Annotated in this window: 36 protein-coding genes, 1 rRNA gene and 1 riboswitch; of the genes, 34 read left to right on the top strand and 3 right to left on the bottom strand. The window is 45.7% G+C overall.

The features are described 5' to 3' along the window. Positions 1-91, top strand: a 5S ribosomal RNA gene (rrf, locus tag AAEO50_RS16570); the annotation flags it as partial. Positions 92-774: 683 nt separating this feature from the next. Here the strand turns inward: rrf and AAEO50_RS16565 are convergent. Beyond that, on the bottom strand, positions 775-1,647 hold the full coding sequence (locus AAEO50_RS16565; protein ID WP_341985419.1) for a TetR/AcrR family transcriptional regulator: 873 nt from the start codon (positions 1,645-1,647) through the stop codon (positions 775-777). 160 nt (positions 1,648-1,807) lie between these two features. Here AAEO50_RS16565 and AAEO50_RS16560 point away from each other — a divergent pair, with 160 nt between their 5' ends. The 15 genes from AAEO50_RS16560 to purD all read left to right on the top strand — a co-directional run bounded on the left by AAEO50_RS16560 (position 1,808) and on the right by purD (position 18,147). Beyond that, positions 1,808-3,319, top strand: a complete 1,512-nt coding sequence (locus AAEO50_RS16560; RefSeq protein WP_341985418.1) for a DHA2 family efflux MFS transporter permease subunit — start codon at positions 1,808-1,810, stop codon at positions 3,317-3,319. A 482-nt stretch (positions 3,320-3,801) separates the two neighbouring features. After that, positions 3,802-4,335, top strand: coding sequence for a DUF2179 domain-containing protein (locus AAEO50_RS16555; RefSeq protein ID WP_425383215.1), 534 nt, complete (start codon positions 3,802-3,804; stop codon positions 4,333-4,335). Next, positions 4,328-4,528 carry an NETI motif-containing protein gene (locus tag AAEO50_RS16550; protein WP_341985415.1) on the top strand — a complete coding sequence of 67 codons (201 nt, stop codon included), beginning with the start codon at positions 4,328-4,330 and terminating at the stop codon, positions 4,526-4,528. The genes AAEO50_RS16555 and AAEO50_RS16550 overlap by 8 nt, the downstream gene beginning before the upstream one ends. 87 nt (positions 4,529-4,615) lie before the next feature. Further along, positions 4,616-4,717: riboswitch (purine riboswitch) on the top strand. A gap of 147 nt (positions 4,718-4,864) precedes the next feature. After that, complete coding sequence (gene purE / locus AAEO50_RS16545; protein WP_341985414.1) at positions 4,865-5,344, top strand: 5-(carboxyamino)imidazole ribonucleotide mutase; 480 nt, start codon at positions 4,865-4,867, stop codon at positions 5,342-5,344. Beyond that, positions 5,331-6,491: a 5-(carboxyamino)imidazole ribonucleotide synthase gene (gene purK / locus AAEO50_RS16540; protein ID WP_341985413.1), complete on the top strand. Its 1,161-nt coding sequence runs from the start codon at positions 5,331-5,333 to the stop codon at positions 6,489-6,491. The genes purE and purK overlap by 14 nt, the downstream gene beginning before the upstream one ends. Further along, complete coding sequence (gene purB, locus AAEO50_RS16535; protein WP_341985412.1) at positions 6,488-7,786, top strand: adenylosuccinate lyase; 1,299 nt, start codon at positions 6,488-6,490, stop codon at positions 7,784-7,786. The genes purK and purB overlap by 4 nt, the downstream gene beginning before the upstream one ends. Positions 7,787-7,894: 108 nt before the next feature. Continuing rightward, on the top strand, positions 7,895-8,620 hold the full coding sequence (gene purC / locus AAEO50_RS16530) for a phosphoribosylaminoimidazolesuccinocarboxamide synthase (protein WP_341985411.1): 726 nt from the start codon (positions 7,895-7,897) through the stop codon (positions 8,618-8,620). Further along, a complete protein-coding gene (gene purS / locus AAEO50_RS16525) occupies positions 8,608-8,862 on the top strand; it encodes a phosphoribosylformylglycinamidine synthase subunit PurS (RefSeq protein WP_341985410.1) in 255 nt (84 codons plus the stop codon). Before purC ends, purS begins: the two co-directional genes overlap by 13 nt. Next, on the top strand, positions 8,859-9,545 hold the full coding sequence (purQ, locus tag AAEO50_RS16520) for a phosphoribosylformylglycinamidine synthase subunit PurQ (protein ID WP_341985409.1): 687 nt from the start codon (positions 8,859-8,861) through the stop codon (positions 9,543-9,545). The genes purS and purQ overlap by 4 nt, the downstream gene beginning before the upstream one ends. Then, positions 9,529-11,763 carry a phosphoribosylformylglycinamidine synthase subunit PurL gene (purL, locus tag AAEO50_RS16515; RefSeq protein WP_341985408.1) on the top strand — a complete coding sequence of 745 codons (2,235 nt, stop codon included), beginning with the start codon at positions 9,529-9,531 and terminating at the stop codon, positions 11,761-11,763. The genes purQ and purL overlap by 17 nt, the downstream gene beginning before the upstream one ends. Next, a complete protein-coding gene (gene purF, locus AAEO50_RS16510; protein WP_341985407.1) occupies positions 11,739-13,160 on the top strand; it encodes an amidophosphoribosyltransferase in 1,422 nt (473 codons plus the stop codon). The genes purL and purF overlap by 25 nt, the downstream gene beginning before the upstream one ends. A 12-nt stretch (positions 13,161-13,172) precedes the next feature. Next, positions 13,173-14,213 carry a phosphoribosylformylglycinamidine cyclo-ligase gene (purM, locus tag AAEO50_RS16505; RefSeq protein ID WP_341985406.1) on the top strand — a complete coding sequence of 347 codons (1,041 nt, stop codon included), beginning with the start codon at positions 13,173-13,175 and terminating at the stop codon, positions 14,211-14,213. Positions 14,214-14,226: 13 nt separating this feature from the next. Next, the gene (purN, locus tag AAEO50_RS16500) at positions 14,227-14,802 is read left to right on the top strand and encodes a phosphoribosylglycinamide formyltransferase (protein ID WP_341985405.1); all 576 of its coding nucleotides are present in this window, start codon (positions 14,227-14,229) and stop codon (positions 14,800-14,802) included. Between the two features lie 104 nt (positions 14,803-14,906). Then, positions 14,907-16,442 carry a bifunctional phosphoribosylaminoimidazolecarboxamide formyltransferase/IMP cyclohydrolase gene (gene purH / locus AAEO50_RS16495; RefSeq protein ID WP_341985404.1) on the top strand — a complete coding sequence of 512 codons (1,536 nt, stop codon included), beginning with the start codon at positions 14,907-14,909 and terminating at the stop codon, positions 16,440-16,442. A 433-nt stretch (positions 16,443-16,875) separates the two neighbouring features. Next, the gene (gene purD, locus AAEO50_RS16490; RefSeq protein WP_341985402.1) at positions 16,876-18,147 is read left to right on the top strand and encodes a phosphoribosylamine--glycine ligase; all 1,272 of its coding nucleotides are present in this window, start codon (positions 16,876-16,878) and stop codon (positions 18,145-18,147) included. On the opposite strand, the gene AAEO50_RS16485 is transcribed toward purD, so the two are convergent. Beyond that, the gene (locus tag AAEO50_RS16485; protein ID WP_341985401.1) at positions 18,125-18,238 is read right to left on the bottom strand and encodes an EYxxD motif small membrane protein; all 114 of its coding nucleotides are present in this window, start codon (positions 18,236-18,238) and stop codon (positions 18,125-18,127) included. The genes purD and AAEO50_RS16485 overlap by 23 nt on opposite strands. 86 nt (positions 18,239-18,324) lie before the next feature. Further along, positions 18,325-18,816 (bottom strand): YgaP family membrane protein, encoded by a 492-nt coding sequence (locus tag AAEO50_RS21430; RefSeq protein ID WP_425383214.1) that lies wholly within the window; start codon positions 18,814-18,816, stop codon positions 18,325-18,327. Positions 18,817-19,042: 226 nt separating this feature from the next. Between AAEO50_RS21430 and AAEO50_RS16475 the strand changes: the two genes are divergently transcribed. The 18 genes from AAEO50_RS16475 to AAEO50_RS16390 all read left to right on the top strand — a co-directional run bounded on the left by AAEO50_RS16475 (position 19,043) and on the right by AAEO50_RS16390 (position 42,717). Beyond that, positions 19,043-20,782 carry an adenine deaminase C-terminal domain-containing protein gene (locus AAEO50_RS16475; RefSeq protein ID WP_341985400.1) on the top strand — a complete coding sequence of 580 codons (1,740 nt, stop codon included), beginning with the start codon at positions 19,043-19,045 and terminating at the stop codon, positions 20,780-20,782. Between the two features lie 42 nt (positions 20,783-20,824). Next, on the top strand, positions 20,825-21,862 hold the full coding sequence (locus AAEO50_RS16470; RefSeq protein WP_341985399.1) for a DUF3048 domain-containing protein: 1,038 nt from the start codon (positions 20,825-20,827) through the stop codon (positions 21,860-21,862). A gap of 21 nt (positions 21,863-21,883) precedes the next feature. After that, positions 21,884-22,186, top strand: a complete 303-nt coding sequence (locus tag AAEO50_RS16465; protein ID WP_175986597.1) for a YerC/YecD family TrpR-related protein — start codon at positions 21,884-21,886, stop codon at positions 22,184-22,186. Positions 22,187-22,700: 514 nt separating this feature from the next. Beyond that, positions 22,701-23,387, top strand: coding sequence for a heptaprenylglyceryl phosphate synthase (locus AAEO50_RS16460; RefSeq protein ID WP_341985397.1), 687 nt, complete (start codon positions 22,701-22,703; stop codon positions 23,385-23,387). A gap of 83 nt (positions 23,388-23,470) precedes the next feature. Beyond that, positions 23,471-25,705 carry a DNA helicase PcrA gene (gene pcrA, locus AAEO50_RS16455; protein WP_341985396.1) on the top strand — a complete coding sequence of 745 codons (2,235 nt, stop codon included), beginning with the start codon at positions 23,471-23,473 and terminating at the stop codon, positions 25,703-25,705. A 50-nt stretch (positions 25,706-25,755) separates the two neighbouring features. Then, positions 25,756-25,971, top strand: coding sequence for a hypothetical protein (locus tag AAEO50_RS16450; RefSeq protein ID WP_341985395.1), 216 nt, complete (start codon positions 25,756-25,758; stop codon positions 25,969-25,971). Positions 25,972-26,038: 67 nt separating this feature from the next. Then, a complete protein-coding gene (gene ligA / locus AAEO50_RS16445) occupies positions 26,039-28,045 on the top strand; it encodes an NAD-dependent DNA ligase LigA (RefSeq protein ID WP_341985394.1) in 2,007 nt (668 codons plus the stop codon). Positions 28,046-28,060: 15 nt separating this feature from the next. Continuing rightward, positions 28,061-29,215: a CamS family sex pheromone protein gene (locus tag AAEO50_RS16440; protein WP_341985393.1), complete on the top strand. Its 1,155-nt coding sequence runs from the start codon at positions 28,061-28,063 to the stop codon at positions 29,213-29,215. A gap of 655 nt (positions 29,216-29,870) precedes the next feature. Beyond that, complete coding sequence (putP, locus tag AAEO50_RS16435; RefSeq protein ID WP_341985392.1) at positions 29,871-31,379, top strand: sodium/proline symporter PutP; 1,509 nt, start codon at positions 29,871-29,873, stop codon at positions 31,377-31,379. A gap of 353 nt (positions 31,380-31,732) precedes the next feature. Next, positions 31,733-33,016, top strand: a complete 1,284-nt coding sequence (gene aceA, locus AAEO50_RS16430; protein ID WP_341985391.1) for an isocitrate lyase — start codon at positions 31,733-31,735, stop codon at positions 33,014-33,016. A gap of 172 nt (positions 33,017-33,188) precedes the next feature. Next, entirely contained in the window at positions 33,189-34,223 is a 1,035-nt protein-coding gene (gene argC, locus AAEO50_RS16425; protein WP_341985390.1) for an N-acetyl-gamma-glutamyl-phosphate reductase, read from the top strand. 15 nt (positions 34,224-34,238) lie between these two features. Then, entirely contained in the window at positions 34,239-35,471 is a 1,233-nt protein-coding gene (gene argJ, locus AAEO50_RS16420) for a bifunctional ornithine acetyltransferase/N-acetylglutamate synthase (protein ID WP_341985389.1), read from the top strand. Further along, entirely contained in the window at positions 35,452-36,240 is a 789-nt protein-coding gene (gene argB / locus AAEO50_RS16415) for an acetylglutamate kinase (protein WP_341985388.1), read from the top strand. Before argJ ends, argB begins: the two co-directional genes overlap by 20 nt. After that, a complete protein-coding gene (locus AAEO50_RS16410) occupies positions 36,237-37,397 on the top strand; it encodes an acetylornithine transaminase (RefSeq protein WP_341985387.1) in 1,161 nt (386 codons plus the stop codon). Before argB ends, AAEO50_RS16410 begins: the two co-directional genes overlap by 4 nt. A gap of 70 nt (positions 37,398-37,467) precedes the next feature. Next, positions 37,468-38,532 carry a carbamoyl phosphate synthase small subunit gene (locus AAEO50_RS16405; RefSeq protein WP_341985386.1) on the top strand — a complete coding sequence of 355 codons (1,065 nt, stop codon included), beginning with the start codon at positions 37,468-37,470 and terminating at the stop codon, positions 38,530-38,532. Then, positions 38,525-41,608 carry a carbamoyl phosphate synthase large subunit gene (locus AAEO50_RS16400; RefSeq protein ID WP_341985385.1) on the top strand — a complete coding sequence of 1,028 codons (3,084 nt, stop codon included), beginning with the start codon at positions 38,525-38,527 and terminating at the stop codon, positions 41,606-41,608. The genes AAEO50_RS16405 and AAEO50_RS16400 overlap by 8 nt, the downstream gene beginning before the upstream one ends. Positions 41,609-41,610: 2 nt before the next feature. Next, complete coding sequence (argF, locus tag AAEO50_RS16395; RefSeq protein ID WP_341985384.1) at positions 41,611-42,570, top strand: ornithine carbamoyltransferase; 960 nt, start codon at positions 41,611-41,613, stop codon at positions 42,568-42,570. Beyond that, a complete protein-coding gene (locus tag AAEO50_RS16390) occupies positions 42,571-42,717 on the top strand; it encodes a hypothetical protein (RefSeq protein ID WP_341985383.1) in 147 nt (48 codons plus the stop codon). It abuts the gene before it with no gap. The last annotated feature ends 445 nt before the right edge of the window (positions 42,718-43,162 follow it).

Genomic DNA, 43,162 nt, shown 5'->3' with positions numbered 1-43,162 from the left:
ACCCGTTCCCATGCCGAACACGGAAGTTAAGCTCTTCAGCGCCGATGGTAGTTGGGGGATCTCCCCCTGTGAGAGTAGGACGTCGCCAGGCAAATGTGAGAAAGCAGCTCTTTATGGAGCTGTTTTTTTGTTTTCCACGAAGTGGAGAGAACAGGATGTAGATAGGATTACTATTACTTAATTGAAGTATTAAAGGATATTAGATTTTAGGTGGTTCCAGCGGTTGATTGGAGTGCAAGACGAAGACTCCTGCGGGAGAAGTGGCCAATGTGAGAACCCGGAGGCAAAGCCGAGGAGGCTCACGGGTCACCCGCGGAAAGCGAAGTCTTGCACGGAAATCAAAAGCGGTGTTAAAAAAGTTTGCTTATTAAGCCCGTTTGTTTGTCTATTTTTAATAAAAACCTTCCTTCTTGATGAAAGTACAGGTCATGTTTCCCTTAAAACAGGACCATTTCAATCAAAAACCTCACAAAATCATCACCCAGCCTAAGCTACCAACCAATTTATTATCGAAAATCGACTTCTTATTATCGAAATCAGGGAATGTATTATCGAAAATCAAACTTTTATTATCGAAACCTTAAAATCTATTTTCAAACGTTTGATGTTTTTATCGAACCATTCTCATTATGATCAATTCACACTATTTATTATCAAAAGTGAGCACTCATGCCATGCTTCCCTGCGACTACCCCTCATTACTTTACTGGACAAAACAAAAAAGCCGCCGGAAAGTACTCTTTCGGGAAGCTTCAATTCATCAGAACCCAACAATCATACCGACTTCAAATAATACCAGACCATATTCGTGAATTTGTGGGCGTGTGATTCATTGTCTGTCTCGTTGAATAATTGCTGGAAAGGCTTTAAGAGCGGCTTAAGGACAATTTTACGGATGCGGTCGCGCTGTAATTCATTTATGATGGCATCGAATAAGTCCTGCTGCTCCTCATTGAAGGAACAGTGCTTCTGAAGTCGGTCTGCTAACTCCAATACATCTGCTTTGGTTACAGTGTGTTTATCGATGTTGGATTGCAGTAGGTCGATTGCGGAATGGCTCAGTATCGAAGTATCATTCTTTAACATAAACGGGATAATTAATTCGATATATGACAAGACAACGTCGACCAGCCGCTCTAAAGGAAAGGAGCTGTTCGTCGTTCGCAGGGTAAATAATAAATATTGAAGCATCCCATAGAACAACACAGTACCCTCAAATGAGACCTCCCTGATTTCGTCGCCCATCACTTCGATGAAACGGTTGGACAGCCATTCCATTTCAATCATCCGGTGCTGCATCACCAGTTTTTTTAGATCGGCTTCATTTGAAGACAAGATAGCCTCGAAAAGGACATTTAAATTTCGTTCTTTATTCAATCTTATGAGGATGGTGATTTGTTCGACTAACACATTCCTGTCCTTAGCATCCTTGCCCAGCTGCATCGCGACTCTCTGCTGGCTTGCGTCATAACGTAAATACTCTAATATATCCGTAATACAATCATTTTTGGAAGTGAAATAATTATAGAACGTACCTTTTGATATGTTTGCTTTTTCGATGATTTCCTGGATTGAAGTTTGCTGGAAACCTTTTTCTATAAATAAAGATAATGCTATGTCTGCGACTTTCCTTTTACGATTATTCATACCTTCCTCCAGTCTACTCTCTAAAGAATAGTATAGGTTTCTTATGCTGGAAATACAACGTTTTTATACTAACGGTATAAATATGTTGATTTATTTGAACTGTGGGTATAAAATAGTTCGAGTAATAAAATAAATGATATAAATATAAAGGGATGAGTGTATGGACTCGACAATTCAGCATAATAAACCGCCATATTTAATGTTGGCGATTCTTTTCATAGGGGCGTTCGTCGCATTTTTAAATAACTCGTTATTAAACGTAGCACTTCCATCGATCATGATTGATTTGGAGATAGCTGATTATTCAACGGTACAATGGCTTGCTACAGGCTATATGCTTGTGAGCGGGGTGTTGATTCCGGCGTCTGCATTTCTGATCACACGTTTTTCGAATCGTCATTTAGTGATTACTTCGCTTGCCGTTTTTACATTAGGTACTGCGCTGGCAGCATTTGCGCCGAACTTTGGTATGCTGCTTACCGGCCGTATGGTACAGGCAGCAGGTTCTTCTGTCATGGGGCCGCTTCTGATGAACGTCATGCTGGTGAGCTTCCCGCGTGAAAAACGCGGAGCAGCGATGGGTGTCTTCGGTTTAGTTATGATTACGGCACCGGCAATCGGCCCAACGTTGTCTGGTTACATCGTAGAGCATCACCATTGGCGTTTGCTGTTTGAAATGATTTTACCATTAGCTGTCATGAGTTTATTATTGGCCGTTTGGAAATTCAGAAATGTTATGGAACAAAATAAAGAGGCATCTCTTGATACTCTGTCACTTGTTCTGTCTTGTATCGGTTTTGGCGGATTATTATATGGATGCAGTACGGCAAGTTCCGAAGGTTGGACGGACGCCGTTGTTTTATCTACATTGATTATCGGTGGCATCGCACTAGCTGCATTCATTATCCGCCAATTTAAGATCGATGAGCCGTTATTGGATTTACAGGTGTATAAGTATCCAATGTTTGCACTTGCATCGGTGATTGCAATTGTCAATGCAGTTGCCATGTTCTCAGGTATGATTTTAACACCTGCGTATGTCCAAAGCGTCCGCGGCATTTCACCTTTGGATTCCGGGTTGATGATGCTGCCGGGTGCGGTCATCATGGGAATCATGTCGCCTATTACCGGTAAGTTATTCGATAAATTCGGTCCGCGTGCGTTATCGCTGACGGGACTCGCCATTACAGCCGTCTCAACGTATATGCTCGCAAAGTTGCAGATAGATACAAGTTATACACATATTATCTTGATTTATACACTACGTCTTTTTGGTATGTCCATGGTGATGATGCCGATCATGACGAACGGTTTGAATCAATTGCCTAACCGCCTGAATCCGCACGGAACAGCAGTGAATAATACGGCACAACAAGTATCGGGGTCGATCGGTACAGCAATTCTGATCACCATCATGAACACGGTCGCGAAAACAGAGGCCGAAAGCCTGATGAGCGGTGTCGATCCGGCAACCGTGACAGAGCAATCGACTACCCTGTTGACGCAGCAATCCTTGTTGGCGGGGATTCAATATTCGTTCTATGTAGCACTTGGAATCAATATTGTTGCATTGATATTGGCGCTCTTTGTTAAACACGTAGACACAAGTGAAGAGGCAGTCAATAAAATCGAAAGCCAAAACAAGCCTGCAACCAAACCTGCAACGGTTTAGCAGTGAAAAAGAGAGGTTCTACGACATTGATGAGATTTCATCATAACGTTTTGGAACCTCTTTTTTTAAGACAAAAAAATAGACAAAAGCTGCAGCTAAGCTTTTGTCCAAAATGAAGAAATTTAGAATGAGCCTCATTTTATAAAGATTTTACACGAAGGAAGTGGCGTTTCCTCATGTCGAGGAGTGAAATCTTTATTCATAAGCAAGTCTAATGATAACCGGATAAAAAGTGAAAGCTATTAGAGTAAGATTAGAATTTGATGAGAAATCCATTTAGTGCCCAATGAAAATATGTTTTTTTCTTGATTAAATAGGAAAAACACTAGTAGGGATGATATTTCTAAAAATTGTCACTGCCGGCATAAGGATTAATTTACGTTGAATGGTTCAACTTTTCTCTTTTTTTTAGTAGAATTAATACTTAATTTGGGTATGTGTGGCAGAGGAGGAATGGCAAGTTGTTAGAGAGCAGTGTAATGATGGTCTTGATCATCTTGGTGATAAATATTGTGTACGTGTCCTTTTTTACGATACGGATGATTTTGACCCTCAAAGGTTACCGTTATTTTGCAGCATTCGTTAGTACATTCGAGGTCGTCATTTATGTCGTCGGACTTGGGCTGGTACTGGACAACCTGAATGAGATCCAGAATTTAATCGCGTATGCTGTCGGTTATGGCATAGGTGTGGTTGTCGGAATGAAGATTGAAGAAAAGCTTGCTCTTGGGTATATTACGGTTAATGTCATAACGAAAGAATATGATAAGGCGCTACCGGATCAGCTCCGTTCAAAAGGATATGGCGTGACGAACTGGGAAGCGAATGGCCTGGAAGGAAATCGAATGGCGCTTCAGATCCTGACTCCGCGAAAATATGAAATGAAGCTGTATGCAACGATTAAAGAACTGGATCCTAAAGCTTTTATGATTGCGTATGAACCGAAAACGATCCACGGCGGGTTCTGGGTGAAGACCGTTCGAAATATGCGTAAAGGAAAATCAAAGTATGAGTAAAAAGAAGCTTTTATTTGAAGTGCAGGAGAATGAAACGATCAGTGATTGTCTGGACCGCATGAAAGATGCAGGCTATATGCCTGTCAGAAGGATGGAAAAGCCTGTGTTTAAAGAGCAGAAGGACGGCGGCAAATCAGAAGTTGTCCCTGTTAGACAGACAATTGTGTTCGAAGGAAAGAAAATAGAAGAGTAATTTCGTGTAAATCCGAACATTAATTTTCAGTCATTTAAAATCGTTCGATTATTCGTTGACAGTACCGAAAATTAGCGATATGATAAAGACAAATAAATCGAATACCCTCATATAATAATGGGAATATGGCCCGTAAGTTTCTACCTGGCTGCCGCAAACGGCCGGACTATGAGGGGAAGTGACTGTCTGGATACAGAAGCGTCAATGATGCCCCTGGCTGGAAGGGTTCTTTCTGTACGGTTAAAATACCCAGATCAATTGCTTTCTCTCATTTTGCAGAGATCAATTGATCTGGGTATTTTTTGTGGGAAAATGAGTGGAGGTGCCTGTCACGATATGATAGCGGTTATTATGGGAAGTACATCAGACTGGGAAACAATGAAGCATGCATGTGACATACTGGAGGAGCTCGGGGTTCCTTATGAAAAGCGGGTCGTCTCGGCCCATAGAACGCCAGATTATATGTTTGAATATGCAGAATCTGCAAGGGACAGAGGCATAAAGCTGATTATTGCAGGGGCAGGAGGGGCGGCTCATCTCCCTGGCATGGTAGCGGCGAAAACGACGCTTCCTGTCATCGGGGTGCCGGTGCAATCGAAGGCGCTGAATGGAATGGATTCACTCCTCTCCATAGTCCAGATGCCTGGAGGGGTGCCGGTTGCAACGGTTGCAATCGGCAAAGCCGGTGCAACGAATGCAGGACTGCTCGCAGCCCAGATCCTATCCATAGATGATAAAGAATTGGCAGGCACGTTAGAAAGCAGACGGGAAGCATTAAAAGAGAAAGTGTTGGAAAGCAGTGATGACCTTGAATAAGAAAACAATCTTACCGGGACAGACAATAGGGATTATCGGCGGCGGCCAGCTTGGACGGATGATGGCACTCTCAGCAAAGCATAACGGTTTTCGGATAGCGGTTTTGGATCCTTCTCCTTCTTCGCCTTGTGCGCAGGTTGCGGACCTTGTGATCACAGCTCCAATTGATCAGTATGAAGCATTGGACCGTCTTGCCGAAGCCTCGGATGTCATCACATACGAATTCGAAAATATCGATTACGATGCTCTGAAGTGGCTGTCGGGCAGGGCATATGTTCCTCAGGGCGCTGAACTGATCCGCATTACACAGGACCGCATCCAAGAGAAGGCAGCACTGACGATGTCAGGTGTTGAAGTGGCACCTTATGCAGTAATTCTACAGGAAGAAGACATCTATGATAATATAGAAAAGCTTGGCTATCCAGCTGTTTTAAAGACATCGAGGGGTGGATATGACGGCAAGGGGCAATTCGTGATACGAAGAGTGGAAGAAGTAAGCGAAGCGGCCGTTCTTTTAGAAAATGGACCTTGTGTGCTTGAGAAATGGATTCCTTTTGAAAAAGAATTATCGGTGATTGTGACAAGGAACCCAGATGGTCAGCAGACGCATTTTCCGGTAGTAGAGAATATCCATGTGGATAATATCCTCCATGAAACAATCGCTCCGGCGCGCATCGCTGAAGACATTTCACGTGAAGCGATTGATAAGGCAAAAAAAATTAGCGAGACGCTTGATCTGGTCGGGACTCTTGCCATTGAAATGTTCCTGACGGCAGACGGAATCATTTATATCAATGAACTTGCACCTAGACCGCATAATTCGGGACATTATTCAATTGAAGCGTGCGATTCCTCTCAGTTTGCCCAGCATATCAAAGCGATTTGTAACTGGCCGCTTGTTCAGCCAACCTTATTAAAGAATGCTGTGATGGTTAATCTATTAGGAGAGCATATAGAGCCAATAATGAAGGCCATTCCAAATCACCCGGACTGGTTCATCCATCTGTACGGCAAGGATCTGCCGAAGCCAAAACGGAAGATGGGACATGTCACCCTTCTGACAGAGGATATTGAAAAAACGATGGCTGCTGTGAATGAAGCGGGAATTTGGAACGTGCAGGAAAAGATCGGAGGACGAATGAAATGATTGAACGTTATACACGCCCGGAAATGGGCGCAATTTGGACAGAGGAAAATCGGTTTCAAGCTTGGCTGGAAGTTGAGATTTTAGCTTGTGAAGCATGGGCTGAAATCGGCGACATTCCTAAAGAGGATGTAGCAAAAATCCGTGATAATGCCGGTTTTGATGTCGAGCGCATTAAAGAAATCGAAGCGGAAACCCGTCACGATGTGGTGGCGTTCACACGAGCGGTTTCTGAAACACTTGGAGAAGAAAGAAAATGGGTACACTACGGTCTTACATCAACGGACGTAGTGGATACCGCTCTTTCTTACCAATTAAAGCAGGCGAACGAAATCATCCTGAAGGATTTGGAACGATTCGTCGAGATTTTGAAAAACAAAGCGATTGAGCATAAGCACACGGTGATGATGGGAAGAACGCATGGTGTCCACGCGGAGCCGACTACATTCGGTTTGAAGCTTGCTCTCTGGTACGAAGAGATGAAGCGTAACGTCGAGCGTTTTAAAGCAGCTGCGGACGGTGTGGAATTCGGTAAGATCTCCGGCGCTGTCGGAACGTATGCCAATATCGATCCATTCGTTGAATCATATGTGTGTGAAAAGCTGGGCATCAAGCCTGCACCAGTTTCCACTCAAACACTCCAGCGTGACCGCCACGCCCACTACATGGGTACACTTGCATTGATTGCGACATCCATCGAGAAGTTTGCGGTTGAAGTGCGCGGGTTACAAAAGAGTGAAACGCGTGAAGTCGAAGAGTTTTTCGCAAAAGGTCAAAAAGGCTCATCGGCTATGCCTCATAAGCGTAACCCGATCGGTTCAGAGAACATGACGGGGATGGCGCGCGTGATAAGAGGGTATATGATGACCGCCTATGAAAATGTGCCGTTATGGCATGAGCGCGATATCTCTCACTCATCTGCTGAACGAGTGATTTTACCGGATGCCACGATCGCCCTTAATTATATGCTTAACCGTTTCGGCAATATCGTGAAGAACTTGACGGTATTCCCTGAGAATATGCAGCGCAACATGGATCGTACGCTTGGACTGATCTACTCGCAGCGCGTTCTTCTTGCCCTCATAGATAAAGGTATGGCGCGCGAGGAAGCATATGACACGGTTCAGCCGAAAGCGATGGAAGCATGGGAGAAACAGGTCCCGTTCCGCTCGCTTATCGAAGAAGACAGTGCGATTACATCCAAACTTTCCCCGGCGGAAATTGATGACTGCTTCGATTATAACTATCACCTGAAGCATGTCGATACCATCTTTGAACGCTGCGGATTAGTGGAATAATCTTTTCGACAACTACATAGGGAAGGGGTTTCATAAGAATCCCTCCCTTTTTTTATCCAAATATAGACTGAAGATTGCCAAAATTGTGATTACAGAGGGGGACTTCACATGGAAAAAGGAACGCTTTTATACGAAGGCAAAGCCAAACAGATTTATTCCACAAATGATGAAGAGGTCGTTTGGGTCCAGTATAAGAATTCCGCCACTGCTTTTAACGGGGAGAAGAAAGCGGATATCGATGGCAAAGGGGTTTTGAATAATAAGATTTCGAGTCTGCTATTTTCAAAGCTTGCCGAAAAAGGAATCGAAAGTCATTTTATCAAGCAATTATCCGATCATGAGCAGCTGGTCAAACGGGTGGACATCATCCCTCTCGAAGTGGTCGTGCGGAATGTAATCGCCGGAAGCCTTTCAAAGCGTCTTGGCATTGAAGAGGGGACGGAGATGACGAAGCCGATCATCGAGTTTTATTATAAAAATGATGACCTTGGGGACCCGCTGATTACGGATGATCACATTAATTATTTGGAGATCGCAACGGATGAAGAACGTTCCGTGTTAAGAGAGATGGCTCTCCAAGTAAATGAAGTCCTTCAAGGGATTTTTAAAGAAGCAGGAGTCATTTTAGTAGATTTCAAGCTTGAATTCGGGAAGGACCGTTCCGGAAAAATCCTGCTCGGGGATGAAATATCGCCGGATACATGCCGGTTATGGGATGCAGATACGAGACAGAAGCTTGATAAGGATGTTTTCAGAAGAGATTTAGGCAGTTTAACAGAGGTATATTCCATCATATTAGAACGCTTAGGGGGAAATAGTCTATGTACAAAGTAAAAGTTTACATCACATTAAGAGAAAGTGTATTGGATCCGCAGGGAAGTGCTGTTAAACAAGCCCTTCATTCAATGGAGTTCAAGGCTGTTGAAGATGTGCGTGTCGGAAAGTATATGGAGCTTACTCTTCCATCGACTGTCGAAAATGTGGAGGCTGCGGTTGAAGAGATGTGCCACCGCCTGCTGGCTAACCCGGTGATTGAGGATTACCGATATGAGATCGAGGAGAGTGTGTCTCAATGAAGTTTGCGGTAATTGTTTTTCCAGGCTCAAACTGTGACCTTGATATGTACCATGCGATCAAAGATGAAATTGGTGAAGACGCAGACTACGTCTGGCATGATGACCTTTCTCTTGAAAACTATGATGCCGTCCTGCTGCCAGGTGGATTCTCTTATGGGGATTACCTGCGTTCAGGAGCGATTGCCCGCTTTTCAAACGTGATGAAAGAAGTTGTTCAAGCGGCCGAACAAGGAAAGCCAGTATTGGGTGTATGCAACGGATTTCAAATTCTGCTTGAAACAGGCTTATTGCCGGGGGCGATGCGCAGGAATGACAGCTTGAAGTTCATTTGTAAGACGGTTCCTTTAACAGTTGAGAACAATGAAACGATGTTTACAAGCAGCTATGAAAAAGGAGCAGAAATTCAAATTCCGATCGCTCATGGTGAAGGGAATTACTTCTGTGATGAAGACACGCTTGAGGGACTGCAGGAGAACAATCAAATCGTATTCACCTATAGCGGGAACAATCCGAATGGAAGTGTGGCAGATATAGCGGGAATCACGAATGAGCGCGGGAATGTCCTTGGCATGATGCCTCACCCTGAGCGTGCGATGGATACTTTATTAGGTAGTGAAGACGGGAAGAAACTCTTTCAATCGATTGTCAAACACTGGAGGGAAAAACATGTCGTTAATGCTTGAACCAACCCCATCAAAGGTGAAAGAAGAGCAGCTTTATCGTGAAATGGGATTAACAGACGAAGAATTTTCAATGGTGGAAAACATCCTGGGAAGAACACCTAACTACACGGAGACCGGACTTTTCTCGGTCATGTGGTCAGAACACTGCAGCTACAAAAATTCCAAGCCTGTCCTTAAGAAATTTCCGGTAACAGGCGAGCGTGTTCTTCAAGGACCCGGGGAAGGAGCTGGTATTGTTGATATTGGCGATGATCAGGCAGTGGTGTTCAAAATCGAAAGTCATAACCACCCTTCAGCGATTGAACCTTATCAAGGCGCGGCGACGGGTGTCGGGGGCATTATACGCGATGTATTCTCGATGGGAGCGAGACCCATTGCCCTCCTCAACTCTTTACGCTTTGGAGAACTGGATTCTCCTCGTGTTCAGTATCTATTTAAAGAAGTAGTGGCAGGCATCGCAGGCTACGGAAACTGCATCGGCATCCCGACGGTCGGAGGGGAAGTGCAATTCGATGCTTCGTACGAAGGGAACCCTCTCGTCAATGCGATGTGTGTGGGATTGATTGATCATAAAGATATTAAAAAAGGCCAGGCGCACGGTGTCGGCAATACGGTCATGTATGTGGGTGCTAAAACCGGACGTGACGGAATCCATGGCGCAACATTTGCTTCAGAAGAATTGAACGAAGGGTCTGAAGAGAAACGACCTGCCGTTCAAGTTGGGGATCCATTCATGGAGAAGCTGCTTTTGGAAGCATGTCTTGAGCTTGTCCAAAACGATGCGCTCGTTGGGATTCAGGATATGGGGGCGGCCGGTTTGACCAGCTCGTCTGCGGAGATGGCGTCTAAAGCAGGTTCTGGGATTGAAATGAACCTTGATCTTGTCCCTCAGCGTGAAAGAGGCATGACGGCATATGAAATGATGCTCTCGGAATCACAGGAGCGCATGCTGATCGTCGTTGAAAAAGGGCGTGAACAGGAGATTGTCGACCTGTTTTCAAAATATGACTTAGAAGCGGTATCGATCGGAAAGGTAACGGATGATAAGCGGCTTCGCCTTCTTCATAAAGGGGAAGTGGTTTCGGATGTCCCGGTTGATGCACTCGCGGAGGAAGCACCCGTCTACCATAAACCATCTGAGGAAGCGGCTTACTATAAGGAATTTCAAGCGATGGAAACGCCGGTGCCGCAAGTAGAAGATTATAAAGAGACGTTGGTGGCTTTATTGCAGCAGCCGACGATTGCAAGCAAAGAATGGGTCTATGATCAATACGACCATCAAGTAAGAACGAGTACGGTTGTCAGCCCGGGCTCTGATGCGGCGGTTGTGCGTGTGCGCGGTACAAGAAAAGCACTGGCGATGACGACGGATTGTAATTCACGCTATTTGTATTTGGATCCTGAAGTCGGCGGGAAGATCGCCGTGGCGGAAGCGGCACGGAATATCGTGTGTTCGGGCGGGATCCCGCTTGCGATTACAGACTGCCTGAACTTCGGTAACCCGGAGAAGCCTGAAATCTTCTGGCAGATTGAGAAGTCTGTGGACGGAATGAGTGAAGCATGCCGCGAGCTTTCCACACCGGTCATCGGCGGGAACGTATCACTTTATAACGAATCGATGGGTACAGCTGTTTATCCGACGCCTGTTGTCGGGATGGTCGGATTGGTGGAAGACCTCGATCATATTACGACTCAATCCTTCAAGGAAGCGGGAGACTTAATTTATACCATCGGGGAAACACGTGCGGAATTCGGCGGCAGCGAGCTGCAGAAGCTGACAGAAGGAAAGATCTTCGGCCAGGCACCTGCGATTGATTTGAAAGTCGAGCTTCGCCGTCAAATGCAGCTTTTAGAAGCCATCCAAAAAGGATTGGTAGCCTCGGCCCATGATATTGCGGAAGGCGGCCTTGCTGTTGCCCTTGCGGAATCTGCGTTCGGCACAAAAGGATTGGGAGCTGAAATCTTTGTTAACGGGGATTGTCATGTATCGGAGCTGTTCAGTGAAACACAATCACGCTTCCTGGTTTCTGTTAAACCTGAGAACCGTGAAGAGTTTGAAAGGCTGGTAGGGGAAGCGAAGACAGTAGGAGCAGTAAAGGAAGATGGTGAGATCACCGTCGCATCCCGCCAAGGGGAGATCCTTATACAAGCGACTGCAGAGGAGCTTGAATCAGCCTGGAGAGGAGCGATTCCATGCTTGCTGAAATCAAAGGTTTAAATGAAGAGTGCGGGGTGTTCGGGATATGGGGGCACCCGAATGCTGCACAAATTACGTACTACGGCCTTCACAGTCTGCAGCACCGCGGACAGGAAGGAACGGGGATCATCGTTTCGGACGGCGACACGCTTCGCGGCCATAAAGGGGAAGGACTCGTAACCGAAGTGTTCCAGGAAGGTTCGATCGAGAAGCTCACAGGTGACGGGGCGATCGGTCACGTCCGCTATGCGACTGCAGGGGGCGGAGGCTATGAAAATGTCCAGCCTCTCCTTTTCAACTCGCAGAGCGGCGGACTTGCACTTGCCCATAACGGAAACCTGGTCAATGCGAACGCCTTGAAGCACCAGCTTGAGGGGCAGGGCAGTATTTTTCAAACCACTTCGGATACGGAAGTGCTTGCACATCTGATCAAAAGAAGCGGATATGCACAATTGAAGGACCGGGTGAAGAATGCACTGACGATGCTGAAGGGTGCTTATGCATTTCTGGTCATGACAGAAACAGAAATGATGGTGGCGCTTGATCCTCATGGTCTTCGCCCGTTGTCTCTGGCAAAGATTGGGGATGCATATTGTGTGGCATCTGAAACCTGTGCTTTTGATATCGTCGGCGCGGAATTCGTCCGTGACATCGAACCGGGGGAGCTCCTGATCATCAATGATGAGGGAATCACATCGGAACGGTTCAGCTTTTCAAATGGCAATGCGATGTGCACGATGGAATATGTGTATTTTTCAAGACCGGACAGCAATATCCAAGGCATCAATGTTCATTCAGCGCGTAAACGGATGGGGATGGAGCTTGCGAATGAAGCACCGATCGAAGCGGATGTTGTTACGGGGGTGCCTGACTCAAGTATTTCAAGTGCCATCGGCTATGCGGAAGCATCGGGAATCCCTTATGAAATGGGCCTTATCAAGAATCGCTATGTCGGACGTACGTTCATCCAACCTTCCCAATCCCTTCGTGAACAGGGTGTAAAGATGAAGCTTTCGCCGGTAAGAGGGGTAGTGGAAGGAAAGCGGGTCGTGATGGTGGATGATTCCATCGTGCGCGGAACGACGAGCAGGCGGATCGTCAGCATGCTGAAGGAAGCGGGAGCAAGGGAAGTACATGTCTGCATCAGCTCCCCTCCGATTAAGAATCCATGTTTTTACGGGATTGATACGTCGACTCATGAAGAACTAATTGCGTCTTCTAATTCAGTAGAAGAAATGCGAGAGATCATCGGTGCGGACTCATTGACGTTTTTAAGTACAGAGGGTGTATTGAAAGCGATCGGGCGCGATGATTCTTCAGAGAACCGCGGTCAGTGCCTTGCGTGCTTCACAGGGAAGTATCCGACTGAAATCTACCCGGATACTCTTCATCCGCATGAAAAAGAGCTTGTGAAATAGGGGGAGATCGAGATGGCAAATGCGTATCGCCAGGCAGGCGTAGATATAGAAGCAGGATATGAATCGGTCGAACGGATCAAGAAACATGTGAAACGGACGGCACGCGAAGGCGTACTCGGGCAGCTGGGCAGCTTCGGCGGTATGTTTGACCTGTCACAGCTTGGTTTAAAAGAACCGGTGCTTGTGTCTGGGACGGACGGGGTCGGGACGAAGCTCAAGCTTGCGTTCATGGCTGATAAGCACGACACGATTGGCATCGACTGTGTCGCGATGTGCGTGAATGATATTGTCGTTCAAGGAGCGGAGCCGCTTTATTTCTTAGATTATATAGCGACCGGAAAGGCTCATCCGGCAAAGATAGAAGGTATTGTAAAAGGAATTGCGGACGGATGTGAAATGGCAGGCTGCGCACTGATCGGAGGAGAAACTGCCGAGATGCCGGGGATGTATACAGATGAAGAATATGACATCGCCGGATTTGCAGTGGGAGCCTGTGAAAAGAAAGAAATTGTGACGGGCGAGAACATTTCTGAAGGAAATATGTTAATCGGACTGGGTTCGAGTGGTATACACAGTAATGGATACTCTTTAGTACGGAAGATCTTTTTTGAAGATCATTCTTTCTCTTTGGAAGAATCTTTACCGGAATTAAACACCACACTAAGGGAAGCATTGCTTACACCGACGAAAATATATGTGAAACCGGTGCTGGCTGTATTGAATCAGTATAATATCAATGGAATGTCGCATATCACAGGCGGAGGGTTTATTGAAAACATTCCGCGGATGCTGCCTGAGGGGCTGGGAGCTGTCATCAATGAAGGCAGCTGGGAAGTACCCGGCATTTTTGGCGCGCTGAAGCAGTATGGAGGGATCCCGCAGGAGGAAATGTACAATATCTTCAACATGGGGATCGGCTTTGTATTGGCGGTGGACGAAAAAGACGCAGAAGGTATCATTGATATATTGAAGAGTCAGGGAGAAACAGCCTGCATCATCGGTAAAGTTTCTAAAGGTGAAGGAGTACAATTCGTGCAAAAACCGAGTCAGTAATGGAGGCTGAGTCATGAGACAGATTGCCATTTTTGCTTCAGGAAGCGGAAGTAACTTTCAAGCATTAGTAGATGCTGTTCAAGGTGGTACCCTAAAAGCCAACATCAGGCTTTTGGTATGTGATCAGCCCGGTGCCTTTGTCATCCAAAGAGCACAGTCAGCAGGAATTCCTGTTTTTGCATTCCGGGCAAAAGACTATGAAGATAAACAAGCATTCGAACGTGAGATTTTGCATCAGCTCGAACTTGAGGGTGTGGATTTTATTGTACTTGCAGGCTATATGAGGCTGGTCGGTCATACGTTGCTTGAAAGCTTCGGCGGCAGAATCGTGAATATTCACCCGTCGCTTCTGCCTGCTTTTCCGGGTAAAGATGCGATTGGGCAGGCACTTGAAGCCGGAGTGAAAATCACAGGGGTGACCGTTCATTATGTAGATGCCGGGATGGATACTGGTGAAATCATCGAACAGGAAATCGTCCGCATATCAACAGGGGAAACGCGGGATTCACTACAGGAAAAGATCCAGCATGTCGAACACTATTTATACCGGACCACCCTGAACCATCTCTTCCTCACCACAGGCTACTGAACGCAGCTGCAATCACCCTTGCTTTATCGTGGTAGTGTGGTAAAGTGGTGAGGGACGGGCCTTGAAACAGGCAGATAAATAGTGATTATCAGAGGAGGAGCCATATGAAAAAAAGAGCGTTAATCAGTGTTTCAGATAAAAGTGGAATCGTTGAATTTGCTCAAGAGTTGAAACAATTGGGGTACGAAATCATTTCGACCGGGGGAACCAAGCAGCTTCTCATTCAAAATGATGTTGAAGTCATGGGAGTGGAAGAGGTAACAGGCTTCCCGGAGATCCTTGAAGGCCGTGTGAAAACCCTTCATCCATCCATACACGGTGGACTACTTGCCAAACGGGGTGAAGAGTCCCATCGCCTGCAGCTTGAAGAACAGGGGATCGAAGGCATCGATCTTGTATGCGTGAATTTGTATCCTTTCCAGCAAACGATCGTAAAGCCGAATGTCGGGGTTGATGAAGCGATTGAGAACATTGATATAGGCGGGCCGACAATGCTTCGTGCCGCAGCAAAGAATCATGCTTACGTGACCGTCGTTGTTGACGCAGTCGACTACGATTATGTGATTGCAGAATTAAAGCTAAACGGAGAGGTTTCCCACGAAAACCGCCGGAAACTTGCTGCGAAAGTGTTCCGCCATACAGCAGCGTATGACGCGCATATCGCCGGGTATATGACAGAAGTATCCGGAGAGGAGAATCCGGAACGCCTGACATTGACATATGAACTGAAACAAAGCTTGCGCTACGGAGAGAATCCTCATCAAAAAGCTTCCTTTTATCGAGCGCCTCTTGGTTCTGAATTTTCGGTTGCGATGGCCAGGCAGCTGCATGGGAAAGAGCTTTCCTATAATAACATCAATGACGCAAACGCAGCCTTGCAGATCGTAAAAGAATTCACCGAACCCGCTGCGGTCGCTGTCAAGCATATGAACCCATGCGGAGTTGGGGTGGGTGAGACGCTTAACGAGGCGTTCTCAAAAGCATACGAAGCGGACTCCACTTCCATATTTGGAGGCATTGTGGCATTGAACCGCGTCGTTGACGAAGAAACGGCAAAACTGCTTCATGAAATCTTCCTGGAGATTGTCATCGCCCCCTCTTTCAGTGATGAAGCATTTGAGATCCTTTCAAGCAAAAAGAACATCCGTTTATTGACGGTACCATTTGAATCCACTCACAAACTAGAGGAAAAGATCAGCACAGTGGAAGGCGGCCTTCTTGTTCAATCCGATGATACTTTTACGCTTGATGATGCGGATGTAAGAGTCGTCACTAAGCGCGAGCCGACTGCAGAAGAATGGGCCAGCATGACATTGGGCTGGAAAGTTGTGAAACATGTAAAATCAAATGCTATCGTTCTGACTGATCCTCAAATGACCGTCGGCGTGGGAGCGGGTCAGATGAACCGTGTCGGTGCAGCCAAGATTGCAATTGAGCAGGCTGGAGAAAGAGCTGTCGGATCAAGCATGGCCTCAGACGCTTTCTTCCCTATGGACGATACCGTAGAAGCCGCAGCCAAAGCGGGCGTAACGGCCATCATCCAGCCAGGCGGCTCCATACGTGATGAAGACTCGATTAAAAAAGCGGATGAGTACGGAATTGCAATGGTGTTGACTGGGGTTCGTCATTTCAAACATTAGGATTATCGGCTGGTTGGTGCCAGGCACGGATTGGGATTTTTTGTGCCAGGCACGAATGATGTAGTTGAGCCAGGCACAAATGATGCAGTTTGAGCCAGGCACGAATGATGTAGTTGAGCCAGGCACGAATGATGTAGTTTGAGCCAGGCACAAATGATGTAGTTTGAGCCAGGCACGAATGATGTAGTTTGAGCCAGGCACAAATGATGTAGTTTGAGCCAGGCACGAATGATGCAGTTTGAGCCAGGCTCAATTAGGCCGATTAGATCCAGGCCCCGCTTAGGGTGAGGAGACCTGATGAAGCCCCACTGATATATGGTGTACCAGGTACAACCACCACGATTTGTACCTGGTACAGTCATCCATTCAAACAATCATTCCACCCCTCTCATTCAATAAAAATGGGGGCATTCATTCATAAGGAGGCTTTTCTATGAGGGTACTTGTAATCGGGCGAGGCGGCCGTGAACATGCCATCGCTAAGAAGTTAGCTGAAAGCGAGAGTGTAACACACGTATTCTGTGCACCTGGTAATCCCGGGATGGCGGAGATCGCAGAGCTTATCGCTGTAAAGGAAACAGACAGTGAAGCGCTGATTTCACTCGCGAAAGAGAAGAAGGTTGACTATACGATTGTCGGCCCAGAAAATCCTTTGCTGGAAGGAATTGTAGATGATTTTCAAAATCATGGATTAAAGATATTCGGACCGACAAAAAATGCTGCGATTATTGAAGGCAGTAAATCTTTTTCAAAAGAATTAATGAAGAAATATCAAATACCGACTGCTCAATATGAAGTATTTACAGAAATCGAAGCTGCTGAAGCCTATATCAAAAAAGCAGGGGCTCCGATTGTCATCAAAGCAGACGGACTTGCAGCAGGTAAAGGCGTGGTTGTGGCCCAGACGGAAGAAGAAGCGATGGGGGCTTTACGGGAAATGCTCCTCAATAAAAAATTCGGTGATGCCTCTGTGAAAGTGGTCATTGAAGAATGTCTCATGGGAGAGGAATTTTCCCTGATGGCATTTGTACGGGGCGAAAAGGTGTATCCAATGGTGATCGCTCAGGACCATAAGCGGGCATTCGATGGAGACCAGGGTCCGAACACTGGCGGAATGGGTGCTTATTCACCGGTCCCTCATATTTCAGATGAAATTGTGAGAGAAGCTATAACTACCGTGCTTTTACCAACGGCCAAAGCGATGGTTAAGGAAGAACGCTCATTTACGGGTATTCTGTATGCGGGGCTCATGCTTACAAGCGATGGTCCAAAGGTGATTGAATTCAATGCACGCTTTGGCGATCCTGAAACACAGGTCGTCCTTCCGCGATTGAAATCCGACCTGGGGCTGATTATCCGGGATTTGCTGGAGGACCAGGAGGTATATCTGGATTGGAAGGAAGAAGCGGTCCTTGGAGTGGTGCTGGCTTCAAACGGATATCCTGATGGGTATGAAAAAGGCGTCAGTCTTCCAAAGCTGCAAAATCTTATGCAAGACACCCTCGTCTATCACGCCGGTACAGCCCTGAATGAAGAAGGGAAACTGGTTACTGACGGTGGCCGGGTGCTCTTAATAGCTGCAGAAGCAGACACAGTGGAAACAGCTTATCAATCTGTTTACGAACAATTGAACAGACTTGAGTGCCCGGGTCTCTTTTTCAGAAGGGATATAGGCAAAAGGGCTATCGAACACGTCTCTTCCTAGTTCTGCGGATAAACACATAAGCAATCGCGATAATTCCGCCGATCAGTGAAAATAACACATAAGACATATCAGTCAAATACTCCCAAAACATAACACGCAACTCCTTTACTGAATAATTTAACACTTTAACGTAACGAGGGACGGGCCTTTAGTAAGATAAAGGACGTCCCTTCTTCATTAGATTTGGGTGAATCCCTGGTTATCGAAGCTGCCCGTTTTGCTTGAGGATGAACCGGGGTCGCCGTTTAGTGCTTCCTGGACTTCCTTATTGGTCAGTTCTTCCGGGTTGAAGTCGGCGTCTTTCTTGGCCATGTTGGATTCGGCTGTATTTCTATGGCTGTCAGGACTGCTGAACGTCTGGCCTTCGTTTTTCTTTTTGTCTGAGTTCAGCATTTCTTTGACATTGAACATGTCCATCGCTTTAAAGTTTCCTAAACCTTTTGACTTTTTGTTCCCGTCATTGTCGCCGCTTTTATCTAAAAGGTCAGTAACAGGACAGTAGCGCAAAATTCCTTCGCCCACTTTCATGGCTCCGATCATTGCCATTACCAGATACGAATCTCTCCATGGACGTTTAACAAGCTTGGCCGTTGTCCATGTCAGAATCGTTAACCCCACCGTAATTCGTATTAAAGCATTGATAATCCCGATGTTTGATGATACTTTCATTTGTAAACTCCTCCTTAATAGAAAATTCACATTATTGTTGTAAACCTTTAATGCGTTAAAAGACAAAATATGTTAACATAAATGAAAGCCCTTTCTTTGATGAAGAAAACTCCATAAACTGAGTGTTAGGGCGATTTCAAGTGTTTTTAAACCTTTCAACCAACAAACATACAAAGAACGAATATAAATCAACAGACAATACCATTCCACCAGAGGAGTGTTCGCCTTGGAACAGCGCTACAGATGGAAGAACAAACAACTGCGGGAACACGTACAAGTTCTCGACGGAGAGAGATCTCCAACCATCCTTTTGAAAAATGCAACATACCTGCATTCAACCCTGAAGAAATGGCTGCAGGGTCATATCTGGGTGTACGAGGACCGTATCGTTTACGCTGGTGACCGGCTGCCTGAACTCACGGAGGAATGTGAAATTGTGGATTGTACATCACAATTCCTTGTGCCTGGATATATCGAACCGCATGTACATCCGTTTCAGCTTTATAATCCCCAATCTTTTTCCGAGTATGCATCCCAAACAGGTACAACTACATTTGTGAATGATAACCTAATGATGTTTTTACAGTTGGAAAAAAAGAAAGCGTTTTCTTTGTTGAAGGAATTTAACGCACTGCCATACTCAATGTACTGGTGGACACGCTTTGACTCACAAACCGAAATGGTGGACGAAGACACTACCTTCTCTAATGGAGATGTGAAGTCGTGGCTGGAACATGATGCGGTTGTACAGGGCGGGGAGCTGACTGCCTGGCCGAGACTTTTAGAAGGAGACGATCTTATCCTTCATTGGATGCAGGAAGCCAAAAGAATGGGGAAAATCGTCGAGGGTCATCTTCCGGGATCATCTGATAAAACAATCGCAAAGCTGGGTTTGCTCGGAATCGACGGAGATCATGAAGCGATGACAGGGGAAGATGTATATAAGAGGCTGATTCAAGGATTGACGGTGACACTTCGCCATTCATCGATCAGGCCCGATCTGCCGGACCTTTTGGACGGTCTTCAGGAAAAAGGGATCGACAATTATGATTCCCTCCTGCTTACAACAGACGGCTCCACACCTGCTTTTCATGAAGAAGGTGTCTTGAATATGTTAATCAAAATGATCATTGATAAAGGCATTTCACCGATCGAAGCATACAATATGGCCAGCTACAATGCCGCAAACTACTATAACTTCACTCACCTGCATGGAATGATCGCAACAGGAAGAGTGGCCAATATCAATTTTCTAAGCAGTAAAGAAAATCCGACGCCGGTATCAGTCCTGTCAAAAGGAAAATGGGTACTGAAAAATAGTAAGCCCGTCGAACATAATGAGACGATTCATTGGGAAGAACATGGCTTCACCCCATTGTCACTGGATTGGAACGTAACGAATGACGACCTGCAGTTTTCCATGCCTTTTGGAATTGAAATGGTGAACGGTGTGATCACCAAGCCTTATTCAATCAATATCAATCCATCCACTGACGAGCTTTCGACAGACCATGACCAGTCTTTCCTGATGCTCTTGGACCGGAACGGGAAGTGGAGAATCAGCACAATGCTGAAAGGCTTCTCTGACAGGGTGAAGGGATTTGCGTCTTCATATTCCAATACGGGAGACATCATCTTGATCGGGAAAAGCAAATCGGATATGATTGCCGCTTTTGATCGAATGAAAGAAATGGGCGGAGGAATCGTCCTTACTGAAGACGATGAAGTGCTGCACGAGATTCCGCTCCCGCTCAGCGGCCTTCTTTCCAAAAAAGATATGCCGGAGCTGATTGAAGAAGAGAAGACACTGAAAACATTATTGTCGGAACGGGGTTACAAATTTGCGGATCCCATTTATACTCTGCTCTTTTTACAATCAACTCACTTACCTTATATACGGGTGACACAAAAAGGAATCTATGATGTAATGAAGAAAACGGTACTCTTTCCAACGATAATGCGTTAAAATATGAAAGTGTAAAGATATTAAATAGGGGTGTTACGATTCATGCTTAAAAAGCCACTTATTATTTTGTTAAGTGCACTGACCCTCGCAGCTTGCAGTTCTGATAAAGAAGAAGCAGGAAAGAAACCTGTGAAAGAAGAGAATGCTGCACCCGTGGCTAAAGAAAATGTTGAGAATGTGATGAAGTTTCAATCACCTCTTACTGGTGAAGAAATGAAGGAAGAGCCAACCGATCGTTCGGTCGCTGTCATGGTAAATAATCACCCGAAAGCAAGGCCTCAATCTGGTCTTTCCAAAGCGGATATTGTATATGAAGTTCTGGCAGAAGGAGATGTGACAAGGTTCCTTGCCATCTACCAAAGCAGGCAGCCTGAGGAAATCGGACCGGTACGAAGTGCAAGGGATTATTACATAGACCTTGCTAAAGGCTACGACAGCCTTTATATCGCCCACGGCTATAGTCCGGACGCAAAGGTGAAGCTTGAAAGCGGGGAAATCGACCACTTAAATGGTATCAGGTACGATGGGACGCTTTTCGAGCGTGCAAATTTCCGGAAGGCGCCCCATAATTCATATATTTCTTTTAAAGATATTTTAAAAGGGGCTGAATCCAACGATTTCCCGATGGATACGCCTCCACAATCGTTGAGCTTTTTATCTAAAGAATCAGTGAGCGGAGAAGAAGCAAATTCCATCATGATTTCTTACTTTAATAACCCGCAGTTTGATGCCGTCTACGAATACAATAAGGACGAAGGCAAATATGAACGCTACTCGAACGGGGAACAGACAAAGGATTACGATACGGAAGACCCCGTACTGCTTGAGAACATCCTGATTGCCGAAGCACCGCATAGAGTCATAGACAGTGCCGGCAGAAGGGATATCGATTTACAATCAGGGGGCAGCGCTTATCTCATTCAGGAAGGGAAGCTCCGTGAGGTACAGTGGAAAAACGAAGATGGGAGAATCCTTCCATATGAAAACGGCAAACAAATCCCGCTGATCAAAGGCTCGACCTGGATCAACATCATACCGGACTCTCCTGGTTTATCAGGATCTGTCTCGTATCAAGAATAGTGAAGGAAAAGGAGACTACTTATGCAAATAAATAAATTAAGAGGGAAAGAACTGGATCAGCTGTTCAATGCCATTCTTTCTCTGCAGGATATGGAAGAATGCTATCGTTTCTTTGATGATTTATGTACGATCAATGAAATTCAATCCCTTGCCCAAAGACTTGAAGTGGCGCGCATGCTTCAAGAAGGCAAGACCTACCATAAGATTGAAACAGAAACGGGAGCAAGCACCGCAACGATTTCCCGTGTCAAACGCTGCCTGAACTATGGCAACGATGCGTACCAGCTTGTGCTGGACCGTGTACATGAAAAAGAAGAAAAATAATAGATGAGCCGTTATCTTTAGGGATAGCGGTTTTTTTATTGATTTGAAATTGTAAGGGTGTAGGGGGTAGTGCTGGTTTGAAATTGAATTTTAGGGTGGAATGTGCGGTTTATGTATCAGATTTAGAAGTTTTTCATGATCAAGGAGAGAAAGGGAGCTCTGGAGGCGGGGCCGGAGGGTGATTTCACCCGAGCCAGTGGCTGGAGAGTCTGGATATGATCCTGATCCGGAGAGTTATGATCCTGTTTCAGGATTTATGATCCGATCCGTGAAAATATGATCCTAAATCACGATTTATGATCCCAATTCGAAATTTATGATCCTAATCCAAATTTTATGATCTTATAAGAATCATTCTAAAGAAGCGGACCGGCAAACCCTCATCACCAGCACCTACTGAAAAACGTCCATCAAACCAGCCAAATTTCATTTTTTAACAAATGACGAGGTAATGCGACTCCCTTCTGCACATGATATAATACGTTAGATGGATGTATGAATGGGGGAACATTGAATGTATGATGTCCAAAAGTGGAGCCATGTGTTTAAGCTGGATCCAAATAAACATATAGATGATGAAGAGCTGGAAGCTGTATGCGAATCTGGAACGGATGCGATCATTGTAGGGGGAACGGACGGTGTAACCCTCGAAAAGGTTCTTGATTTAATGGCGCGGGTAAGACGCTATACAGTTCCTTGTATTCTGGAGGTTTCAAATTTGGAGTCGATTACACCAGGGTTTGATTTGTACTTTATTCCGATGGTGCTGAACAGCTCCAATATGGACTGGGTTACGGGCCTTCATCATCAGGCGGTTAAGGAATATGGGGAGATCATGAATTGGGATGAAATCCTTGTTGAAGGCTATTGTATATTGAACAGCGAGTGTAAAGCGGCGAAGGTGACGGAAGCGAATACGGAGCTGACAAGTGAAGAAGTCGCTGCGTATGGCATGATGGCGGAAAAAATGTTCCACCTGCCGATTTTTTATCTGGAGTACAGCGGTACATACGGAGATATAGAAACAGTGAAAGAAGTGAAAGATTCACTTGAGAATACGACGCTATTCTACGGAGGCGGCATCAGGACGGTTGAGCAGGCGAGGGAAATGGCCGATGTATCAGACGTGATTGTCGTTGGGAATAGTGTATATGAAGATTTGAAAGAAGCGTTAAAAACGGTAAAAGCAGTCAAGGGATAAGAATCGTACTGGAGGTTCCATCCTCTTGAGATATAATAGAAGACAAATACAGAACGTATGTTCGTTATGGTGGTGAGAATGTTATGCAATTTTTGACTGATCGGTTATTGAATGGAATGAATCCGGAGCAGGCAGAGGCTGTGAAGGCAACAGAGGGTCCTTTATTGATCATGGCAGGCGCGGGATCCGGAAAGACAAGAGTGCTGACGCACCGGATTGCGTATCTTATGGTGGAAAAAGGAGTGAATCCTTATAATATCCTGGCGATTACCTTTACGAATAAAGCGGCCAGGGAGATGAAGGATCGTATCAGCAGAATCCTCGGCGGAGCGTCTGAAGATATCTGGATTTCGACGTTCCACAGCATGTGTGTGCGTATTTTGAGAAGGGACATCGACCGAATCGGGATGAATCGTAATTTTACCATTTTGGATTCGACGGATCAGCAGTCCGTGATCAAATCGATTTTGAAAGCTAAAAACATCGACCCGAAGAAATTCGATGCCCGTTCGATCCTTGGGTCCATCAGTTCTGCCAAGAATGAACTGACCACTCCCGAAGAGTTCTCCAAAACAGCGGGTGGCTATTATGACCAGGTAGTGTCAGATGTTTATACAGAATACCAGAAGCGTCTCCGCAAGAATCAGGCACTCGACTTTGATGACTTGATCATGACGACGATCCAGCTGTTTCAGCGTGTACCTGAAGTGCTGGAATTCTATCAGCGTAAGTTCCAGTATATTCACGTAGATGAGTATCAGGATACCAACAGAGCACAATATATGCTCGTTAAACTGATGGCTTCACGATTTCAAAACCTTTGCGTGGTAGGGGACTCCGACCAATCCATTTATCGCTGGCGCGGTGCGGACATCGCCAATATCCTTTCATTTGAAAAAGATTATCCGCGCGCCAACGTCATTCTCCTTGAACAAAATTATCGTTCGACGAAACGTATATTACAAGCGGCGAATGAAGTGATCCAGAAGAACTCGAACCGGAAGCCGAAGAACCTTTGGACAGAGAATCATGAAGGTGAAAAGATATCTTATTACAGAGCGGATTCCGAGCAAACAGAAGCGCAATTTGTAACAGGGAAGATCAAGGAAATGATGGAAAGCGGCAAACGAAAGTATTCTGACTTTGCCATTCTTTATCGTACGAATGCCCAGTCCCGTGTAATGGAGGAAGTTCTTCTTAAATCGAATATTGAATACTCCATCGTCGGCGGCATCAAGTTCTACGATCGTAAAGAGATTAAGGATATCCTTGCCTACCTGCGTTTAATTGCCAACCCGGATGATGATATCAGCTTACAGCGTGTGATCAATGTGCCTAAACGAGGGGTGGGTGCGACCTCGATTGATAAAATCGCCCGTTACGCACAGGATCATGACATTTCTATGTTCTCTGCACTGGAGGAAGCCGATTTTATCGGACTCAGTCCAAAAATCACAAAATCCGTGATTGAATTCAAAGAGATGGTCAAAGGCTATACGGGCATGCAGGAGTACTTATCGGTAACGGAGCTCGTAGAAGAAATACTTGAGAAATCAGGATACATCGAAATGCTGAAAGCAGAAAAATCGATTGAATCCCAGAGCAGACTGGAAAACTTGGATGAGTTCCTGTCCGTTACGAAAAGCTTCGAACAGTCGAATGATGACAAGAGTCTGGTTGCGTTCTTGACGGATCTTGCATTAGTTGCTGATATTGATAAGTTAGATGACGACGATCAGCCTAAGGATTCGGTCATTCTGATGACTCTTCATGCTGCAAAAGGGCTTGAATTCCCAGTCGTATTCCTGATGGGGATGGAGGAAGGTGTATTCCCTCACAGCCGTTCACTTATGGAGGAAGACGAAATGGAAGAAGAACGTCGTCTTGCATATGTGGGAATCACCCGTGCAGAAGAGGAACTTTATTTAACGAATGCACAAATGAGAACCCTTTTTGGACAAACCAAAATGAACCCTGTATCCCGGTTCATCAAGGAAATCCCCGCGGATCTGTTAGACGATGTAATGGCTGAAAGCAAAAGCCAAAGCCCATTCTCTTCGTTCGGCAGATCAACCGGAAGCGGGCCGTCCCGTCCAGCTCCAAGGAAGCCTGTAACCCGTCCTGTCGTCCAAAAAACAACCGGCGGAGAATCAGTATCCTGGCAGGTAGGAGACAAAGCATCCCACAAAAAATGGGGAACCGGTACCGTCGTAAGTGTAAAAGGCTCCGGAGACAGCGTCGAACTCGACATCGCCTTCCCAAGCCCAACAGGAATCAAACGCCTATTGGCCAAGTTTGCACCGATAGAAAAAGCCTGATATAGATTTGTTAAAGATATATTGTCAGAGTTTAAGGTTGATTCCAGCTGTTGATTGGAGTGGAAGACGAAGACTCCTGCGGGAAAAGCGTGTTAGGTGAGACCCCGCAGGAGCGAATGCGACGAGGAGGCTCACCAACCGCCCGCGGAAAGCGAAGTCTTCCACGGAAATCAACAGCGGTGTTTAAGGACAATAACAATGTGGATGGGAAAACTCACTCCATCCAGTTAAACAAACGTTTGTTTAACAACAAAAAAAGTTGTTAAATCAACGACCACAGAGTTAAACAACTGTTTAAGAAGCGGTGAAGATTAGCAAGAAAGGGTTGTTAGAATGGATCAACAATCGGCTGAAAAACGTATACAGGAATTGCATGAATTATTGAATCAATATAATTATGAATATCATGTCCTTGATAAACCCTCAGTGCCGGATTCCGAATATGACCAGCTGCTGCGAGAGCTGATCGACCTCGAGGATCAGTACCCTGAATTACAAACAGCGGACTCACCTTCTCAAAGAGTAGGCGGAGCGATACTCGATGCATTTGAAAAGGTGGAACACCGGAGTCAAATGCTGAGCTTGGGGAACGCATTCAATGAACAGGACCTCCGCGATTTTGACCGTCGTGTCCGTCAGGCAGTCGGGGACGATTTTTCCTATGTCTGTGAACTTAAAATTGACGGCCTGGCGGTTTCCCTGCGTTATGATAAGGGGGTATTCGTGCAGGGTGCCACCCGCGGGGATGGAACGATAGGGGAGGATATTACATCCAATCTGAAGACGATCCGTTCAATCCCATTAAAGATCAAAGAACCTCTTTCGTTTGAAGTGCGGGGGGAAGCTTTCATGCCGAAGCGTTCATTTGAAGCCTTGAATAAAGTGAAAGAGGATAAAGGAGAAGAACCGTTCGCAAATCCGCGCAACGCAGCTGCAGGTTCATTGCGTCAGTTGGATCCTAAGATAGCCGCTTCACGAAATCTCGACATCTACTTGTATGCCCTTGCTGATATCGGTGATACAGGGATAGACTCTCACAGTGAAGGTCTCGATCAATTAGATAAGCTTGGATTCAAGACGAATCCTGAACGCAAACGCTGTGCTGATGTAGAAGAAGTACTGGAATATGTGGAAAGCTGGACGGAAAGACGTCCGGATCTTTCGTATGATATCGATGGAATTGTCATTAAAGTTGATTCGTTAGAGCAGCAGAAAGAACTAGGGACGACTGCTAAAAGTCCGCGCTGGGCCATAGCATTCAAGTTTCCTGCAGAAGAAGTCATCACGATATTGAAAGAAATCGAACTGAGTGTTGGACGCACCGGAGTGGTAACGCCGACTGCGATCCTCGAACCGGTAAGGGTTGCCGGAACAACGGTTCAGCGTGCTTCCCTGCACAATGAGGATCTCATTAGGGAAAAAGATATCAAAATCGGTGATCATGTTGTCATTAAAAAAGCAGGGGACATCATCCCTGAAGTGGTAAACGTATTGGAAGAAAAGAGAACAGGCGATGAACAGGAATTCAATATGCCCACCCATTGTCCGGAGTGTGAAAGTGAGCTTGTGAGGCTTGAGGGAGAAGTGGCGCTTCGCTGTATCAACCCTAAATGCCCTGCTCAAATCCGAGAAGGCCTTATTCACTTTGTCTCCAGAAATGCGATGAACATAGATGGGCTTGGAGAAAAGGTCATCAGTCAGCTGTTCAGGGAACAATTGATCGTGGATGTGGCAGATCTATATAAATTGGAGCGTGACCAGCTGCTTCAGCTCGAGCGGATGGGTGAGAAGTCGGTTGATAACCTTCTACAGGCAATCGACGCATCGAAAAAGAATTCACTCGAGAAATTACTATTCGGATTGGGGATCCGTCATGTAGGGGCTAAAGCTGCCAAGACCCTTGCCCAGGAATTCGGGAGTATGGACCAACTGATCAATGTTTCCAAAGAGGACCTGACGAACATCAATGAAATCGGAGAGAAAATGGCCGATGCGATCGTAGCTTATTTTGAAAATGATGAAGTGAAAGAACTGATTCAGGAGCTTAAAGATGCTGGCGTCAACATGGAATACAAGGGTCCTAAGCCTGTATCAGCGAGTGAATCTGATTCCTACTTTGCCGGGAAGACCATTGTGTTAACCGGTAAAATCGAACGGTTGAGCCGGAACGAAGCGAAAGAAAAAATTGAATTGCTCGGCGGTAAAGTGACAGGAAGCGTAAGCAAGAAAACAGATCTTCTCATAGCGGGGGAAGATGCAGGCTCAAAGTTGACTAAAGCCAATGAGCTTGAGATAGAAGTTTGGGACGAGGACAAGCTGATGGAAGAACTTAACCGATAAGAGGTGTAGACAGTAATGAAAAAAAGGCTATCGGCAGCATTAGCCGCCTTGTTGATACTTGGCGGCTGTGCGCCGACGTTTGAAAAACAGGATCAAGTCGTTCAGGAAAATCAGGACAGTGAAACAAAGAAGGCGATCATTCCTAACTTTCAAATTTCAAACGATTATTATAAGACCATGCTTCCTTATGATACAAGTAAAACACGCGGAGTGGTCGTGAATGACCTGGGTTCAAGGTACGATATCAACGAAATAGAGAATGGATTGCTGCGTGTTGCCCAAAATCGTTTTTCAACCGGTGATCATTTTTTTAAAGAGGGTCAGTTCCTAACAAAGAAAACGATCGACAGCTGGCTTCAACGAAAATTCACTAGTGAACAGCTTGCCGAAAAAAAGCTGAAGGAAAGTGAAAACCTCGGGTTGAATCCAGTACAGACGAAAGGTGACAATGCCCCCATCTACCTTGCTCATATTGTTGAACATAATTACTTGATGAAAAAAGAAGATGACAACAAAGTGAAGCTAGGCGGTGTCGTCATCGCCCTTTCATTGAATTCAGTCAATTATGAAACCAATCTCACAACCGGGACAAGAACGGTCAAAAACATCAGCAATGAAATACTTAGGGAACAGGGAGCAAAGATGGCTGACGAAGTGCTGAAAAGAATGCGTCAAAAAGAAGATCTTCAAAACGTTCCCATCATGATCGCTTTATACAAGCAGGCACCGAAGCAGCAGGTGGTCCCTGGTCAGTTCTTTGCTTATACAACAGTGGAACCCGGTGCAGACACAATTCAGAATTGGGAAGGGATCAATGAAGAATATTATATTTTCCCGTCTCCAGAAGCAGCTGAGAATCATCCCAAAGATAATAAGATATTCGAGGACCTGAAGAAGGAAATTGAAGATTACTTCCCGGTGTTCACAGGCGTAACGGGTGAAGCACTTTATCAAAATCAAGAGCTGACCAGCATGAACATGGAAGTGGCATTGACCTTTAATGGTAAAACAGAAACAATCGGTTTTGCTCAATATCTATCTAATTTGATCGGAAAAAACACACCTGAAAATTGGGATGTAGAACTTCTGATTAACTCTTCTTATGGACCTGAGGCGCTGGTCGTCAAGAAAAAAGGAAGTAAAGAAACGTATTTGCACATATATGAATAATGATGCTATAAACAATTTTTAAAATGAGGACCGGTTTTGCTAAAGGCACGATCGGTTCTTTTTTTAATGAAACTCCGCCCTGCTTTTTTCGTATTATATTTTTTGGTTATACTATTAAAGGTTGTTTAAAATCTTGTTGCTAATGCTGGGTGGATCCAGCTTGCACGGAAATCGACAGCTGTGGTTAGTAATACAATACAATCAAATTTATTTCATACATATTTTAAGCCTTTTGGTACAACCTAAAAGTGCTAACGTTAGTTAATTTTCCTGAAAATGACACAATTCTGTCAAAGAACCAATTTAATTTTATAAATTTTTATGAATGAATATTGCTATTTAAGCGCTTTCATAAAAATATATGCAAAAAAAGTGAATAAAAATACGTTTAGGTTAATTTATTTAGAATATTCTGTCTGTATTTTTTTGAAATGTATGTTAGCATTAATAACGTTGTGAACTTGTTACGGAAACATCGCTTCGCAGAAAAACTTTTTCAAACAATTTTGAGTGAATAAGTTTACAACCTGTATGCATAGGGTAAAGAACTGCTGGACTATATATTTATAAGGTCTTTTAGCATGTATCAAAAGTCGGATTAAGCACCTGGCAAACATTTACACAAATTTACTGAAAGGGGAATGCTGACAACACAATGGATATAGCTACTTTAGTCACATTTATCGTATATTTAGTTGGTATGCTTGCAATTGGTATTATTTCGTACAGATTAACAAGTAATTTATCGGATTATGTTCTTGGAGGACGTAGTCTGGGACCGGGGGTAGCAGCATTAAGTGCTGGTGCATCCGATATGAGTTCATGGTTACTCCTTGGACTTCCTGGTCTTGCGTATGCAATTGGTTTAGGTTCAATTTGGTTAAGTATTGGGTTGGTAATTGGTGCTTATTTAAACTGGAGATTCGTTGCTTCAAGACTTCGTGCTTACACGGAGGTAGCGAACGATTCAATCACGGTTCCTGATTATTTTGAAAATCGTTTTAAAGATGGATCTCGTCTTCTTCGTGTCATTTCAGCAGTAATCATTCTAGTATTCTTTACCTTCTATACATCTTCTGGTCTTGTAGGCGGAGCGTTATTGTTCCAGGAAACGTTTGGAATGACTTACAATACAGCATTATGGATTGGTGCTCTTGTAATCATCTCTTATACTTTCCTTGGAGGATTCTTGGCAGTAAGTTGGACAGACTTTGTTCAAGGTATTTTGATGTTCCTTGCATTGATCGTGACTCCGATTGTTGCGATTGCTGAGCTTGGCGGCTGGAATGCGACAGTGGATGCTGTTCGCTCGGTTGACCCGGCGAACCTTGATACAATGAACACCATGACTGTAATGGGTGTTATTTCTTTACTTGCATGGGGTCTTGGTTATTTTGGCCAGCCTCACATCATTACACGCTTTATGGCATTGCGTTCAACGAAGGATGTACCAAAGGCACGCTGGATCGGTATGAGCTGGATGACAATTGCCATGATCGGAGCAGTCATTACTGGTTTCACCGGTATTGCATACTTTGCTGATGCTCCATTGATTGCCGGAGATGTGGATAATTCAGAAAAAGTATTCATTTTCTTTACAGATGTTCTCTTTAACCCTTGGGTTTCAGGTATTCTGTTAGCGGCAATCCTGTCTGCTATCATGAGTACAATTGACTCTCAATTACTTGTATCTTCAAGTGCGTTGGCTGAAGATTTCTATAAAGCGATCATCCGTAAAAATGCATCTGATAAAGAGCTTGTATGGGTAGGTCGTATCGGAGTGCTTCTTATCGCTTTCATCGCGATTCTGCTTGCGATGCAAGGGAACCCGGCAAATGGCGGCGGAACGAAGATCCTTGATCTTGTAAGTTATGCATGGGGTGGATTCGGTGCTGCATTCGGACCGATCATCCTTCTGTCTCTATACTGGAAAGGCATGACGCGCAACGGTGCGCTTGCTGGTATGATCACTGGTGCTGTAACCGTTGTTGTATGGAAACAGCTTACAGTAGCAGGAGTGATTCCATTCAATCTTTATGAAATCGTCCCAGGATTCTTCCTGGCTCTGCTTGCAATTGTCATCTTCAGTAAGGTTGGACCTCAACCAAGCGAAGAAGTTAAAGCTGAATTTGATGCAGCTGTAGCAAAAGATATCGTAAAATAAACATGAAGACGGGCCTGTCCATCATCACTTTATAAAGTGGTGGTGGCAGGCCTTTTTTTGTGTGAGAGAAGTCTTCTATCAAACTGCAAAATTTGTCGAAGAAAAAATAATAAAAAAAGGTTCCATCTGCGATCACACTGTTATATAATACAAACATGATAATTAAACTGTATTATAACAAAGTTTAATCTCACTTTTCGCTTAACTCATCATGACTACCGCTCAGAAATTCTTCACAACAAAGAAACCTTCATATGCAGGCGGACACGACCTGTTTCCTTACACCAACGCATACTTAAGTTTTACCCATCACTTTTAAAAAACACAAAAATCGAAAAAGGGAGAGATGTACAATGACAAAGAGCAATATGAATGAACGGGCAAGAGCTTTACAGGAAAGCTGGGAACTGGACGAAAGGTGGCGCGGGGTCACGAGACCTTATTCCGCAGAAGATGTTATTCGTCTAAGGGGCTCCATTGATATTGAGCATACTTTAGCGAGACGCGGTTCTGAAAAATTGTGGAATTTATTGCATGAAGAAGATTACATCAATGCACTTGGAGCATTGACCGGAAATCAAGCCGTCCAGCAGGTCAGGGCAGGGCTTAAGGCCATTTACTTAAGCGGATGGCAGGTAGCTGCAGATGCCAATCTGTCAGGCCAGATGTATCCCGATCAAAGCTTGTATCCTGCAAACTCTGTACCTTCTGTCGTTAAGCGCATCAACCAGGCTCTTCAGCGTGCGGACCAGGTCCACTATGTGGAAGGAGACGAATCCATTGATTGGTTTGTGCCGATTGTCGCGGATGCAGAAGCGGGATTCGGAGGGCAGCTGAACGTGTTTGAACTGATGAAAGGGATGATTGAATCGGGGGCATCAGCCGTTCACTTTGAAGATCAGCTTTCCTCAGAGAAAAAATGCGGTCACTTGGGCGGGAAGGTATTGCTTCCTACTCAAACCTCTGTGAAGAATTTGATTTCGGCGCGTCTTGCAGCCGATGTGATGGGCGTCCCGACGTTGATCGTTGCACGTACAGATGCTAATGCAGCGGACTTAATCACGAGTGATGTCGATTCATATGATGCTCCATTTATTACCGGGGAGCGCACGCCGGAAGGTTTCTTCCGTACGAAGGCCGGTCTTGATCAAGCGATCGCAAGAGGTCTAGCTTATGCGCCGTATGCCGATCTTGTATGGTGTGAAACATCTGAACCGAGCCTTGAAGAAGCACGTCAATTTGCAGAAGCTATCCATAAAGAGCATCCTGGGAAGCTGCTGGCGTATAACTGTTCTCCATCCTTCAACTGGAAGAAGAAGCTCGATGATGAAACAATCGCGAAATTCCAGATCGAATTGGGCAAAATGGGCTATAAATTCCAGTTTGTGACGCTTGCAGGCTTCCATGCTTTAAATCACAGCATGTTCGAATTGGCGAGAGGTTACAAAGACCGCGGAATGGCTGCCTACTCTGAACTGCAGCAAGCGGAATTCGCAAGTGAAATTCATGGATATTCTGCAACAAGGCATCAGCGTGAAGTAGGAACAGGCTACTTTGATGAAGTATCCATGGTGATTTCAGGGGGTACCTCTTCGACCACAGCGCTGAAAGGATCTACAGAAGCGGAACAATTTTAATAAAATCAAATTAAAGGCCCGTCCCTCGCTGCTTTAACGCGGCAGAGTGGCGGTCTTTTTGTTTAGGGGGAAAGGACTAATGTTGAATTTTAATAAATATACTATTGATTTTATTTTTATGCAGTCATATAATTAGACCTAATTTAAATCTTTTGTGTGTGGTGAATGAATGATGAATGTTGGAATTGTAGGTTCTACTGGTTATGGTGGCGTGGAGCTGCACCGCCTCCTGTCGAATCATCCTTTTGTTGGTGACTGTATTTTATATTCATCAACATTGAATGGAGTTTCATATGCTGAGCAATATCCTCACCTGACCGATTTATCAACTGAATCGGTCAGGGGCATACAGGTTGATGAAATGAAGGAGCTCGATGTTGTATTCCTGGCGGTTCCTGCAGGGATATCCAAAGAAATGACGCCAAAGCTTCTGGGAGGGAAGGCAAGGATTATTGACCTTTCCGGTGACTTGAGATTGAAAGATCCCAAGGAATATGAAGACTGGTACAAAGGAGAGGCTGCAGACACTTCCGTCCTAAGCGAAGCGGTTTACGGTCTGGCAGAATGCAATCAAGAGGCCATTAAAGAAGCAAGCCTCATCGCGAACCCTGGCTGCTTCCCTACAGCGGCACTTCTAGCGCTTGCGCCACTGATTCAGCAAAAGCTTGTACAGCCTGGTTCATTAATCATCGATGCCAAGACGGGCCTCTCAGGAGCAGGAAGGAAACCATCCCTGTCCAGTCATTTTTCTGAAACACAGGAAAACCTGCGGATCTACAAGGTACATGAGCATCAGCATACCCCGGAAATCGAACAACAGCTGAAGCTTTGGAATCCTGAAGCAGCGCCTGTGACCTTTACGACTCATCTAATCCCAATGACGCGCGGAATCATGACGACGATCTATGGTGAGCTGTTGACAGATCAAACGACGGAGGAGCTTCATGAGCTTTATCGAAGCTTTTACAGCGGCAGTCCGTTTGTGCGAATCAGGCCAATCGGTCAATATCCATGTACAAAAGAAGTGTTCGGCACTAATTTCTGCGATATTTCTATAAAAGTAGATCCAAGGACGGGCAAAGTGACAATCGTTTCCGTCATCGACAATCTCATAAAAGGGGCAGCCGGTCAGGCTGTGCAAAATATGAATCTCATGTTCGGCCTGGAAGAAACGAGCGGACTTCACTACTATCCAATTTATCCATAAAAGGAGGAGAGAGAAATGAGTGTCATGGAGAAGAAAGAAGTACAGAAAATTGAAGGAGGAAGCATCCTATCTCCTAAAGGATTCAAGGCGGGCGGAATCCATATCGGACTTCGCTATGAAAAGAAGGACTTTGGAGTTATTTATAGTGAAACGCCTGCCCAGAGCGCAGCGGTTTACACAAAAAGTCATTTTCAGGCAGCTCCCCTTAAAGTCACGCAGGAAAGCATTGCCGCTTCAGGCCTTCTTCAGGCAGTAGTCGTCAACAGTGCAATCGCAAATGCCTGCACAGGTGAACAAGGGCTGAAAGACGCGTATAAAACAAGAGAGATGATTGCAAAACGATTTAGCTTGGCGAAGGAGTATGTTGCGGTTGCCTCCACAGGGGTAATCGGTGAATGCCTCCCGATGGAAAAAATGGAGCAGGGGTGCAGCGATATTGCAGTCCACGGGGATTACAACAGTGCAAAATCCTTTCAGCAGGCGATACTGACTACCGATACCGTTGAAAAGGCAAGCTGTATCGAGGTCCAAATAGACGGGATGCCCGTTACGATCGGCGGGGCGGCAAAGGGGTCGGGAATGATTCACCCGAATATGGGTACGATGCTAGGCTTTATCACGACGGATGCGAACATTTCCTCTCCTGTCTTACAAAGCGCATTGAAGAAAGCGATCAACACTTCCTTTAATCAGATTACAGTCGACGGTGAAACATCAACCAATGACATGGTGATCGCGATGGCAAATGGAACAGCGGGAAATAGACCATTAAATGAAAACCATCCTGAATGGGAGCAGTTTCAGGAGGGCTTGTCTCTCCTATGTGAAGACCTTGCGAAACAAATTGCACGTGACGGCGAAGGGGCCACGAAGCTTGTTGAGGTTGATGTGAAAGGCGCCAATTCCCCTGGAGAAGCAAAGATCATCGCTAAAAAAATCGTCGGCTCAAATCTCGTTAAAACAGCCATTTATGGAGCAGATCCCAATTGGGGAAGGATTGTCGGTGCAATGGGACACGCCGATGTAACCCTTAGGCCCGAAATGTGTGACATCTACATTGGGGAAGAACGTGTTTTCTCTAACGGGACACCGCAGGTTTTTAATGAACAGAGCGTAAGTGACTATATGAAGAATGAAGAACATGTCGTGATTCAAGTCCATTTACAAGATGGGACGGGAGAAGGAAAAGCTTGGGGGTGCGATTTAACCTATGACTATGTCAAAATCAATGCCAGTTACAGAACGTGATATGCTCGTCATCAAATTAGGGGGAAGCATCCTTTACAACCTTTCACCGCAATTTTTTGAAAGCCTGGCAGAAATGGCGAAGGAGTACAACGCGGTGATTGTTCATGGGGGAGGGCCTGAAATTACGAACATGCTTAACAGGCTGGGTATAGAAACGACGTTTATTAACGGACAGCGTAAAACGACGGAGCAGGTTTTTGAAGTGGCGGAAATGATTTTAAAAGGCAAAGTCAACAGTTACCTCACCAACCGATTGAATCAACATGGATTGAACGCAGTCGGGTTATGCGGGTATGATGCCAATTTATTAAAGGCCTCCCTGATTGATGAAGAGTCACTAGGGTTGGTCGGTGAGATTGAAGAAGTGAAGGACGACTTCCTTGCCGGCATGATTTCAGCAGGGTACCTTCCTGTCATCGCCCCCCTTGCCCTTACTGAAGAAGGTACAAAGGTGAATATTAATGCTGACCTCGCCGCTGCATCGATCGCGAAAGCAACAGGAGCAGGAAAGCTCCTCTACGTAACGGATGTACCCGGCATTCTGCAGGAAGGCAAAATGATTCCTGAAGCGACAACAGAAGAAATACATCAGTTGATCGAATCCGGAGTGATCTCCGGAGGAATGATTCCGAAGGTCAGATCCGCACTTTCCGTGTTATCGCCGAGTATCAAAGAAGTGATGATTGTCGGTGGACAGCAGGCAATTTTCCAAAGCGGAAGCATACAGGGTACTACAATAATCGATAAAGGAGCGGTAGCAGCCACATGAGTAATCTATTTCCTACGTATAATCGATTGGATATTGAACTGGTCTCGGGTGAAGGGACGAAGGTGACAGATTCTAACGGCAGGACGTACCTGGACTTTATTGCCGGCATCGCTGTATGTAATCTCGGCCACTCCCCGTCCGCCGTCAAAAAGGCTGTAGAAGAGCAGTTGGATAAACTATGGCATGTGTCCAATCTCTTTCAACTATCTCAGCAGGAAGAAGCCGCCAAGCTATTGGCAGACGCCAGCGGATTGGATGCCGTCTTCTTCTGCAACAGCGGAGCGGAAGCAAACGAAGCCGCTATCAAACTGGCAAAAAAACATACTGGTAAGACAAAGATTCTTACCTTCAAACAATCCTTCCACGGGCGTACTTTCGCAACCATGAGCGCAACGGGTCAGGAGAAGATCCACAGCGGTTACGGCCCGCTTCTGCCAACGTTTGAATACTTGCCGTATAACGATGTGGAGGCACTCGGGGACATTGAAGGAGACGATATTGCCGGAATCATGGTGGAAGTGATTCAAGGTGAAGGCGGGGTGAATCCAGGGACAGAAGCGTTTTTGAAAAAGGTGGAGAAAACGTGCAAGGAACTGGATGCCCTCTTAATCATCGATGAAGTACAAACAGGCATCGGACGTACAGGGGTACCTTTTGCTTATCAGCACCACTCTTTACATCCTGATATTGTCACAGCTGCTAAAGGACTCGGAAGCGGATTTCCGGTCGGCGCGATGATCGGAAGAAAAGAGCTCGTATCAACTTTTTCACCTGGCACCCACGGGTCCACGTTCGGAGGGAATCCCCTGGCTATGGCTGCGGTGAAAGCGACTCTCGAAACGATTATGAATGAATCGTTTTTAAGTGAAGTAAAGAGCAAATCGAAGACATTCATCCAGTCTTTGAAAGAGAAGCTGGAGCCATTATCCCTTGTGCAAGAAGTAAAGGGAGAGGGTTTCATGATCGGCATACAATTAGAGGATGAAGCGAAGGAATCCATTGAAGTTCTGAGGGATAATGGTCTCCTGACGCTGCCTGCCGGCCCGAAAGTCATCCGGCTGCTGCCTCCTTTAACGGTTACCGAAGCAGAGCTTCAGGAAGCACTGACGATAGTGGAAAGAGTCCTTCATTCGCAAGCGGCAGAAACAGCACAATAAATTTTTTTGATCATTATTGTATAAAAATACTAAAAACATAATAAAAATTCACAAAGAGGAGGGATTAGTCATGACCGGCTACTTAAGTTTAGAAAACGGAACAGTTTTCAAGGGAGAATTGAGCTCCGTCCATCAAATTCCCGTTGTAGGGGAGATTGTCTTTTTTACAGGAATGACGGGTTATCAGGAGGTTCTCACTGATCCTTCCTACAAAGATCAAATCGTTGTCTTCACGTATCCACTGATCGGCCAGTACGGAGTCAATGAAAGTGATTCTGAAAGTGCCGTGCCGCAGGTGAAGGGTGTAATCATGCTTCATTGTCCGGACGTCTATTCCCATTATCAAGCGACATCTTCTCTTCAAGAGTACCTTCATAAGTGGGGCATTCCTTATATGACCGGGGTGGACACCCGTCAGGTGGTCAAAACGATCAGGGAACTTGGAAGTCAAAACGCCTGCATATGCGACTCGCCGAAAATTCCTGCATCTCAAAAACTGAAGGGCCAGATTGAACAGGTGGCTTCCTCGGAATTAAATCACCATGGAAGCGGGAGCGTACATGTTGCACTTCTTGATTTCGGTGTAAAAAAATCAATCATCACGAGCCTGGTGAAAATGGACTGCTCTGTAACCGTCGTCCCTTACGACCGCATCGACTTGCTTCATACGTTGAAGGCCGATGCAATTGTCATTTCAAATGGTCCCGGTGACCCAAAAGAAATGGGAGACGTTCTGCCGCAGCTGAAAGAACATATTCTTAAACTGCCGACACTCGGGATTTGCCTCGGTCATCAACTGATCGCCCTTGCTTTAGGGGGAAATACACGAAAGCTCTTGTTCGGGCACCGGGGGGCGAATCATCCAGTCATTGATCACGGAACCGGCCAGGTTTTCTTAACCTCCCAAAATCATAACTATGTGGTGGAGGATGGGAGTTTACAAGGCACCCATCTCAATCCGCGCTTTTTCAATGTGAACGATGGTTCTGTTGAAGGGCTGCAGCATGAGTCGAAACCGATTCTTTCTGTGCAATTTCATCCCGAGGCACGGCCCGGTCCTGAAGACGCATCATACATCTTTGAAGAATTCTATCAATCCATCAAACAACTAGGGAGAGAGAAGATTTATGCCTAAAGATTCAAGTATACAGAAGATCCTTGTCATAGGATCAGGTCCGATCATCATTGGGCAGGCAGCAGAATTTGATTATTCCGGGACCCAGGGATGTCTGGTCCTGAAAGAAGAAGGATATGAAGTGGTCCTCGTGAATCATAATCCGGCGACCATCATGACCGATACCGAAAATGCCGATAAGGTCTATTGTGAACCTCTTACGGTCAAAACGGTATCCTCCATTATTGAAAAGGAGAGTCCCGATGGATTGATCGCAAATCTCGGCGGTCAGACAGCTCTCAATCTTGCAGTGGAGCTTCATGAAAGAGGGATCTTGAAGAAATATGGCGTGAAGCTCCTGGGTACCTCGGTGGATTCCATCCAGAAGGGGGAGGACCGTGAGAAATTCCGGACCCTTATGAACGAGCTCGGTCATCCAGTCGCTGAAAGTGAAATCGTGGAAAACGTGGAGGGTGCACTGGCCTTCGCTGAACGAATTTCACTTCCGATCATCGTCCGCCCAGCTTATACATTAGGGGGAAGAGGAGGCGGAATCGCAGCGACGAAGGAGGAGTACGTCAAGCTTGTCCAAACCGGGTTGAAGGCAAGCCCCATCAATCAGATCCTTGTGGAAAAAAGCATCGCAGGCTTCAAGGAAATCGAGTATGAAGTGATGAGAGATTGTAAAGGAAACTGTATATCGGTATGCAATATGGAGAACTTCGACCCGGTCGGTGTCCATACTGGTGACTCCATTGTCGTGGCACCCTCCCAGACGCTTCGTGATCAAGAGTTTCATATGCTCCGCACAGCGGCTTTTGACATCATCAATGCGCTTGAAGTAGTGGGAGGCTGCAATATACAGTTTGCTTTAGACCCTGACAGCAATCAATACTATGTCATTGAAGTCAACCCACGGGTAAGCCGTTCTTCAGCCCTAGCTTCAAAAGCAACCGGCTACCCGATCGCTAAAATCGCCGTCAAGCTTGCCGTCGGCTATACGTTAAATGAAATCATCAACCCGCTGACGAGAACGACTTATGCAAGCTTTGAACCGGCCCTGGATTATGTCGTCGTCAAATTCCCGCGCTGGCCGTTCGATAAATTCCCGGAAGGAAACCGGCGTCTCGGGACAAAAATGAAAGCGACGGGAGAAGTCATGGCCATCGACCGCACGTTGGAAGCGGCTTTTCAAAAAGCGATCCAATCCCTGGATGTTGCAGCACAGGGCATTTCGCTTAAAGAAGAGCTGTCTGCTTTTACAGATGATGACTTGCTTGAGGCGATCGAAACGCCGACGGATCTTCGCTTCTTTCAGCTTGTGGAGCTGATAAGAAGAGGACATAGTGTGGAGGAACTTCATGGAGGCACGAAAATCGATTACCTGTTTCTATCACTCTTGAATAATCTTTTGCTAATAGAGAAAAAGCTGCTACAGGAACCCATAGGGGCTGAACTGCTGGAGCAAGCCAAGAAATACAGATTCGAAGACCGTGAAATTGCCAGATTATCAGGCTGTGCGGAAAGTGAAATCGCTGCATTAAGAGCAGAACATGGAATCAAACCAAACTTCAAAATGGTCGATACCTGCGCCGGCGAATTCGAAGCCATCACCAACTACGCTTACTCCACCTACTATGGTGAAAATGAAATCCAGCCTCTAAAGGGTACGAAGAAGGCACTCATCATCGGGTCGGGACCGATCAGGATCGGCCAGGGAGTAGAGTTTGATTACAGTGCCGTCAAAGCAAATCAACGCTTGCAGAAGCATGGTTACAAAACGATCATCGTCAATAATAACCCGGAAACGGTCAGCACCGACTATGAAACAGCCGACCGCCTGTATTTCGAGCCGGTCACAGCGGAGAGCGTCTTAGCGATCATCCAACATGAAGGAATCGATACTGTCCTCGTTCAGTTCGGCGGGCAGACGGCCCTGAACCTCGCGCCGGTTTTAGAAGAAAATGGGGTTCATCTGCTTGGCATCACATCTGACACGATTGATGCTGTCGAGGACCGCGACCGATTCTATCAATTGCTTGATGAATTATCCATCCCGCGGGTGAAAGGGGATATCTGCAACAGTAAAGCGGAAGCTCTTGAAGTAGCGAAGGACCTGCATTTTCCTATCCTATGCCGTCCATCTTACGTCATCGGCGGTAAAGGAATGGTGAAAGTGAAGACGTTGGATGAACTTCAGAAGTGGCTTCAAGGTGCAGACGATGAGTATTTCCCGATTCTCGTGGATGAATTCAAAATGGGGCGGGAAGCCGAAATCGATTTAGTGGCTGACGGAGAAAACGCCTATATACCGGGTATCATGGAGCACATCGAACGTGCAGGCGTCCATTCAGGAGACAGCATGGCGGTCTTTCCGGCTAAATCACTCTCTGAAAAAGTAAATAAAGAGATAAAAAAATACGCCGCTAGAGTGGTATCTGCATTGAAGTATAAAGGCATCATGAATATCCAGTTCCTCCTTCAGGGAGAAGAAGTGTTTATATTAGAAGTCAACCCAAGAGCGAGCCGTACCGTTCCGATCATCAGCAAAGTCATCGGCTTTTCGTTGATTGATATGGCGACAGATCTTTTATGTGACGAGAGTTTGACGGTCGACTCCTTTGCAGCACCGTCAAGTGAAGAGTTGGAGATTGTGGCGGTCAAGTATCCGGTCTTTTCTTCTCACGCCCTCCCTGAGCTTGACCATATCTTAGGTGCGAATATGAAATCGACCGGAGAAGGAATGTGTCTTGGGCAGACGCTGGAAGAAGCGTTATTTAAGGTATTTGAACCTTTGCATGAAGATGTGGAGAGCGGAGGTACAATTTTTATAGAAGAAGAGAATGAAAATCTTCAAATCTACCAAACTTCCGGTGAAGCCGCGTTTGCTGATTGGGTGGATTCTCCTGGTGCAGCTGTCTACTTTAACAGCCTGGATACCGAAGAAATGAAGAAGAAACGAATTCAAGCATTAGAAGCGGGTATTGCCGTCATCACGGAAAAAGAGACCCTGCTTGCTTTTATCCAGAGTATGGAGGCAGCCGATGTCGCTCCCATTCCATTGGCAAAACCCAAAACAATGCAAGGAGTGAAGTGAACATGACGAAATCAAATGCTGTTGTGTCCCCGTTTAAGAAATTTTCCCTGAAAGGGAGAGACCTATTGACGTGGCTGGACTACACAACTGAAGAAGTGCATGAGCTCCTGTCATTGGCAGAGCATCTGAAAAAGAACCCGATCTCAAAGAAACTTGAAGGGAAAACACTTGGAATGATTTTTGAGAAATCATCCACACGAACACGAGTATCCTTTGAAGCAGGCATGCTGCAGATGGGCGGCCATGCCATCTACCTGAACTCCCGTGATATCCAGCTTGGAAGAGGTGAGTCAATCGCGGATACAGCGAAGGTGCTTTCCGCTTATGTCGATGCCATCATGATCCGTACATTTGAACATGAAAAAGTTGCTCAGCTCGCTGAACATGCAAGTGTTCCTGTCATCAATGGCTTATGCGATACGTATCATCCATGCCAGGCGCTGGCTGACGTTCTGACCATTTATGAAGTGAAAGGGCAGCTCGCTGGATTGAAGGTTGTCTATATCGGTGACGGGAATAATGTCGCTCACTCCTTCATGATTCTGTGTGCGAAGCTTGGGATGGATGTCGTAGTTTCCTGTCCTAAGGGCTATGAGCCTGATCAGGAAGTAATCGATGCGACGGTTGAACTGGCGCAGCTCAGCGGCGGGAGCTTCACCCTTTCGTATGATCCAGAGGAAGCGGCTGCCGGTGCTGACATCGTCTACACAGACGTTTGGGCCAGCATGGGTCAGGAAGAGGAGACGGTCGAGCGCCTCCAGATTTTTGAGCCTTATCAAGTGAACGAGGCATTGCTGGCTCACTCCTCTGATGATGTGAAATTCCTGCACTGCCTCCCTGCTCACCGCGGCGAAGAGGTGACAGCAGAAGTCATCGACGGCGGGAAATCGGCGGTCTTCCAGCAGGCAGAGAATCGATTGCATGTGCAGAAGGCGATTTTGTTGTCTGTGCTTGGCGGATGAGTGGGGGTTCGAGTTGATAATTGGGATTTAATGTTAATCGGCAAGAATAAACGTGATTTCGGCAAGAATAACAGCAATTCCGGCAAGAAAAAGTCTATTATCGGCAAGAATAATGCCCGAACCGGCAAGATTAAAACATCACGATAGAATCAAAAATGGAAGCATGAACTGTTCAGGACCGAGCTCATCATTGGTTTTGTTAATAAAAGCAATCATAACGGTTAAAGAGGCTGGGACATAAGTGTTTTAGTCTAAGCAAAACCCGAACTAATTTACTTTTTAGTAGGCAAATTAGTTCGGGTTTTTAGTTTTGTTAAAATGTACAATTAGATAGTAGCTCTTTCCAGCGGTTGATTGGAGTGCAAGACGAAGACTCCTGCGGGAAGAGTAGCTTATGTGAGACTTGTCCAGCTCTGGGGCTTAGAGGCACATGTCATAAGTCAACTCGTCCAAGAAGGCAAAGAACGCCTTCGTGGCCGATTCGCCATATGCCAGCAGCCTCTAAACAAAGCCCCTCCGCTTTTCTTCCCGCAGGCTTGCCGAGGAGGCTCACGGGCTACCCGCGGAAAGCGAAGTCTTGCACGGAAATCAT

The organism is Rossellomorea oryzaecorticis (genome assembly GCF_038405515.1).
Lineage (GTDB): Bacteria > Bacillota > Bacilli > Bacillales > Bacillaceae_B > Rossellomorea > Rossellomorea oryzaecorticis_A.
The sequence above is the reverse complement of the archived record's forward strand: the minus strand, read 5'-3'. Positions and strand labels throughout refer to the sequence as shown.

Coding starts and splice junctions, on each gene's coding strand:
- putP (WP_341985392.1), top strand. CDS start 29,871: ATGGATATAGCTACTTTAGTCACATTTATCGTATATTTAGTTGGTATG.
- purQ (WP_341985409.1), top strand. CDS start 8,859: ATGAAGTTTGCGGTAATTGTTTTTCCAGGCTCAAACTGTGACCTTGAT.
- AAEO50_RS16465 (WP_175986597.1), top strand. CDS start 21,884: ATGCAAATAAATAAATTAAGAGGGAAAGAACTGGATCAGCTGTTCAAT.
- AAEO50_RS16410 (WP_341985387.1), top strand. CDS start 36,237: ATGAGTAATCTATTTCCTACGTATAATCGATTGGATATTGAACTGGTC.
- argC (WP_341985390.1), top strand. CDS start 33,189: ATGAATGTTGGAATTGTAGGTTCTACTGGTTATGGTGGCGTGGAGCTG.
- purD (WP_341985402.1), top strand. CDS start 16,876: ATGAGGGTACTTGTAATCGGGCGAGGCGGCCGTGAACATGCCATCGCT.
- purK (WP_341985413.1), top strand. CDS start 5,331: ATGACCTTGAATAAGAAAACAATCTTACCGGGACAGACAATAGGGATT.
- purE (WP_341985414.1), top strand. CDS start 4,865: ATGATAGCGGTTATTATGGGAAGTACATCAGACTGGGAAACAATGAAG.
- purB (WP_341985412.1), top strand. CDS start 6,488: ATGATTGAACGTTATACACGCCCGGAAATGGGCGCAATTTGGACAGAG.
- argJ (WP_341985389.1), top strand. CDS start 34,239: ATGAGTGTCATGGAGAAGAAAGAAGTACAGAAAATTGAAGGAGGAAGC.
- pcrA (WP_341985396.1), top strand. CDS start 23,471: ATGCAATTTTTGACTGATCGGTTATTGAATGGAATGAATCCGGAGCAG.
- AAEO50_RS16460 (WP_341985397.1), top strand. CDS start 22,701: ATGTATGATGTCCAAAAGTGGAGCCATGTGTTTAAGCTGGATCCAAAT.
- AAEO50_RS16555 (WP_425383215.1), top strand. CDS start 3,802: ATGGTCTTGATCATCTTGGTGATAAATATTGTGTACGTGTCCTTTTTT.
- AAEO50_RS16565 (WP_341985419.1), bottom strand. CDS start 1,647: ATGAATAATCGTAAAAGGAAAGTCGCAGACATAGCATTATCTTTATTT.
- AAEO50_RS21430 (WP_425383214.1), bottom strand. CDS start 18,816: ATGAAAGTATCATCAAACATCGGGATTATCAATGCTTTAATACGAATT.
- argB (WP_341985388.1), top strand. CDS start 35,452: ATGCCAGTTACAGAACGTGATATGCTCGTCATCAAATTAGGGGGAAGC.
- argF (WP_341985384.1), top strand. CDS start 41,611: ATGACGAAATCAAATGCTGTTGTGTCCCCGTTTAAGAAATTTTCCCTG.
- purS (WP_341985410.1), top strand. CDS start 8,608: ATGTACAAAGTAAAAGTTTACATCACATTAAGAGAAAGTGTATTGGAT.
- AAEO50_RS16485 (WP_341985401.1), bottom strand. CDS start 18,238: ATGTTTTGGGAGTATTTGACTGATATGTCTTATGTGTTATTTTCACTG.
- AAEO50_RS16560 (WP_341985418.1), top strand. CDS start 1,808: ATGGACTCGACAATTCAGCATAATAAACCGCCATATTTAATGTTGGCG.
- AAEO50_RS16400 (WP_341985385.1), top strand. CDS start 38,525: ATGCCTAAAGATTCAAGTATACAGAAGATCCTTGTCATAGGATCAGGT.
- purF (WP_341985407.1), top strand. CDS start 11,739: ATGCTTGCTGAAATCAAAGGTTTAAATGAAGAGTGCGGGGTGTTCGGG.
- ligA (WP_341985394.1), top strand. CDS start 26,039: ATGGATCAACAATCGGCTGAAAAACGTATACAGGAATTGCATGAATTA.
- AAEO50_RS16550 (WP_341985415.1), top strand. CDS start 4,328: ATGAGTAAAAAGAAGCTTTTATTTGAAGTGCAGGAGAATGAAACGATC.
- AAEO50_RS16470 (WP_341985399.1), top strand. CDS start 20,825: ATGCTTAAAAAGCCACTTATTATTTTGTTAAGTGCACTGACCCTCGCA.
- purH (WP_341985404.1), top strand. CDS start 14,907: ATGAAAAAAAGAGCGTTAATCAGTGTTTCAGATAAAAGTGGAATCGTT.
- AAEO50_RS16440 (WP_341985393.1), top strand. CDS start 28,061: ATGAAAAAAAGGCTATCGGCAGCATTAGCCGCCTTGTTGATACTTGGC.
- purM (WP_341985406.1), top strand. CDS start 13,173: ATGGCAAATGCGTATCGCCAGGCAGGCGTAGATATAGAAGCAGGATAT.
- aceA (WP_341985391.1), top strand. CDS start 31,733: ATGACAAAGAGCAATATGAATGAACGGGCAAGAGCTTTACAGGAAAGC.
- purC (WP_341985411.1), top strand. CDS start 7,895: ATGGAAAAAGGAACGCTTTTATACGAAGGCAAAGCCAAACAGATTTAT.
- purN (WP_341985405.1), top strand. CDS start 14,227: ATGAGACAGATTGCCATTTTTGCTTCAGGAAGCGGAAGTAACTTTCAA.
- AAEO50_RS16405 (WP_341985386.1), top strand. CDS start 37,468: ATGACCGGCTACTTAAGTTTAGAAAACGGAACAGTTTTCAAGGGAGAA.
- purL (WP_341985408.1), top strand. CDS start 9,529: ATGTCGTTAATGCTTGAACCAACCCCATCAAAGGTGAAAGAAGAGCAG.